Consider the following 57,671-nt stretch of genomic DNA (forward strand, 5'->3'; position numbering starts at 1 on the left):
TTGTGCTTCTTGCAAAGGACTAGGGCCATTTGCTGCGAACCACGCCTTGCATCCAGGCCTGTAAGCCGACGCAGAGCACACATGGGACTTGTTCGCACCTTCCATAAGCCCCACAACCCAATACAGGTATTTGATATGACAACCGAGACAAACAATACCGACTGGCTCAAACAGTTGGACTGGGACAAACAACAGGGATTACTGCCGGCCGTAGTACAGGACTTTCACAGCGGCAAGGTGTTGATGCTGGGTTATATGAACCGCGAAGCCCTGGATATCACCCTGAGCAAAGGCCTGGTGACCTTTTACAGCCGCAGCAAACAGCGGCTGTGGACCAAGGGTGAAAGCTCAGGCAATCTGCTGCAATTGGTCAGCATAGGAGTGGACTGTGACAACGACAGCCTGCTGCTGCAGGCCAACCCCATAGGCCCCACCTGCCACAAGGGGACTGACAGCTGCTGGGATAATCCGGCCTGCGGCGAAGTGCACCCCTTTATCAATCGCCTGCAAAGCCTTATCGCCTCCCGAAAGGAGGAAGACCCCAACGAGAGCTACACCGCTTCGCTGTTTCAGCGCGGTACCAAGCGCATTGCCCAGAAGGTGGGCGAAGAGGGATTGGAAACCGCACTGGCGGCGGCCACTCATGATCGCGAAGAGTTGGTGAATGAAGCCTCGGATCTCCTCTATCACCTCTTGGTACTGCTGGAAGATCAGCAACTGTCCCTCGATGATATCCATGCCAACCTGGCCAAACGCCACACCCAGGCCAAAGCGGCACAGGATTAAAGCAAAGCCTACATAAGGCAGTGGCACAGCACCAACGAACAAAGGCAAAAAGAGAAAGGGATGAATGCAACCAATAGGTATTCATCCCCTTCTGCTGTCAGCGCAAGCTTAGGATGCTCATTTTACTCAAGCCAAGAGTAAGATTGCAGCCTCTTTCAACGCCTTTAAGCCCTCTCTAATCCATGCGGAAAGCTTAATCGCAGCCGCCTCCCAGGATACAAGTCGCCGGAGCGCTTGGCGCGGCTTTCGGATTATCTCTCTTGGCGTCAATCCCAGAGAGCTGTTTGGCAAAACTTGAGTCAAACCAACCCAGCATTGCCTCTGTCTGGCCGTAGAAGCGGTTCAAAGGTACAGGGTGCCACTCACCGATTTCGCTTTCCAGAACCAGCGACGGAAAGCCTGCCAATCCGAGCTTTGCCATCATGGCCCGGCTTTGGGCGATATGGCTCGCCAGCGGCGAAATCTGCCCGGCTGAGTTTGCTTCCATAACCGCCGTCAGATCGCTAGCCAATTTCTCGCGCCCCAGTGCCTGGAGACTTCGCAGCGCCATCAGCAGTTGCAGTAACACTTCAGGCTCGGCAAGCCTTAAACCCTGAACATAATGACCACGCTGCAATATCTCCAGCAGCGCCAATCCCTGCCCCACCGCCTTTTCGGCGAGCAGGATGGCGGCAATGGCCGGTCCCGAGTCCAACACGGCGTCAGGACATTGAAGCAAACCCTGAGTGTAATCGTCGCCAAAGGGTTGCCCGGTCAGCTTGGCAATTTTGCTGTCGTGGCTGAGGATATGTTGCCTGAGCCCGGGCGTTATTCTTGTTGCCGCCATCAGGCCGCCGGCGTGCAAAACTATCGGGAGTCTGGCACTCAGGGCATGAATGAGGGGCGCCGCACCATGGCACCAGCCGCACAAGGGGTCAAAAAAGTAGTGCAGCCTCACCATTTCATCTCACCCTTACTGACCTTGGCAGCTATCTCCAATGCCATAGCAAGCCCGGCATTCGGGTACAGACGCTGCAGGGTGTCAATAAGCTCAGCGCTGGTTTGCGTGTCGGCTTCGGCTTGTTCGAAATCCTGCAGGTACTTAAGTGTCGCGGCAATATTGTCCTGCTCGAGAAAAGATTCAGACAACATGTGTCCGGGGATCACCTTGGCAGGTTTAAGCGCTGCCATTTCCGCCAGCTGTGCCTTCCAGGCCGCTCGCTCACTCTGGCTCTGACTATCAGCCATCCACAGGTGCAAGCCTCCGGAGACGGCCACATTGCCGAGAATGGTTTTGCTGGAAGGTACCCAGAGGTATGGCCTGTCAGCCAGCAGTCCCTGGTCACCTTTAATCTCAATCACCTTGCCTTCAAGCATTAATTGACTGCCTTTAAATATCTCTGGCAGCTGCGCCTTGAGGGGGGCATTGCTACCCATTCTGGGGATCCAAAAGCTCAGCTTGTCTTCCAGCTTGGCCGAAATTTGTGCGTGCACTGCCGGGGTCGTCAGGTATTTTGCTTTAGGGAAAAACTGCTTGAGTGTGGCAACCCCGAAGTAATAGTCAGGATCCGCCTGGCTGACGAATACAGTGGTCAAGTGCTTGCCACTGTCCAGAACCTCGGCGGCCAGTCGCAAGGCATCGGCGCGGGTGAAGCCTGTGTCGACCAAAATGGCTTCCTTGTCACCGCTTATCAGGGTGGCGTTGACATGAAAGCTGTTACCGTCGGCGTTATAGACTTTGAAGTCGAGGGCGTCCGATTCGGCGTGTAAAGAAAATGGCAACACTAAACTGGCAGCCAATACGAGTGATTTAAGCATGGTTTTACTCCGGTGAATTTCAACGTTGGCCAGTTTATGATTTCAATTAATGCAGATATACGGCTAAAATTGCGCAATATTGTTGCATAATCCGGACAAGTAATCGCAGATGGACAGATTAACCGCCGCCGAAGTTTTTGTGGATCTGGCCGCCAGTGGCAGCTTTACCGCTACCGCCGAGCGGCTTGAGATGTCGCGCGCCATGGTAACCCGCCATATCAAAACGCTTGAGGATTGGTTGGGCGCCAGATTACTCAATCGCACCACCCGCAGTGTAACCCTTACAGATGCCGGGAATCAGTGCCTGACATATTGTCGCCAGTTACTCTCGACCCGTGAGGCATTGGAAATCAGCCTAAGCGAGAGACGCAGACAATTGACCGGCAAACTGAGAATAAGCAGTAGCATGTCATTCGCACACGCACGACTGGCAGCGAGCCTCGCGCAATTCATCAGGCTTAATCCCGGGGTGGAAATCGAGTTGGATGTGAGCGATCGCGCTGTGGATCTGGTGGCGGAAAGGGTCGATTTGGTGATCCGTATTGCTTCAAGCCCGGATCCCTTGTTGATTGGCAAGCCGCTTATCAAGGTGAATTCGCAGCTGGTGGCTTCTCCTGAATACCTCAAACAGTATTCGGCGCCGCAGCACCCCAGGGATCTTCGCCAACACCTGTGCCTTGGCTACCGCCATTTCAATCGCAATCTTTGGCATCTTTCCAAGGGAGGGCAGAACGAATCTGTGGCGGTCAACTGCCAACTGGTGGCCAATGAAGCGACAGTGTTACTCAAGGCGGCTCAGGCAGGCAGCGGTATCGCCCAACTGCCCGATTATCTGCTGGCTGAGGCACTCAAAGATGGCAGCTTGCAACGCTTGCTACCGGATTGGACACCGAGAGTCATGACGGCCTACGCTCTCTATAGCTCAAGAGAGCATATGCCGGTGGCGCTAAGGGCCTTGATTGACCACTTGAGTCAGTCATTCAGCTGAAAAACCCAAAACGGGGCCATAAGCCCCGTTGATACTCGCTGACAAGCTTTGTCAGGCGGCAACTATCTGTTGCTGCGCCCTGAGCGGATGCAGACGATCGTGCATTACCTTGATGGTTTCAAAGCGGGTCAGGGTTTTGACATCGCTGAGTCGACATTCGTTGGCCAACATCATTACCAAAGAAGCCTGCAGCCCGGTCTCAACCACCATCACCAGCACACGCTCTCCGCGACATTTGAGGTCAAATACCTTCCCTGGCTCACTGTAAACACAGACAGCACTGGTGTCGAAGAACCATGACTTGGGCATCTGCGGTTTTTGCATAAAGTGAGCGGCTGTGGCATTCAATGCCAACTGAACCACTTGTGCATCCGTCAATGACAGTGACTTGGTTAGACGATCAAGCAGGTCAATATAGAACTTGGCGTGCTCGACGCTAAATTCAGCTTCTTTCATTGCATCCGGTATCAAAGTCTTGGCTTTATAAGGAGTCAGAAATTCCATTTCCGAACCTAACGATACGCTAAGGACACCGTACGAATCGTTATATCTCCATTGCCAATCTCTGTTTGGCATTAATAACATAACGCAATCCAATAAGACCTGTGATTTATTACAAACCGAATAATAGATGATATTTTACCCAATATCAAAAAAAGTTTTAAATATTAGACTGAGATAACAATATCTTAGACAGATCCTTTAGATCAAAAAACGATCGATTTAAATAAAAAAGGATCGCAATCGCGATCCCTTTGAGTATTTTTTAACTTATTTGGATCTATAGGCGTCAACAATATCTTTAATTAATTTCGGCCCTTGATAGATAAAGCCGGAATAGATCTGCACCATGCTTGCTCCTGCATCCAATTTATCCAGAGCATCCTCGGCGCTATTAATACCACCCACTCCCAGGATCGGGATCTCACCTTTCAAACACTGCGCCAAATACTTGATCACCTTGGTCGACAACTGGTTCAGCGGCTTGCCACTCAGGCCACCTGTCTCGTTGGAGTTGGCCAAGCCACTGACCCCATCACGGGTCAAAGTGGTATTAGTCGCTATAGCACCATCAAACTTATGTTTCAATAATGACTCGGCTATCTTTTCGATCTCTTCTTCGGTTAGATCCGGCGCTATTTTTAATGCTATGGGTACATACTTGCCATGCTTTTCTGCCAGTTCTGTTTGTTTATTTTTTAAGCTTGACAGCAAGTCGTCCAGTAATTCGCCATATTGCATGGTACGCAGGCCGGGGGTATTGGGAGAAGAAATATTAACCGCGATGTAATCGGCATAGGCATAAACCTTATCCATACAGATCAGATAATCATCTTTCCCTTGCTCTACCGGGGTATCTTTATTTTTACCTATATTGACACCGACCATGGCGTTGGATTTTTTAGCCTTGAGATTGGCGACTAGATTATCCACGCCGAGATTATTAAAGCCCATGCGATTAATAATCGCCTTGGCCGGCTTAATCCGGAAAAGCCGAGGTTTGTCATTACCAGGTTGCGGCCTTGGGGTTACAGTTCCCACTTCAATATGGCCAAATCCCATGGCATGAAAGGCGTCGATACATTCACCGTCCTTATCCATACCGGCAGCCAAACCGACAGGATTAAGGAATGTCAGCCCCATGAATTCGACCGGGGCCGGGGCAAGATGCTGCGCATAAAAACAGTTCAGCGGTGAATTACCTGTGGTTCTGAGACTACTGATGGCAAGATTATGGGCGCGCTCAGGATCCATCTGAAACATGACTTTTTGTGCGAGTTTGTAAAACATGGCTTCTCCTAGACCTAAAAAAAGCCCCGGCGTTTGCCAGGGCTCTTATTGTTATAATAGCTTACTTCTGCCCTTCGCAGTGCAGGATCAGCAGATTCAGTTCACGTAGCGCTACTGAGAACTTCGCAAATTCATGGGTTTGCGAGGTCTTGAAGTCAGCCAGCATGTGGAACCAACGCTCCAGCAAGCCCTGATTGAGTTCGACCCACTCTTCGATAATGGCATCGGACTCGCAGCTATCGGTACAGCTGCGCAGTACCGCCGATGTCAGCGCTCTTTGCTGCCAATCCAGCTCCTCGCGGAACGCCGCCCTGGCCAGGGCCTGCCAATGGTTGGCCACAGGCTGACCACCGATCTGCTCCAGGAACCAGTGCAGATCGATTCTGGCACCCAACTTGAAGTAAGTTTCTGCCACCAGTGAAACCGACTTGGACTCCAGCTGAGCTATCTGAGCGATATCCAGTGCCGAGAACAGCGTACTCATGTTGGCAACCAGACTGGCGACCTCATGAGGCACGGCTTCTTTTTCCAGTGCGGCGATATCCTCTTCAATACCCGCCAGCTCATCAGCTACCAGATAAGCACGGATATTGGCTTTCAGCTCGTCGAACACCGGCTTATAGAAGGCAACAACCTGCTCTATGCTCATGGCGCGGCTACGGTTACGCAGGAACCAGCGACAGGCACGGCGCATGTTACGGCGCAACTGGTGCAGCATCTCGCCCTGAACAACCGCGGGTACTATGCCGTTCAAATCAGTAATGGCTTTGGTTAAATCTGCCAAACCAAACACTTCGCGGGCCATAGTGTAACAAATGGCGGCATCGGCAACTGAGGCGCCTGTCTCATCCTGCATACGCTGGACGAAATTGAGCCCCATATCGTTAACCAGTTCATTGGCCAGCGAGGTAGCAATGATCTCACCGCGCAGCGGATGCTGAGTCATCTTGTCGGCATACTTCTGCTGCAGCTTGCCAGGGAAGTAATCCACCAGCAGTTGGCTCAACCAGGCATCATCTGTAATAACAGGTGTCAGCAGTTGCTCCTTGAGCACCATCTTGGCATAGGCCACCAATACCGACAGCTCAGGACGGGTCAAACCTCGGCCGTTGGCCAAGCGCTCGGACAGCTCCTCTTCTGTAGGCAAGAACTCCAGTGCTCGGTCCAACTTACCCTCTTTTTCCAGATAGTTGATAAAGCGGATCTGCTCTTTAAGCTGTTCGGCGCCGCGCACCTGAGTCACAGAGATGGTGCGGGTCTGATCTTTACAGTCCTGCAGTACTATCTGAGCAACTTCATCTGTCATCTCTTCCAGCAGGCGGTTACGCTGCTTGAGGGTCATCTCACCTTCGGCCACCAGGGCGTTGAGCAAAATTTTGATGTTAACTTCGTTGTCCGAACAGTCCACGCCACCCACGTTATCGACAAAGTCGGTGTTGATACGGCCGCCATTGGCGGCGTATTCGATACGACCAAGCTGAGTACAGCCCAGGTTACCGCCTTCACCTATGATCTTAGCCTTAAGCTCGCCACCGTTGACCCGCAAACCGTCGTTGGCGCGATCGCCGACTTCGGCATGGGTTTCACTGCTCGCTTTGACATAAGTACCGATACCGCCGTTCCAGATCAGGTCAACCGGCATTTTCAGCAGGCATTTGATCAGCTCAGTCGGCGTCATAGCATCCTTGTCGGTCGCCAGCATCTTCTTGATTTCCGGCGTCAAACTGATGGACTTGGCGCTACGGGCAAAGATACCACCGCCTTTGGAGATCAGCTCCTTGTTATAGTCTTCCCAGCTGGAGCGAGGCAGATTAAACAGACGCTTACGCTCAACAAAGCTGGTCGCTGAATCCGGCGTTGGGTCGATGAAGATATGCATGTGGTTGAAAGCCGCCACCAGCTGGGTGTGCTCAGACAAGAGCATGCCGTTGCCGAATACGTCACCGGCCATGTCACCTATACCCACACAGGTGAAATCTGTAGTCTGGCAATCGATACCCACTTCGCGGAAGTGACGTTTCACCGACTCCCAGGCGCCGCGGGCGGTGATGCCCATCTTCTTGTGGTCATAACCGTTGGAACCACCGGACGCGAAGGCATCACCCAGCCAGAAGCCATATTCGATGGCAATGGCGTTGGCTGTGTCAGAGAAGGTCGCCGTGCCCTTATCGGCGGCGACCACCAGGTAAGGGTCGTCTTCATCGTGACGAACCACATCCACAGGAGGAACCAGGTCACCGTTGACAATATTGTCTGTGATATCCAGCAGACCACGGATAAAGATCCGGTAGCATTCCTGACCTTCGGTGAAGAAGGCTTCACGGCCGCCCTCGGTCGGCAGTTGTTTACAAACAAAGCCACCCTTGGCACCTACGGGCACAATCACAGTGTTCTTAACCTGTTGCGCCTTCACCAGACCCAGCACTTCGGTACGGAAGTCCTCACGGCGATCAGACCAGCGCAGACCACCACGGGCAACTTTACCACCACGCAGATGCACACCTTCAACCCTTGGGCTGTAAACGAAGATTTCAAACTTCGGCAGCGGCTTGGGCATTTCAGGGATCTGGTTGGGGGCAAACTTGAAGGAGATATAATCCTTCGGCTGGCCGGCGGCATCTTGCTGATAGAAGTTGGTTCTCAACGTGGCGTTGATAAGATCCAGATAGCGACGAATGATACGGTCATCATCCAGACTGGATACATCATCAAGACGCAGATTGATCTGCTCGATAAACTTGTCCAGTGTGCGGGTCTTCAGCTTGGGATTGAACTTACGAATAAACATCTTCACCAGCGAATCGGCAATCTGCGGATAACGGCTGAAGGTTTCTTCGATGTAAGCCTGGCTGAAAGTCGCATCTATTTGACGCATATACTTGGCATAGGCGCGCAGCACTGACACTTCGCGGCCGGAAAGTCCGGTAGCCAGCACCATACGGTTGAAGCCGTCGTCTTCCAGTTTTTTCTGCCAAACCTGAGCCAGCGCGGTCTGGAATCTGTCCTGGCTGTCTGCCAGGTTCTCAGTGGCACCGCCCTGTACTGTCATCAGGAAGTCGAGGATCCAGAAGGTTGCGCCATCTGTGCTCTTCACTTCATAGGGACGTTCATTGATCACCCTGAGACCGAAGTTTTCCAGCATAGGCAGCACATCCGACAGATGGATAGGCTCATTCTTGTGGAACAGCTTCAAACGTACCTTGTTGCTGCCGGGCGCCGCTTCCTGTGGCTGATAGAACAACATGCCCAGCTTATGGTCATCATCCAGCGCTTCCAGTTGCTGCAGATCCACCACGGCGGAAGTCGGCAAAACATCATCTTTGTAACTCTGTGGGAAAGCGGTCAGATAACGCTTGAACAGGCGAGTGCCCTGTTCTTCACCCAGTGAATTATTGAGCGCGCTCTGAAGTTTATCTTCCCATGAGCGAGCGGCTTCAATCAGATTGTTTTCTATGGCAGCCACATCGAGTTCCAAATTATTGTTGTTGTCGACTTTAACTATGTAGTGGGTACGGGCCAAGCTCGACTCGGAGAAGTAAGTGGTAAACTCCACCTCTTCATTACTGTTAAAGGTTTGGGCGAAGATCCTTTGGGTATCTTCACGCAGACGGGTGTTATATCTGTCTTTGGAGACATACACCAAACAGGACAGGAAGCGGCCGAAACCGTCTTTACGGACAAACAGCTTAAGTTTATCTCTATCCTGCATCTCCAACACGCCATGCGCCATGTGCGACAACTCTTCGACGCTTGCCTGAATAATCTCGTCCCTTGGCAGATTTTCCAGAATATTCATCAACGCTTTATAGTCGTGGGAGCGCGGTGCCAGTCCTGACTTGTCCATCACCCGCTGGACTTTCTCGGCCAGCAGGGGGATCTCTTTCGGGCTGCGGTTGTACAGGTTGGAGGCATACAGGCCGATGAATCTGTCTTCGCCGACGACATTACCGGCCTCATCGAAACGTTTAACGCCGATATAGTCGACATAGGCGGGTCTGTGAACCCGGCTCTTGGCACTGCTCTTGGTCAGGATAAGCAGGCTGTTGTCCAGCGCTTCACGGCGAGCCGATTCAGAGAAAGAAGACAGCATCAAACCGTGCTCTGGCTGCGCCTTACCGGGTTTGTTCATCAAGCCCAGACTGCTTGCCATATCCGGCACCAGCTCAACATCACCCTCTACTTTACGCAGGTCGTAGCGACGATAACCCATCAGAGTAAAATGATGGTTGTTCAAATAACCAAGGAAGCGAATCGCTTCTTCAAGTTCAGCCTTATCGCCGGGGAACGGGCGCTTTGGCAACTCTTCAACCACTTCAGCCAGCTTATCGGACATGGCGCGCCAATCATTGACGGCGGCGGCCACATCACCGAGCACGGACTCTATCTCTTTTTCGAGTTGTTTTATGTCCTTGTCGCTGCTTTGGCGGTCGATTTCAATCAGGAATACCGCAACCTTGTCGCTGTCTTCCTTGCTGTCGTTAACAAAGCTGACCCGCTTGATGTCTGTGCCCTGGCGCTCAATGGCCAGCGGCGTATGCAACATCATATGAGCTGTGATCCCCAAACGGTTGAGAGCCATACCCACAGAATCCACCAGGAAGGGCATATCGGGCTGCACAACTTCTATGATGGAGTGGGTTGATTGCCAGCCGTGCTTGGCTTGGCTTGGGTTGAATACCCTTAAGTGAGTTTCCCCACAAGGCGTGCTGTTCAGAGCATTCCAAAGACTCAGGACGGCACCGTAGAGATCGCTATCGTTACGGGCCAGGAGATCGTCCTTAGACATGTGAGCGTAGAGGCAGGTGGCGAACTGTTCCACCTGATTTGCTTGTGTTTTAGGGACTTTGGAGTGGATTAAACTGACTACCTTTTCAAGTAGTACTGAAGGCATTGCATCTTTCAAGGCCATTTTGCTGTTTCCTTAAGCGTCTATGGCAGCGCTTTTTTCATTATATGGATGCTTCGTCGAATGACCCGGGCCTGAATTTTTTGTGACCGAGGTCATGCCGCGCAGTGTATTACTAAACAAACCATAATTCGAGCAAAATTTTAGTGGTACATCCTGTACAAATCCAGCAATGACGGGATATTGAAGGGAGCGATGAAGAAGTAATCGGAATAACAGACTAACTATTCAGCAGGGGCAGGAGAAACTTCTTCCCCTGCCCCTTTCACTAGCTATGTTTGCGCCAGAAAAGTGCCGTCAGTGCAGGCAGGATAATTATGGCCCCCAGCATGTTGACCACAAACATGAAGGTAAGCAAAATTCCCATATCCATCTGGAACTTAAGTGCGGAGAAGAACCAAGTGCTCACCCCGATAGCCAGGGTCAGGCCGGTGAAGATGACCGCACTGCCCCGCTCCACCAAGGCTTCGAAATAGGCCTGTTGTACTGCCATACCATCACGCAGTTTCACGGCCATGGTCGACAGGATATAGATGCCATAGTCCACCCCGATACCCACCCCGAGGGCAATAACCGGCAAGGTGCTCACCGTCAGGCCTATATCCAACCAGGTCATCAGTGCCTGTGCCAGTGTCGATACCACATACAGAGGCAGAATCACTGCAACCGTGGCTTTCAGTGAGCGGAAGCTTATCAGGCAGAGGATAAACACCGCGCCATAGACATACAGCATCATAGGCAATTGCGCTTCGGCCACCGCCTCGTTGGTTGCCGCCATCACCCCCACCGGACCGGAGGCGAGTTTAAAACTCAGCTTGTCGTCGTCCATTTCGGCGGCCAGCAGCTGCACCTTGCTCACCACCTGCTCTATGGTTTCCGCCTTGTGATCTTTCAGGAACAGATAAACAGGCATCACAGAGCAATCGCCGTTCAGCAGACCTGTGCTGGTAGGAATTTGTGACACCAACTGTGCCAGGCTGGCCGGGCTCCTGGGCAATACCTGCCACTTGGGGCTCCCCTCGTTGAAACCGGCATTCACCTGGCGTGCTACCGAGGCGATACTGGCGGTAAACTCAACCCCAGGGGTGTTGCGCGCCAACCATTCGAACCTGTCAATCTTCTCCAGCGCCGAGTGATAGGTACAGGCCTCGGGATAGGCTTCCACTATCACACTCATCACGTCTGTGGTGATAGAGAAATGATCGGTAATAAAGAAGGTGTCCTGGTTATAGCGGGAGTCCTGATGCAGCGCCGGTGCTCCGCCCTGAAGATCGCCGATTTGCATCTTGCCGGCTTGCTGCAACCCGCCCAGATAAAGCAGTGCAGTGGCAGCTACCACCACCACAGCATATTTTGGGGTGGCAAAACAGGTGAGCTTGTGCCAAAAGGCCGCTGTCTTGGCCTCGGTGCCAGCATCCGCTTTCGCGGCCTTTATCTGGAAGAAGGAGATCACCAGAGGCAAGAGCACCAGGTTGGTCAGGATGATCACCGCCACACCAAGCGATGCCGAAATCGCCAGCTCGCGAATGATGCCGATATCGATTGCCAGCAAGGTCATAAACCCTATGGTATCCGACAGCAAGGCGACCCCGCCCGGCACCAAGAGACTACGAAACGCCGAAGCCGCCGCCACCTTGGTACTCAGGCCATCGGCAACCCGTTTGCGGATGGCGTTGATCATCTGTACCCCGTGGCTGACACCTATAGCAAACACCAAGAATGGCACCAGAATCGACATGGGATCCAAGCCAAAGCCCACCACGGTCAAGAGACCAAGCTGCCAGACCACAGCAATCAAGCTGCACATCAAGGGCAGCAAGGTTAACACCATGGAGCGGGAGAAGAGATACACCATCAGGGCGGTGACCAAAATGGCTATCAGGAAAAACAGCAGTACCCCTTTGGCTCCGTCTGCCACATCGCCGGCCATCTTGGCAAAGCCTATGATATGAATCTTGATGCCATCTTTTTCAAACTGGCCTCTGAGCTGTTCTTCCAGTTGGGCGGCAAACGCCAAAGTGTCCAGAGGCTCGCCGGTTTGCGGATCAAAGTCCATCAGCTGCGCCGTCACCATGGCGGCGCTGTAGTCCTCTGCCACCAGACGGCCGACTATGCCGGCCTTTTCGATATTGCCTCTGACCCGCTCAAGCCCGGCTTCTGTCGTGCTGAAATCCGCCGGGATCACCGGCCCACCGGCAAACCCGTCTTCCACCACTTCGGTAAAACGTGTCGACGGCGAAAACAGGGATTTCACCTGAGAGCGCTCTACCCCGGGAATAAAGAACAGTTGATCATGCACATTCTTCAGGGTGTCGAAAAACGCCGGATTGAAAATATTACCGCTGCTGTCTTCTACCGCCACCATGATGGAGTTGGCGCCGCCAAACTGCTTCTGGTGTTTGAGGTAGGTCTGCATATAGGGGTGATGCAGTGGAATGTTTTTAACAAATGCCGCATCCATTTTCAGCTGACTGGCCTGAAAGCCCAGAAATACCGTGGTCAGCGCAAACAGCAGTATCACTCCGATACGATTGCGAAAGAGAAAACTCTCAATCCCATTGACCAGTCTGTCTAACATAATAATGGCCCTTTATTGTTGTTTTAGTTCGAAAAGCCCTTTGGTCCCGGCTATCCATAACCGGCCCTTGGGGTCAACGGCAACTGCCGATAAATTTTCCCCTCTGCGCTGGGTCACCAGCTCAGCGTGTAAATTGTTATCCAAACGAATTACGGCGCCGCCATTGCCGACCAGCAGCAGGCCCCCTTTGACCGGCGCTGCCGCATTGAGGGTCGACTCAAGCGGCATCTTTATCTCCTGCCACTGACTCATATCTTCCGGTGCGCTGAAGGCATGCCCTCGCAGACCAAACACATAGAGCTGTTTATCCCTTTCTATGGCATTGAACAAAGAGCCGTCATAAATAAACTCCAGACGCTGCCATAAACGGCCGCCATCTTCGGAAATGGCTACCATCCCCAGCTCCCCGACCATAAGCAAGCGCTTGTCTTCAAGGGCAATGACCCGATTGAAATGGGGCAAAATTGAGTCGGATTCAGCCTGATAGGCCTCTTCATCCTGCTGTTTGAGATCCGCCAGATAGTCGGCATCATCTTGGCTCAAGAGCTCGGGATGAAATTCTTTCTGCCAGCTTTGGCCACCATCTGTGGTGCGCAGAAATAGACCATAGGCGCCAACGGCTATGCCGTTTTGCGAGTCGGCAAACCAGACATCCAGTAAGGGCCGGGCAAGCTCTGGCGAACTGAACTGTTGCTGCCAGGAGAGTCCGCCATCTTGGGTAGCAAGAATGGTGGCATCATGGCCCACGGCCCAGCCATGGTTGGCATCGAGAAAAAATACCTTGGTCAACTGCGCCTGACTCGGTGTCGCCACCTGTTGCCATTGATTGGCATCGGCGCTGAGCCTTAAGATATGACCCCGCTCACCGACCGCGACCATAGTGCTGCCGGCCTGAGTAATATCCAACATCAAAGAGTGAACCGCCAAAGGCTGCAGTTGGCCGGTCAGAGCCCAGGTTGCAGATTGCGTTTCGGCGTGAAGGGGCGAAATTGCGCCCTGGAATGTGAGTATGCCAAGGCCCAGAGCCGCTGCTTGAAGCATGCGATACGACATTACAGACTTCCTTAGGATTGAAAGGGGCGCACGCGCCCCTGGAATTGCCTACTGGGTGACCTCAGCCACCCATTACTGATGACGAGCGCTTAACGTATTCCTTCGCGGCGCAGCGCGGCCGGGGTAAAGTTGGCCTCGGACAACTTGGCATCAAAGTCATACATGCGGCCTTCATTATCCAAACCTATGGCGATATAACGACGGGACTGCAGATCGTAATACACCTCGAGAGTACTCCAATGAGTCGGCACCTCGTAATAGTTCAAACCATGCGCCATGGCAACCCGATACAGTTCGTCACGATTGTCGTACAGATCGGCGATCGAGACCTGCCAGGAGTCCTCATCCAAATAGAAGACCCGGGTCTTGTAGATATGGCGCATGCCCTCTTTCAAGCTGGCCTTGACCACCCAGACTCTATGCTTTTCATAGCGGATATAATCAGGGTTCAAGTGACCCGCCTTGAGCAGATCACTGTACTTGACCTTATCCGAGTGCAAACGGTAGTCGTTGTAAGGAATGAATATCTCTTTCTTGCCCAGCAACTCCCAGTTGTAACGGGAAGGCGAGCCGTTGAACATATCGAAATCATCTGTGGTACGCAGACCATCAGAAACCGTACCTGGCGTATCGAAGGCCACGTTGGGTGCCTTTCTCACCCGGCGCTGCCCTGTGTTGTAGGTCCAGGCCTGGCGGGGTTCCTTCTCCTGATCCATGGTTTCTTTCACCAACAGCGCAGTACCGGCCAAACGCGCTGGCTGGGTAACTACCTGTTTGAACTCAAACAGAATGTTATTCTTTTTCAGTTCTTCCAAGTTCGCTTCAGGGCGAGAGTATTCGAAACGTATCTCTTCGGCCATTTCCACCAATGTGTAGTCACCACTGGCAGTAGGCGCCGCCTGATTACGTTCGGTTTCAATATCGACACCGCGGAATCTGAGAATATGGTTCCAGATGGCTTCCAATCCATTGGCAGGGATGGGGAAAGGAATACCTATAGACGCGCCATCGACACCATTGCCCTCAGAGACAAGAGTTGCTCTCGGTGCATTGGCCTTGGTGGCATCATAAATAAACTGCGGCACAGAAGCGGTACGCCGGGTCTGATAGATGTTCATTTTAAAACTATCTGGATAGGTTTCGAACATCTTTAGTTGCCCAGGCGTCAGAAACTCCTTGTATTGCTCCTTGTTGGCCGCGGTGACAGTCACCAGCGGCTTGTCATCCGGGAAAGGATCTGGGTGATGCATGCCTTTTTTATAACTGGCAGGAGGCGTGGTAATACCGCCGTCCCAAGCAGGAATACTGCCATCGGCATTAGGGCCCTTTTCAGCACCGAGTGGTGTCAGGCTGGTCCCCAGTTTGGCCACATCGGCCTCGGAAACCTTGGCTTCTACAGCTGTGGTGGCCCCCAAAGCCAAGATTACAGCGGCAGACAATATAGCTATCGTTCTCATTTTATTGTCCTTATCAGATCGAAAACTTAACGTTGAAAGACACATAATCGCGATCGGCCATCGCATTAGTTGTGCCTACCCCACCAAAGAAACTGTTATAGGAAAGATCCGCGCCCCAGCGGCTCTGGTAGTCAAAGCTGAGTCCCAGTGCCACAGACTTGCGACCTTCGGTAAACAGGAACATAGGATCTGGGGTGATACCGTCAACGTCATGGGAGAAAATCACTCGAGGTGACATATTGATGCCGGAGAACACATTGTTGAAGTCGGCCTTGGCGACAATCCGGTAACCCCAAGCGAAATCTGTCGGGAACGGATTGGTTTCAGGGCCATTGTGCAACGCCTCTATGATACCTGGCATATTCGGATTGCCGCCGCTGCGCCCTGTGCCTGGACCATTGAGTCTGAGTTCATCGAAACCCGGCATATCATGGATCCATACCCCGCCGACTTCGGCAAGCATCACCAGATTATCGGTACCCAGTGTCGGGCCAAACAAGTGAGTAAAAGTCATCTGCGCCTGAGTGGTATCGAGACGAATATAACCCTCGGCGTACTCGCCCGGACCAACATCCTTGACATGGGAAGTGTACTGAGACAAACCATCAAGATCCGGCCTTAGCCCTGCGTTGGCCAGCTGTTGTGGCATAGCGGCAAACAAGAGTTCCACATCATCAATCTGCAGTGGCTCATCCTGGCGGTGCGCTATTTCACCGGCCACTGAGGTATCACCTATCAAGGTATTGAAACTAAAACCGTAAAGCTTAATATCTTCCGGATAAACCACCTGAGCCTTGGAGAAGCTATCCAGACTCAACAGTACGTCGCGATTGATATTGCCGGCGTTTTGCCCAAGAACCGCCATATCAGACAGCAGTGCGCCAGTACTGAAATCCGCCGTGGTACCACTGATGAGCGGACGGCGGCTATGGTAATTCATGTAATAAAAACCAAACTCGGTTTCACCCAGCTCCGGGGCGTAGTACCCGATTTTAATACCGTACTGACCGGAATCGCTGGGAGCAGCTTCATCTTCCACCAATGTCACCTTGGTGGGGTAAGCCAGCGCCATCTGCACTAACTGCTCGGTCGGAATACTCTGCCCTGAAGCTATCATGTTGGACAAGCGGTTGTATTCCAGGGTCAAGAAATCGAGGTTAATATCCGGATTGGCGTTAAAACCAAGCTGAGCGTTTTGATTGTAGCCACCGTAACCGACAAAGTCGTTGGTACCGAAAATCGACCCGGGAGTCGGAACCCAGATAGGCTCCCAGTCGTACTGATAGAAAGCTTCCAACGACAGGTTTTCGGTCACACCAAAAGAAGCCCACACCATACCCTGCGGCCTAAAGGCTTCCTTCAGTTCGGCGCCCGGAGCGTTGAGTATGTTCAAATCCACCGGGTTAATCACCGCAATACCATGGGAAATCAGCGTACTTTCCCCCCATGACACCACCTGATTACCCACACGGATAGTCAGCGGATTGGCGCCATCGTTGAAATCAAAGTTGGCATAGGCAAAGGCATCCAGCAGACGGATATCCTTACACTGCACTTCTTTAGCGCGCTTGTCGGCGCAAGGGTCGTAGCGGTTGCCGGTAAGAGGGTCATTAAAATCGTAAATTCTGTCGTTCAATTTACGATCGTAAAAATACATGCCACGGGCGAAAATACCGAAATTTTCATACTTGAGCGACAGCTCGTGCAGTCCCTTGAAGATTTCCGAGGTGGTATCACCCTTAGAATACAGCAGGTTACTCAAGTCATTGTTACTGGAATAGGAACCAGGCTGCGCCCAGATCTCGGCTGCCGTGTACTTGGTATCGGTGAAAGCCGAATAGCCACTCCAATCGAATCTTGGATGGTTGACTTTACCTATCTGACCATCCCAGTCGCGTCCTTCCACGCGCCAACTGGCGCCCAAGGTCCAGGTCGAATCAAAGGAGCCATCCACTTCGCCCCACTTGAAAGACACCGCTTCGACACTGGGGATCATCCCTAAACTCAGTGCCGACGCCACCCCCAAAGCGAGCGCCGACTTGTTAAAACGGTTTATCACTGTTTTCATTTATCGCTTCTCCGTAACCTGCTGGATTATTTGTTATAGGAGTCTCAACCAACATCTTGTTAGCTCACAGGCAACACCATTGTTACAGCAATTAATGCTGATGAGCAAGGCAGAGACCGAGAAATTTATTGTGCAGATTTGGGGACTTAAGACGGATCCGTCGTTCAGGAAAGGCGTGGAAATTTAAATTTTTATCGAGTGTGGAGAGGATAGATGGAGTTAACAAATATAACCCAATTGATTTCAAGGGATTAACCTTTGTTACCTGGATACAAAACAGCCGACTGATTAAGTCGGCCGTTTTAAGTAATTACTCTAAATTTGTTTCAGAGAAATGAACTTTCCATCCCGGTCCAATCTAAGATGGAATTCACCGTAAATGCCATCGGCGGTCAGAAAAGGACGTAGACGGCGGCCGTTGATCCAGAGGAGCTTGCCACCCTTCTCCCTGACCTCAACATTTTCGGCAATACCTTGATAGTAAGGCAAAAAGTCCTGATAACTCAGGTTGAGGCGAAAGTAAAATTCCATCTTTAGGCTCAGTCTTCCAGTGCTCGGCTGACCTTCTCATAAAGATCCCGTGACAGCTCAGGCATAGCCAACAACTCCTGCAGACAAGCCTTCATTTTGGCCTGGCGTCCGGCATCAAACTTGGCAAACTGGATCAGCGGAGTGATGATCCGTGCTGCCACTTGCGGGTTGAGGCTATTGAGCTGTTTGAGCATGGCGGTAAGGAAAACATATCCCTTGCCGTCCTGGCGGTGGAATTGACGCACATTGGCCGCGGCAAAACTGCCCACCAGGGAACGAACCCGGTTGGGATTATTCAGACTGAAGGCCGGATGTTGCAACAGGGTCTCGAGTCTGGCGATCACCTCATCATCTGTCGCCATCGCCTGCAGGCTGAACCACTTATCCATCACCAGAGGGGTCTGGTTCCAGCGCTGCTCGAATGCTTGCATCAGGGCATCGCGGCAATCACAATTGGCATCGTTGGCTGCAAGCAGCGCGCCCAGCGCATCTGTCATACCAGAGGCCGAGACAAACTGCTGTTCAATCAAGGACTCATATTCATCAGAGACTTTGGCCAGCAGCCAAAGCAGGGTGTTTTTCAAGCTGCGAGCGGCGGCATCATCCAGCGACAGCAGTTGACGATAACGGGCCAACAGCTCATCTTCACAGCCACTGGCGATGGATTCAATCACAAAGTCGCGGGCCAGCAACAGGGCATCCAATTCCACCTTATCAACCTGCTCAATCAAGGAAGACACTGAAAGCAGCTTGAGGATTTCGGCCGCAAGCCCCTTATCCAAGGATTCGTCCAGTATCACGCCTCTGAAGCCGTCGACAACACGAGGATCCAGATGCATCCCCTGCCCTTGTTCAAGTAAAGTCACATTGGCCCAAACGGCGCGGCTGAAGAGACTCATAGCCGCCTCCCAGCGGGCCACTTCACTGCCGGCATGGCGCAGTAAGCAGAGCAGCTGCACTGTGCTGTAGTCATACTTGAGCTTCACCGGCGCCGAAAAGTCCTGCAACAGCGAAGGGATCGGACAGGCACTGATATCCTTGAACTCCAGAGTCTGCTCGGCCAGGGTAAAATCAATCACTTGGTTGACCAAGGCGTTGCCGCTATTGCCCAGCAGTTCCAGGCTGAAAGGAATATGCAATGGTGCCTTGGCCGCTTCACCGGCACGCACTGGGGTGAACTGTTTGAGGTGCAGGCGGTAAGTCGCTGTGCTTGCATCATACTCATCGGTCACTGTCACTTGAGGGGTGCCCGCCTGGCTATACCAAAGGCGGAATTGAGTCAGATCTTTACCTGAGGCATCTTCCATAGCGGCGACAAAGTCGTCACAGGTAACCGCCTGGCCGTCGTGGCGCTCGAAATACAGCTTCATCCCCGCCTGGAAGGCCTGCTCACCCAACAGGGTGTGCATCATGCGGATCACTTCGGCGCCCTTGTTGTAAACAGTGACTGTGTAGAAATTATTCATCTCTATCACGCTTTCGGGGCGAATAGGATGCGACATCGGGCCAGAGTCCTCGGCGAACTGCTGGTTCTTGATGACCTTGATGGCATGAATACGGTTGACAGCCCGGGAGCCGAGATCTGAGCTGAATTCCTGATCGCGAAATACGGTCAAGCCCTCTTTCAGGCTCAGTTGGAACCAATCGCGGCAAGTTACCCGGTTGCCGGTCCAGTTGTGGAAATATTCGTGACCAATCACAGATTCTATACCGTGAAAGTCATCATCAGTTGCAGTGTCATTATCCGCCAACACATACTTGGTGTTGAAAACATTCAGGCCCTTGTTTTCCATGGCTCCCATGTTGAAGAAGTCCACGGCCACCACCATGTAGATATCGAGATCGTACTCGAGATCAAAGCGTGACTCGTCCCAGGCCATCGCCTTTTTCAGTGAAGCCATGGCGTGTCCGGCCTTGTGCAGGTTGCCCTTGTCGACAAACACCTGCAGTTTGACTTCTCTGCCGGAGCGGGTGGTAAAACTGTCTTCCAACAGGTCAAAGTCACCGGCAACCAGGGCAAACAGGTAAGCGGGTTTAGGGAAAGGGTCTTGCCAGACAGCGAAATGACGACCATCGGCCATCTCCCCTTTCTCCAGCAAGTTGCCGTTGGAAAGCAGGAAAGGAAACGCCTTGTCGGCTTCGATACGTACCTGGTATTTGGCCAGCACATCGGGACGGTCGAGAAAATAGGTGATACGCCTGAAACCTTCCGCCTCGCACTGAGTGCAGTACGCCCCATCGGACATATACAGGCCTTCCAGTGCCGAGTTATCGACCGGGCTGATCCGAGTCACCAGAGTCAATTCAAATTCGTTGAGTTCGGTTTCAAGCAGCAGTTTACCCGGCTCAAGGCGATAGTCTGCCGGTTCACCGTTAACCAACAGCTGCTCCAGTTCCAGCTCGTCACCGTCGAGCAGCAGAGGTTCATTGTGATTGCCGTTGCGCTTAACCTGGCTGACCGCAGTCACCCGGGTTTGTTTGGGTTCTAGCTGAAATGAGAGGGACAGTTCGGGGATCAAAAACGCAGGTGGACGATAATCGGCCAGGCGCTTGGCCTGCAGTTGGTCCGGGGAAAGGGTTTGTGCTTCAGACATAGGTCATCCTTAATTCGTTGGGCACTGGCAGTCACCGAGTTCGTTGACTGATCTTGCCTCTGTTCTCGCTGGGAGCAAACAAAAAACGCGCAATCAGCGCGTTTTTATGTTTCCTGGAGCCAGCATCAATTTGCGCTGTTTTTTGCCAATCTCTGATAGTCCACCATATCCAGAGTGATATAGACGGCTTCATCGAGGAAGGCATCCGGAGTCTCGATTTTTTTCTCATCTTCGGAGACATTTTCATCGTCATCCAGAGACTTCAAGGGCTCGAGACCATGGTCAACCCGACGTTCGTTGAGGCGGGCCAACTGTTTTTGATCGTCCTTATCCCGTTCGGCCAGGCGCTCGCTTTCCACCAGAGAAACACTCTTCTCTTTGTGGTGTTTCTTGAACTCGCCTATGTCCTGCAGTATATAACCGAACTCGACGTCCTGCTTAATCCGGCTCTGGTGGCGTTTCGCAAGATTGCTGACCATCTCTGCGCCGATTTCACCCAAAGGCTGGTACTTGGCTACAGGCACCTTATCCCATGGCAGTGCATTGTCTTCTTCTGCCTCACCATATTCCCCCGGCTCCAACGCACTGGGGAACGGGATATCCGGAGTCACACCTTTCAACTGAGTGCTGCCACCATTGATACGGTAGAACTTGGCTATGGTGTACTGCACATGGCCAACCGGCTTTTCATACAAGTCGTAGATACGGCCAAGACTCTTGTGCTGCTGCACTGTGCCTTTACCGAAGGTAGACTCACCGATAATCAAGGCACGGCCATAATCCTGCAGTGCAGCAGCAAAAATTTCCGAGGCCGAGGCAGAGTAACGGTCAACCATCACTGTGAGTGGGCCGTCGTAATAGCTCTTGCCGTCGTTGTCACGATTTTCGCTGATGCGACCATTGGCGTCACGAATTTGCACCACAGGTCCCTGATCGATAAACAGCCCTGTGAGCAAGGTCGCTTCAGTCAAGGCGCCACCACCGTTACCACGCAGGTCGACAATCACACCTTCAACCTTGGCTTCGTTGAGAGTTTGCAACTCCTTGGCCACATCGCGGGATAAATCCATATAGAAGCCGGGGATCTGAATAACACCGATTTTACGCTGGGCGTAAGGACCGGTATCCGGCTCAACTATCTTGGAAGTCGCCGCTCTGTCTTCGAGACGGATTTTGTCCCGCACCACAGTCACATTGATGGGTTTGGCATTGGAGCCGCCTTTCTTGGGCAGCACCTGCAAGGTCACTTTACTGCCTTTAGGGCCCTTGATCAGCTCAACCACATCATCAAGACGCCAGCCGATAACATCGACCATCTCCTTGCCTTCCTGACCTACGCCAACAATTTTGTCTTCCGGCGCCAATTTCTCACTCAGCGCCGCCGGACCACCGGCCACCAGACTCTTGATAACCGTGTAGTCATCTTCCATCTGCAGCACGGCTCCTATCCCTTCCAGGCTCAGGTTCATCTCCATCTGGAAACGTTCGGCATTACGGGGAGACAGATAACTGGTGTGCGGCTCAACACTGCGAGCAAAGGCATTCATCAGCCCCTGGAACACATCTTCGCTGTTGGTTTGCTTCAGGCGTTTGATGGCGTTGTTGTAGCGTTTACCCAACACATCAACAATCTCCGGCCACTCTTTACCGGTAAGCTTAAGGTTAAGGGCATCGTACTTGACCCGTTGACGCCACAACTCATTGAGCTCGGCCTCGTCTTTGGGCCAGGCGGCATCTTTACGATCAAAGATATAAGCATCGCCAGCCTGATTAAAGTCCATCTCTTTATCGAGCAGACTCAAGGCATAAACAAAACGTTCGTAACGGCGCTGCTGCACCAGATCGTACATCTTGTAAGCAGGTTCCAGATCGCCGCTACGCACCATATCATCAAACTGATTGGCATAGACTTTAAAGCTGTCGATATCGCTCTGCAATAATACATTGCGGCGATAGTCGAGCTGTTCGAGATAACGCTTGAAGATCTGCTGCGAGAAGGCATCATCCAGATCGAATCTGTGATAATGGGAGCGACTGAACAGGCCGGTAATCCGTTTGCTGGCAACCTTGTGTTGTGGCTCCTGTTGTAGATGGGGTAACTCGCTGACCGGGACTGCCGGTGAGATAGCCAGCGCCTGGGAACCCATAAAGACACTGGCGATCGATGCAGCAAGAATAAATTTTCGCATCAGCAAGTTACTCCTTTCTATTTGATGATTTTACAGCAGAATATGTTCCACACGAACCTTGACTGACAGGCCGGAATCCAGTTGCACGTGAACATCTTCTTTATTGATGTCGAGGATCACACCGGCTACCGGTGTCATACCCAATTTGACATTCACTCGCTGTGAAGGTTTCAGCTCTTCCAATACAGCTGGTACCAACTCCACGGCTGGAGCGGCAGGCTTGCTAGGCTTACGGGCCGCTTTCTTATCGCTACGAGGACGATCGTTGCGGGGCTTGTCCCCTTGAGGACGTGGCTTACGCGCAGGCTTAGCTTTCTTGGCTTCACCTTCTTTGGCCGGTTCAGCCGCACGGCGGGCCTTGGCTTTTTCCTGACTCTCTTTCAGCGTCGCCTTGGCATGTTCAATATGTTCGGGATCCAGTTCGCCGCAAGGGTTACCATCGAGGTCTACCCGCTGAGCGCCTTCCTTGATGCACTTAAGATAGCGCCAACTGTTGGTATAGCGTCTCAGGGCGACCCTCAGTTGGGTCTTACTGACTTTGGAATCATCAGCCAACCTTTCAGCCAAATCCTGAAACAGTCCTATCTTCAGCGGTTTGGTTTCTCCTTCGGCGATAAAGCACAAAGGAAATGTTTCATACAAATACGCCAGAATAGCGTTGGTGTCGGTCAACTTTTCTGTTGATTCCATCATTACTTCCACAGTTAACAGGGGACGTCAGTGGTCAGTTAGGTCTGCTGTACTCACGGCGTCGTTCATCTTCGTTAACCCCTTGGGGGATAACGTACAAATTAGCATGCATTCAGCCATAGCCAAAGGCATGACACAAAACTTAACATTTCAGCCTGATAGGGCCAAGCACCACAAACAGTCATTTGGCCCTCAGAGCAGCCGCCTATTATAAGCTGCGTGCGCCTTATTGCGACCACCAATTGTGGCAGATTGTACGGGAATTAACCAAATAAGCACTTTTCCAGACTCTGCACCAGACTCTCCAGCCCGGTTTGATCCTCTTTATCGAAACGCGACAGACTGGGACTGTCGATATCCAGCACGGCAATCAGCTCACCATGACGATAGAGTGGGATCACAATTTCCGAGTTACTGGCGGCATCACAGGCGATATGTCCGACAAACTGATGTACATCCTCAACCAACTGAGTCTCGGCCTTGGCTGCCGCCGTGCCACAGACACCTTTACCCATTGGGATCCGGGTGCATGCCAGTTTGCCTTGAAACGGGCCAAGCACCAGTTGCTCGTCTTTGAGCAGATAAAAGCCCACCCAATTAATGTCCTCAAGGTGTTCATTCAACAAAGCAGAGAAGTTGGCCATGGCGCAAATCACATCGTCTTCGCCGGCAAACAGTGCCTGTACCTGACGGTTGAGCGTATCGTAAAACTGAGCTTTCATCTGGGGTTCCGGGTTATACCTTTTCTGGTTCTGTCTTCTTCTTACTGCTCTTGGCTGGGGTCGGTGCTTTTACCGGGGCGCCTTTGAGCAGATTCGCCAATGTATCTTTATGAGAAGCTAAATAAAAAGCAAGTTTTTCCGTTGTATTATCATCCAATTCCAATTCACCACCTTGGATAAAGGGGATTAAGTTATCCGCGATGTCGAGCATCTTATCGTAGGCATCAGCCTCCTTCTTAGATGTAAATGTCATCTTCTCAACCCCTTCTCTGACCACAACGTACTGAGTTATAACGGCCATGACCTTCCTCACACTGTTTAAATATACAGTAAATAGATTGACATAAAATGCGCTATAGATGCAAGAGACGCGCTCTTTCTGATAGTATTTGCGAGTTTGTTTTGTCGACTCACTCCAATGGACCCACAAGCAACGCAGTTAGCGGATTGATGACTAAGCTTGGGTCACCATGGCCAGAACAGGACATATCCAGCATTTGAAAGCTTATAATCCAAGCGACAACAAACCGGACTGTAGCATAGTGCTTTGCCGCGCCTGTGATTTGGTGGTGAGCAAACGCGCCCTGCCCTCCGGCGTCAGAGCGCTTTGTCCAAGATGCCATACGGCGCTTTATGATGCCCCCTACTGCTCGATCAATGGCATGCTGGCGTTATGTATCAGTGCCCTGCTGTTTTATCTGCCCGCCATGCTGCTACCCGTGCTGGAGATGCACTTTCTCGGCAGTGTCAGAACCACAACCGCATACCAAGGTGCCCTGGCAGTGATGGACCAAGGTTATTGGATAGTGGGGATTGCTGTGTTGGTGGCGGCTGTCATCGCCCCCGGGGTACTCAATCTGTCGATTTTTATTCAAGTGCTGATCATCAAGGCGGGTTTGGCCCAGCATCACTTCTGGCGCCGTGTTCTTACTTGGTTACTCAAGAAGCAAGGCCTGCTGTCACAAATGACCATGCTGGAAATTTATGTGATCAGTTTCCTGGTTTCCGCCTTTCAGTTGTCCGACTTCTCCGACGTTTACTTTGGCATGGGAACCTTTTGTTTTACCATGCTGTTTTTAGTGACTCTCTTTCTGCAGCGCGAATATAACCTGGAGCATATGTGGAGTTTTCTCGATGAAAGCTAGAAAGCTGCTCCAGGGCAAAGACATGGGCCTGTGCAGTTGCCCCGCCTGTAAAAAACTCAATCAGATAGAGAATGAGTATTGCAGTCGCTGCCAAAACCCACTCAGGCTAAGGGATGACACCAGTCTGCAAAAAAGCTGGGCCTTGTTGATCACCGCAGCCATCTTGTTGATCCCGGCCAACATCTACCCCATTACCATGCTCACCAAACAGGGCAAGGTCACCTACGACACCATTTTTTCCGGCATCACCCATCTGGTACAGTCGGATATGTTACCCATCGCCATCATAGTCTTTACCGCCAGTATTCTGGTGCCCTGGCTGAAAATTATCGGCCTGGCTTTCTATCTGACGGCGATCAGTTTCAACCTGCCCATCCCCAAACGGCCACTGATGGCCGGATTTCATATCATAGAATGGATTGGACGCTGGTCTATGCTGGATCTGTTTGTCATATCCATTACCGTTGCCCTGGTTAATATGGGGCAATTGCTGGACGCCAAACCGGCGCCGGCGGCAACCGCGTTTGCCTTGGTCATCCTCTTTACCCAACTTGCGGCCAAGGTGTTGGACACACGTTTACTTTGGGATCAACTGGACACAGAAGATGACGCAAATCGAAAAGCCTAAAATAGTCAAAAAGAAGCTTTTTTCCCCCATCTGGCTGTTACCTATAGTGGCGTTGGCCTTGGGCGCTTGGCTGGGGCTGAAGAGCATCAAGGAATCCGGCATTGAGGTGCGGATCCACTTCCCCAGCGCCAGCGGTATGGATGTGGGCAAGACACTGGTGCGCTATCAGGGATTGACCGTCGGCAAGGTGGTGGATATCTCCATCGATGAAGAGCTGCAGGGCGTGAACGTCGATGTCCTGATGGACTACCGCGCCGAGCCTTTCCTCAGGGATGAAACCAAGTTCTGGCTGGTGACCCCCAAGGCATCCATCACAGGTGTCGAAGGTTTAGATGCCTTGTTCTCGGGGAACTATATAGGTATTCAACCCGGGGATGGCGATTCACGTTACCGCTACGAAGCCGAGCGCTCTGCCCCGGCCGTTCTGCCCAGTAATGATGGCTTAGTGATTGAACTGAGCGCCGATCGCCTCGGCTCACTGGATGTGGGCTCTCCGGTATTCTACCGCCAGGTGCCGGTCGGCAGTGTGGTCAGCTATCGACTCGACAACAGTGACAAGCTGCTGCTAAGCGCTTTTATTCAGGAGCAATATGCCTATCTGGTCAAGAAAGACTCCCGCTTCTGGAATGTCTCCGGCATAGAGATCAACGCCTCGCTTTCCGGCGTCAAAGTCAGCGCCGAGAGTCTGGCGGCGATACTCGCCGGCGGCATCAACTTTGATTCCCCCGAAAGCTCAAAGCATGCAAAGAACGGCGATAGTTTCACCCTGTATGACAATGAAACAGAAGCCAGTGGCGGCGCCAGCTTTATTCTGTCGGCAAAAAACGCCGATGGCCTCGACAAGGGCAGCCCTATTCTCTATCGCGGTTTGCCCATAGGGGAAATCGAAGAGATAGCGCTGGCCAATGACGGCGTAGCGCTGCATGCCCGCCTGGACGCCCCCTACTCGAGTCTTTTGACCGGCACGGCGCAGTTTTGGCGTGAAGGCGCCGAGCTGTCACTGTCCGGCATAAAACACCCGGGCCGATTGCTGAGCGGCGATGCCATCGCCTTTCTCCCGGGTACGGGCGAGGCCCAAACCCGTTACGCCTTGGCCGAGCAGGCGCCGGATCTCAGCAAGGCCAAGGCGCTAAAGATAACGCTTAGGGCCGATGAAAACCCCGGCATCAGCCCAGATGCCGAGCTGAGGTACAAGAAGATCGCCATAGGCAAGGTCACTTCAGTTGCCCTGAGCCGGGACTTTAACTCGGTAGAGTACCAGGCCGAGGTGTTGCCCGAGTTTGCCCCGCTGCTGACTCAAGGCAGTGACTTCATCGCCGAAGCCGCGCTGGACTTCAACGCCTCACTGGACGGCGTCAGCCTCAAGAGTGGCGATTTTGCGACCCTCACCAAGGGCAGTGTCAGCTTAAGACGCGGCCAAAGCCGCAAGGGCGCCGATCTTTCCAAGCCGCTGCCGCTGTTTGCCTCGAGTGCCGAGGCTGGCCACTATTACCAAGGCATGGAGCAGCTCAAATGGCAGCTCTACAGCGATGATGGCGCCGACTTGAGCCCGGGCGCACCTGTCTACTACAAGAAGATGCAAATAGGACAAGTGAAACAGGTCAGCTGGCAGAGCCAGGATGACAGATTTGCCATTGCGCTCGCCATAGACCATACCTTTGCGCCCCTGCTCAAACCCAATGCCGTGTTTTGGCGCAACCAGGCGGTGTCAATCGATGCCGGGCTTTCGGGAGTCAAGCTGGATGTCGCGCCGCTGGCCGGTGCCATCAAGGGCAGTATCAGTTTGGGCTTTTTGGAGCAAGGCGAGCCCAACAATAAGCAGCTTTATGCTTCCGAGTCACTGGCGCGCAATCAGGCCGTTGCCATTGGGCTGAGTTTCCCGGCCAGTGCCACTATCAAACCAGGTGCCGCTATCCGCTATCAGGGGCATCAGATAGGTGAAGTCACCCGGGTAACCTTGAGTGACGATCTCAACAGCCAGCAACTCAGTGCCTTTCTCTATGGCCGCTATGCCGAGCCGTTTCTCAAAAGCGACAGTCGCTTCAGCCTGGTCAATGCCGAAATATCCCTTAAGGGCATAAAGGCACCGGAAACCCTGCTGACCGGCGCCTATATCAGTGCCCTGCCGGGCCAAGCCACCAAAGTAAGCCAACAGTTCAATGGCCAAATACACACGGCGGTTGCCCCAGAGGCCGATTCGCTGCAACTGGTGCTGAGCAAGGCCAGCCTGGGCTCGGTCAACGTAGGCACAGGGATCTTCTTTCGCGGCATTCAAATTGGCGATGTAACCAGTTACCGGCTGGCACCCAATGGCGATGAAGTCTGGATCCAGACCCAAATTGCCGCGCCTTATCGGCATCTTATCAACCAGAGCAGCAGGTTCTACGACTTGTCCGGTATTCGGGTCGATTTGGGGCTGTTTTCCGGAGCCCAAATCGAAACCGGCTCATTGGAAACCATACTCGCCGGCGGCATAGGAGTGGTCACTGAGCTCGACAATCAAAGCAGCAAACCGCTTGAAAACCAGAGCCTGATGCCACTTCATGACAAACCCGAGCGCGACTGGCTCAACTGGCGCCCAAGACTCAGCCAGCCATAAAACCCAAACGGGGCTCATCTGAGCCCCGTTTTTTAACTCTGTAATCCTACCTATGTATCGCCTCAGCCATAAAACCAATAACACACGACGATAGCAGTGCAGATACCCGCCAGATCAGCAAACAAGCCACAAGCCAGTGCGTGGCGGCCATTACGGATACCGACGGCACCAAAATACACCGCCAGCACGTAAAAAGTGGTTTCAGTACTGCCCTGGAAAATGGCCGCCAGCCTGCCGGCAAAAGAATCAACGCCGTAATGGGCCATGGTTTCCAGCATCATGGCTCTGGCGCCGGAGCCGCTCAAAGGCTTCATCAGGGCGGTTGGCAAGGCATCGATAAAGCGGCCATCCATCCCCATATGGCTCACCAAAGCGGCTATAACCCCGAGTAGATAATCCAGCGCGCCGGAGGCGCGCAGTAAGGCTATCGCCAACAACATGGCCAGCAGATAAGGAATCAGCCGCACCGACTGTTCAAACCCCGACTTGGCGCCTTCGATAAACTCATCGTAAACCGCCACCCGCCTAAGCAGCGCCACCAGCACAAAGGCAAAGATGATCCCCAGCAGCAAACCGTTCCCCAGCATGGCGGAGACTTCGCCGATCCGCTCGGCTCCCAGGGTCAACAGGTACATTACACCGGCGCTGAGACCGCCGAGCAGTATTGCGCCATAACCCAGTACCACCCAATCCAGCAAGCGTATCCTTTGTACCAGCGCCACCACACTCAAACCTGCCAGGGTCGAGCCCAGGGTAGAGAGTAAAATAGGCAGGAAAATGTCGGCAGGATCAGCCGCCCCTTGCTGCGCCCGATACAGAAAAACCGTCACGGGTACCAAAGTCACGGAAGAGGTGTTGAGCACCAAAAACAGGATCTGGGCATTGGTGGCGGTCTTCTTGTCGGGGTTCAGGCTTTGCAGATCCGCCATCGCCTTAAGTCCCAATGGTGTGGCGGCATTGTCCAACCCCAGCATATTGGCGGTCAGGTTCATGGTGACGCTGCCATAGGCGGGATGGCCTCTTGGCACTTCCGGCATCAACTTGCTGAGCAGCGGCTCAAATACCCAGGCGATGGCGGCAACCACTCCGGCTTTTTCGCCGAGACGCATCAGCCCCATCCACAGGGTCAACACCCCGATCAATCCCAGGGCTATTTCGGCGGCCAATTTGGCGCTGTCAAACATCGCCGTGACAGACTCATTGAGAACGGTCGCATCGCCGCTCATCAAACGCAGCAAAATCGCTCCCAGCGCGATAATAAAGAACAGACTCCAAACCCGGTTCAACACCTAAAACACCCCACAGTCGCCGCGCCCGAGTGTGCTATACTGCCGCCATCCCGGGGTCACCCTTTTTGTTTATGGTTCAATTAAATCAGAATTTTATCAACAGTATCGCCAAGGATCTGCCAGAACATCTCAAGCTCGAGGATTTTATTCACTTTTGCAGCTTACCACTGAGAGCCGCCTTGCGGGTCAACACCCTCAAAATCAGCGTCGATGAATTCCTCTCGAGAATGCGGGCCAAAGGCTGGCAGTTCGAAACCATTCCCTGGTGCCCTGAGGGATTTTGGTATCAGGCGGGCGATAGCCAACCCGGAAATTGTATCGAACATCAGCAAGGGCTGTTTTACATTCAGGAGGCCAGCTCCATGCTGCCGCCCATGGCGCTGCTGGAGCCGGGAATGGAGCGGGTGCTGGATATGGCATCGGCGCCGGGATCCAAGACCACACAAATGGCGGCCATGATGGCCAATGGAGGCGTGCTGATCGCCAACGAATACTCCTCCAGCCGCGTCAAAGTGCTGCATGCCAATCTGCAGAGAATGGGGGTCAGCAATACGGCCCTGACCCACTTCGATGCCAGGGTGTTCGGCCAATACCAGTATGAATCCATGGATGCGGTGTTGCTCGATGCCCCCTGTAGCGGTGAAGGCACGGTACGCAAGGATCCGGATGCCCTCAAACACTGGGATCCACAGGAGATAGCCGACATTGCCGCCACCCAGAGGGATCTGATAGATTCCGCCTTTCTGGCGCTTAAGCCTGGCGGGGTAATGGTGTACTCCACCTGTACCCTCAACAGCCAGGAAAACCAGGCCGTACTGCAACACCTCAAGCAGAAATATGGCGCTGCCGTGGCCTTTGAGTCACTTGAATCACTGTTTGCCGGAGCGGAAAAAGCCTGCACTGCCGAGGGTTTCCTGCATATTTGGCCGCAAATCTATGACAGCGAAGGTTTCTTTGTTGCCAAGGTGCGTAAGCTGAGTTCAGTGGCGCGCGAAAGTGATGAACCCAAACAGCAAAAGCAGTTTCCTTTCAGTCCCGCCAGTACCAAACAGCAACAGGCCATCGCCGCCGAACTGCAGCGGTTGCTCGGCAAAACGCTTCCCGAAGGCAGCCTCTGGATAAGGGATCAGGAGTACTGGCTGTTTCCCAGCGGCTTTGAGCCCTTTATCGGCAAGATGCGTTATCAGCGTATCGGCCTTAAGCTCGCCGATGACAGTAAGCATGGGTTGAAACTGCGCCATGAAGCCTTAATGGCCTTGGGAGTAACCGCCGACAAGGGTTATGAAGTTACAGAGCCTGAAGCTCAGGCTTATCTGATGGGCCGGGATATCGCGCTTGATGGCAGTGAAAAGGCCCGTGGTGAGCTGGTATTGACCTGGGGCGGGCAAGTGCTGGGGTTGGGTAAACATCTGGGCAACCGGCTGAAGAACAACCTGCCGCGGGAGCTGGTCAAAGATAAAATTTGTCTGTCCTGAACCCAAACACTAAGCTGCTTTAGTTAGTATTCCATTAAAAAGAGTGATTTACCCAGTCAATCATTTTGAACACCCTAATTTTGGTTATATATTATAACAATTAGTGCTAACTAATCCGCTGTCTAAATGCATCTTTCAGCGGTTATCGGCTAATATTTATTCAGAGATAGCCAATCCTGTCGGATCTCAACATTAGCGCACGGCTCAACCATGAGCCATTCCCCTAGGCCCAAAACAATTGGAATAGTTTTGGGCCTTTTTTTGCCCAGTTTCAAGCTCAATAACAGCTCATCACTCTTATTTACTGTCACTAAGGTTACAACAAACCAGGTCAACACCTTATCACCCAGGCAATTAATATTCTGCTCTGCGGTTAGAGCAGACACCTCAGCTTCTTGGAGTGACAACATTGAAAGAGATACAATGCGTCGTCGAGTGCCCGCCTACATCTAAGGAAGGTTGTTTCTTTTGATGTTAACCGTTTTAAGGAGTGCCTATGTGGCATCAGCAACAATTGACCTTGAGCGCCAAACAACGTGGTTTTCATTTAATAAGCGATGATATTGCCAAGGCTCTCGATGATATGCCTTACATCAGTTGCGGCCTATTGCACCTGCAACTGCTGCACACCTCGGCCTCGCTGACGCTCAACGAAAACGCCGATCCCACAGTGCGGCAGGATTTTGAGGCTTGGTTTAATCGCGCCGTAGCCGAAGATACCCCTTACTTTCGCCACACCTATGAGGGCGCCGATGATATGCCGGCCCATATTAAATCCAGCCTGCTGGGTACCAGTTTGCTGCTGCCTGTCAGCGCCGGACAACTGGCATTGGGCACCTGGCAAGGGATCTATCTTGGCGAGCACAGAGACAATGGCGGTCGGCGCCGCCTGCTGTTAACCCTGCAGGGGGAATAAAGTGGCAAGACTTGGCAAACCGGTAAGAGTGAGCGGCACCGTTTTTGTTGAGATGCTTTTTGAGGCGGGTGTGAAACCGCCTGTTTAAGTCAATATGACTCAAACAGGCTTGATTGTTACTCGGCTATCCGCTCAATTCTTGCCAGATAGAAGCCATCGAAACCGGTTTTGGCCGGGCTGATGGTTTCCTCATCGAGTAAGCGGAAATGGCCTTGCTGCTTCAGAAAACGCGCCACCTGCTGCTCGTTTTCCTGCGGCATAATCGAACAAGTGGCATAAACCAGGATCCCGCCCACCTTCACCATGCGGCTGTAACTGCCGAGAATATGCTCCTGTAGCTCCATCAGCACCGGCAAGCGCTCCGGGGTATCACGCCATTTGGTGTCCGGGTTGCGTTTCAGCACCCCAAGCCCTGAGCAAGGCACATCCAAAAGTACCCTGTCGGCGCTGAGTTTCAAACGCTTGATGGTCTTACTGGATGCAATCAGCCGAGTTTCCACATTGTGGGCGCCGGCGCGGCGGGCCCGCTGCTTGAGATTATCCAGCTTCCACTGCTCGACATCCATCGCCAGCAGTCGTCCCTTACCCTGCATTTTGGCAGCCAGGTGCAGCGTCTTGCCGCCGGCACCGGCGCAAGCATCAATGACCCGCATCCCGGGTTCAACCCCTAGAGCTTCGGCGACATGTTGCGAGCCGGCATCCTGCTGCTCGAACCAGCCCGACTTGAAGCATTCGGTGCGAAACAGCGCTGAATCAGAAATCACTTCAAGAGCGCTGCCAACCTCGGGGACTTCACAAGTCTCCACCCCTTCCTTGGCAAGACGAGCCTTGAGTTCTTCCCGGCTGCACTTAAGTAAATTGGTGCGCAGATAACGTTTGGGGGCCTGAGTCAAGGCGTGGCGCTCAGCCGGCCAGTTGTCTCCCAGCTGTTCACTCCCAAGCGCTTCGAGCCACTGCGGGCAACCATCGAGCAGCGCGGGCATAGCCTGGGCCTCAGCCATCCGCTGCTCAAGCAGTTCACTGTCCATCTGCAGCGCGTAACGCATTTTCGGCAGCTCAAGGCCATTGGCCATATGCCAGGCGTTGATGAGCCGGGTGCCTTCACGCTCAATTTGCTCCGCTGAAACATCGGCCAGAAAGCTGTAATAACTTAAACGGCGCAAAATATCACCGGTGACCAGAGCGATTCTGGCTTGCTCCCAAGGCTTGAGGCGCTCAGGTGCAAACTGCTTTGAGTAGGCGCGGTCCAACGGCGCACCTTGGGTCAGTACCTGATGGAGAATCGCAATGACCAGCTCACTGGCATGTTCGCTAAGCGGGGAGTTAAGCATATTTGGGCCTCGGGATGGAAAACCGCTGGATCATAGGAGTTCGCCCCCTGCTCTGCAAGGGGCTTGAGTGGCTTTGACGGGATTAATCCCTTTTTTAAGACACTATTTACCCGATTTGAGCCTGGGCATGCTTTGGCTCAGAGGCGATACGTCATCCCAAAAGAAACCCGACAATCGCCGGGTTTCTTGAAATAGCTTAATGGTTCAAAGACAGCTTATTAGCGGGCCACGTACTCGCGGGCAATCTCAGCCGCCAACTTGGCATTGTTGTATACCAGTTCAATGTTGGCAGTCAGGCTGTGACCTTCGGTAATTTCGGCCACTTTGGCCAACAGGAACGGCGTTGAAGCCTTGCCGCCTATGCCTTTTTCATCCATTTCAGCTACTGCGCGGGCGATTGCGCCATCGATCAGTGCTTTATCCAACGCATGCTCGTGAGGAATTGGGTTGGCAATCACCATCCCCCCCTTGAGCCCCATGTCCCACTTGGCTTTCATGGCGGCAGCCACTTCTACCGGTTGTTCCAAGCGATAGTCGACACTGAAGTCACTCTCGCGAGTGTAGAAAGCCGGCAGTTTATCGGTTTGGAAACCAACGACAGGCACGCCTTGCGTTTCCAGATATTCACGGGTCAGGCCCAGATCCAAAATAGACTTGGCACCGGCGCAAACCACGGCCACATCTGTGTTGGCCAGTTCCTGCAAATCGGCAGAGATATCGAAAGTTTGCTGAGCGCCGCGGTGTACACCGCCGATACCACCGGTAGCAAACACCTTAATACCGGCCATTGCCGCCAGGATCATGGTAGAAGCTACTGTGGTGGCACCGTCTGCACCTTTGGCGACAATAAAGGGAATGTCACGGCGACTGGTTTTGATAACGGCCTCACCGGCCTTGCCCAGATAATTAATCTCTTCCTGGCTCATGCCTACTTTGAGGCGGCCCTTGAGAATGGCGATGGTTGCGGGTACAGCGCCGTTATCACGGATGATCTGCTCCACTTTGAGCGCTGTCTCAACGTTCTGCGGATACGGCATACCATGGGAAATAATGGTCGATTCCAGCGCGACCACCGGCTTGCCTTGTTCCAGGGCGGCTTGAACTTCAGGATGAATATCCAGATACTGCTTCAGCATAACGACTCCTTGATAATACGGTTTACAGAGATTTCAGACATATTAGGGTTGATAGTTGCGATATGAGACAGCGCCAACCGGGCCGCTGCCATCGCAAATTCTGTGGTTTCCAGCAATGGCCACTGCTTAAGCCAACCGTGAGCCAATCCGGCCAGGAAGGCATCTCCGGCGCCATTGGCGTTGACCATTTCCACCTGCTTGGTGGGTACCATCTGCGACTCGCCACCATCACTGACAAATACCCCTTCACTGCCCATACTGAGGAAGATCCGCTTGACGCCCTGTTCATGGAACCAGTTAGCGATAGCGTTTAAGTCTTCTTTGCTGCGCATTTCGATGCCGGAGAGATGCTCGGCTTCTTTGAGGTTGGGTTTGAGGGTGTGGATGGCGTTGAGGTAAGGCTTGATTTTCATCGCCTTGACACAGGAAACCGTGTCAATAAATACCGGAACTTGAGGGAAGTTGCTCAAAAGATAAGATAAGGCGGCTTCGGAAAGGTTGGTGTCCAACACCAGAAGTTCGGCGCGGCGCAGCATATCTTCAAGCCCCTTGAGCACTTCAGGGCCCAATCTTTCCAAAATGGCCATGTCGTTAATGGCTACATGCATATCAGCGTCGCCATCCAGTACCGAAAGATAGGTGGAAGTCACCGCATCTTCGAACTGCAAGCTGTTACCCATATCGACTCCGGCCTGACGACACTGAGCGGTGATCATTTCACCATAAGCATCTTTTCCTATCGCCGTCACCAACCGGGTATCTGAACCCAGGCGCGCCAGGTTTTCGGCAATGTTGCGCCCAACACCACCGGGTGAGCAACTGACGCTGCCGGGATTGGAATCCCCTACCCTTAGCTTGGAAGCCGGTCGGCCAAGAATATCCATATTGGCGCCGCCTATCACCACCGCATAGGGGTTCTCTGCCAGGATATAACCCTTACCGCGGATCACGCCTTTATGGGTCAGATTCATAATATGACCGGCAACGGCAGAGCGGGTGATACCCAATTGATCAGCTAGTTTTTGCTGTGGGATCAATGGGTCAGCTTTAATCAGGGCCAGAATTTCGAGTTCACGTTCTGTCATTGGCGCGCTCCTGCACAAACATTTGTTTACGTGACAAACTTTTGTTAACACAATAAACACTATGCCTGAGGCTGGCAAGCGGAATTTAACCCATAATTACAACTTCGTGATCTGCACAGCAATTTTTAACAAGTCGAAGTTTTTATAAAAAAACTATAAATTCATAGAGATAGTCCACATTTACCAATATGCGTCTTGTGAGGAAAACAATTAAAATGGCTGAAGTTAACTGTGGTAAGTTTGAGCGCAACATCTGTTGTATTGTCGTAAATAGCAGGACTCAGTGTTGCTGAATAGCAACCCTGCTAGTGGCCACGTCTGTACCAATGATTGCAACGTCACCAACAAAGACACAGATACCTTGATAGCCATTTGGAGACAACCAAGCCTGCGACCCTTTTTCGCATCAAAGTAACAGAGCTCTGATGAGACATAGAAAAATGGCGGGTTTTCTCAATAGGTTATATTATACCTTTCCATATCAGGACTTATTCAGTCACGAAAATGAAGAATATATACACCTTTCGCAGTTCGTGTCGGCAACACGTCAGTCGTCTGATTACACGCCCATAGTCTTGTTATAACCCTCAGACACTAAGCGATATAATTTAACTGGGGACAAGTTTCCGGGAAGGCTAAACTTCCATCAGGAATAATATTAAGTAACTGCTTTAAAAGCTTATTACTGAGGATATATGCAAGGGAACCAGGCGAAGCAACAATCCAACCCATTACCTTGGCTTCCCGGCTGGTTGAAACGCCTGCCGGTTAAATTTGCCCTCAGCCAGTTAATTATCAGCGCTCTTATCGTTATCAGTACTGTACTTGTACTGCTCAGCATCCAACGTAACCAGTTGCTTAGCCAACAAAGAGCATTGAACCAAAGTTATGGGCAAGTCGTTACCGCAAGACTGCAGGAAGTTACCTCTCAAATAGAAAGCCTGGTCAGTACTATGGCGAACCTAGGGGCTCTGTATCGTGGCAACGAATTTGCACTTCAGGCCAGTATCAAATCCGTGTTGGAATTAGATACCCAAAAGGAAATGATTACCGGCGGCGGTATTTGGCCCGAACCAAGAGCTTTTGAACCGGGAAAAATTCTTGACAGCCTCTTCTGGTATCGAAACGGCTATGGCGAATTGCAGCAACTCAACAGTTATAATGAACAACCCCAACAAGGTTACCATAACGAAGATTGGTATAAACCGACACGCTTTTTCCCGGCAGACAGAACCTTCTGGTCGAGTGCCTATCGTGACCCTTACACTGCAGAAGCCATGGTCACGGCGTCTGTTCCTATTTGGCAAGATCACGAATTTATCGGTGCCGCCACTGTAGACATTAGCCTGGGTGGCCTTAACCGCTTCTTTAGAGGCGCCCTGAAAGATCTGAGTGGTTATGTGTTTGCCCTTGATTATCGCAACCATTTACTCGCGTCACCCTGGGAAGATGAGTTTCAAGACAACACTCAAGAAAAGCCACTGAGTTTAGATGGTTTTCACCGTTTGGAACGCCTTTTCCCAGAGTTCCAATTTGTTGGTGAAGCGCTTCGCAATGCAGATCAAGTACTTATCCAACAGGCAAACCAACACAAAGCCTTTAGCAATCAACAATTGAAATCCTTGTTGGGGAAACGTGATGAAACAGATGCTGCATTACTCAACACGATAATCAATAACTCAGCCAGAGAATGGCCCGCAAATGCCAAACTTTTATTAACTCAAGAACTTAATCAAGACCCTTTGCTCAAGGAACCCGCACTGGTTTCGGTATTTTTGATGCCAAAGACCTATTGGAAAATAGTGATAGTTACGCCACTGTCCTCGCTCAAGGAAGATGCAACCTTAATAGCCGGTAAAGTGGGTATCTATCTTGTTGCAATTCAACTGTTGGCACTATTACTGCTGTTTCTGGTTCAGCATAGGTTATTTATTAAACCTATTAGCCGTATGGCCGAAGCGCTAAGAGAAAACAACCCTGCCCGTTTGGAGTTGGATGCCAGAGATAGAGAAGATGAACTGGGGATATTAGCCGACAGCTTTATCTCCCGTACCCGGCAGTTGGAAACAACTATGGCTAGCCTGGACGCCAGTAACCTGGCATTGGAGCAACAGCTGGAAGTGCAATATAAAGCCCAACAAATCCTAAAAATACGTACTGAGCAGCTAAACGCCTTAATGAATCACTCACAAAATATAATATATATCAAAGATTTGACTGGGAAATACACACTAGTTAATGATAAGTACTGCGAAATAACCGCCCATGAACGCGATCAATTTATCGGCGCCAATGATAATCAGGTATTTCCGCTTGGCTTGGCGCAAATATACCAGGCCAATGATAAAAGAGTGATAAACAATCACAGTCCGTTCTGCTCTGAAGAACCCATAGCAACCCCTCTGGGAGATGTGACATTTCAAGTAACCCGCTTCCCAATTCGAGATGAATTTGCAGAGATTTGCGGCATAGGCGCCATAGCATTTGACCTTTCCAGCCACAAGCGACAAGAGCAACAACTGGAACAGGCCCTGGAATTGCAGGTTGATCTCAATAAACGTAACAAACGTACCATCCAACAACAGCAGCAACAGCTTGAGCAATTGGAAACCCTGTTGCAACAAGCTCAAAGCAAGTCCCAGTTACTCAGCCTCAGCACAACATTGATGCAGGAACAGGAGTTGCAACTCCCCAATTTATTTGGTCAGCTCATCTGTGAGCTGTCTAGCACTTTTGATCACTTGGGATCCCAACTGTTCGAGCCTGACATCGGCGAAATACAAAAAGAGTCCAAAGAGCTTATCTTGACTGAATCAGCCAGATTACGACATCTTTTGGCCTTGGTTAACCATCCTCAAACAGAAGTCAAAGCGCTCTACTTCGACGAGTTTTTCTTCCATATGCAAGCTCTGTTAGCACCTGCATTTACTGAAACCAATGTTGAAATTAGAGCAATTATTGAGCAAAAACTTCTGCCTGGTGCCAAGCCATGGCAATTATTATTGCTCTTCTACCCTTTGCTGAGACAAATATTACATGATACTCCTCAAGGTTCATGCATCACACTCAACGCCACCAAAATGGACGAACATCATTTCGAGACGACGCTAACCAACAGAAGGGAAACCGATCCTGAGTCTGCAGCGAAAGAGCACAGTGCAACAGATTCCCTTATCAGCTTACAAGATTACGTTAGATTAAAGTTACGTGGGGAGATGACCCTAAGTGTCGATAATGACAAACACTGCTATATCAGGCTAGTTTTACCTTTAGAGTCAATAAGTTAAAAAGAAACAGTATATTAAGGAGTTTATATTAACCCAGAGTATTTAACCAAGCACCCTGAGTTAATAAATAGTTCATCGCAGATTATCGTGTGGACTGGAAATAAAAACGGTTGGAAAGTTATTGTTTAGTCGCCTATGGTGGTCAAGTTAATTTGACCAGTGTCTTAAAAACTCTCTGCATGGCATAGTTGCTTCAGCAGTTCATCCGTTGCACACCTGCCGAATGGAAGGGATGAACAACAAAATCAAACTGCTGAAGCAATGGGCTAAAGCTAACGGGATACCGAATACTTCTTTGTGAAAGTCAGAGCGGCATTCCCCGGAGTTCCGCTATTAATCTTAAATTTTACGTCTACGCCACCAGATCAGCGGCAGCAATGCTAACCAACCAAAACTGGCGGCACCAGAACGCTCAAATGGCTTATTGATATCATCGTCGTCCACCTGAGTACAGGCTTCACCATTGCTATTAGGCTTAAGTACCACCATACGCGGTAGATAAGAAGTCACTGGCTGACCGTTACCATTAAGCTCAAACAGCGGCTTGCCATTGTCACCTACTACCAAATTACCTTTATCATCGAACTGGTAAGAAGGCTTACGGATAAAGGCGGTACCTACTATGGTACCGTCCTCATTGATACTGTTGGCTTCCACCACGACTATGTCAGTATTGTAGGTCAAAGTTTTGCCTGAACCGTCCTCAACACTCACTTCATGACGTTTCCAGTTACCTTCGGCATCTTTCTCATAGCCTTTGGATTCACAGGTCAACAGCTTATTGAGATTACTGAACTCACCGGACTCTTTATCAAACAGGAAGCCTACTTTCGGCCTTGGTTTATCTTTGTCATGGGTTGACTCAATATAACCTACTACCTGTCCCTTGTTGTTGATATCTCTAGGCTTGCTGGAGAGATCAGACATAGTGTTGTAGAAATCGTTGGGCGTAACCGGCTTGGTCTCAGGGTTATTGGTATCGTAGATGAAGAACTTATCGCGGATATAACCTTGGATATACTTGTTGTAGCTACCGACCAAGAGCCCAGCGTCATTGATATCATAGGCAATGGAATTGCGCACATCGTCATCAACAACCGGGATCCAGTGGTACTTGTATTCACCATTGGCATCTTGACTCCAATAGGCCGCATCCATTCTCAGGTTATCTGTATCACCATTACGGTAAACATGAGAGCGTCCGGCGACAACTCCAGCGTTGTTCAGCCCCAATCCCTGAGCAGTAAAGGTATACTCTGAATCACCGGGAGTCAGACCAAGTGGCAGCTCAGTCCCGGTAACCGCGCCATTTTCGTATTGCCAGACATAGGCACGCATCTGGTACTGGATATTGCGGGTGTTGTTGGCATTTGGATATTTTTCCCGCTGCAAACACACATCCAGCGGCAGCGTGTTATCACTACCCAGACAGGCAGCAACTCGCTCTGCCCCATATTTACTGATGGCAGTGCTGGCATAACCGGCAATCTGGTTTTTACTGTTGATCGCAGAAGCCATAGACCAACCACCGAGTTCCGCTGTCTTGTCGTCTTTGATATAAGTGGTATAAGGCGGCAGCAGCGGCACTTCAGTACTGCCATCTTTAACAAAACCGCGCTGTTCAAAGTCACGGTAATACCAGTAGTCCTGCCCTTCGGTTTCCCCGGTATAGTCAACCTTCTTCTCTTTACCCGTCATGGCGCCGACTCGAATACCGGCATCATTGATGTCATAGAGGAAACTATCAACCGAGTTGACGCTTGTAGGATCGGCAGGGTCGGTATCCGCAGGCGGTGTGCTACCGTTGATACTCTCAAAATTAGGCGTCCACGGACTCACAGGATCGTTTTCCTGGGAGTTGAAGGTGAAATTATTGGCAATGATGGGTTTATTAATGGAATAAGTGATCTTTTCCTCGGGAGCGATACCATCTTCAATGTCGATAATGCCGTCATCATTATCCACATCCGAGGTGCTGAGCTTTTTCTTGCCCTTGGCCACAGCTATGGCTTCATTATTGGCATTAACGCCCATACCATAACCGGTGCGAGTATCGGCCAGATTACCTTTGAGGTCATATTCATCTAGGTTAACGACTTCATAGACAGGAGCCGCCTGCGATACCTGTAATACACTGATAACCCCCATGGCCACCAATGACAGCGCACTATTCAACTTCATTAATTTGATTCCCATTATAATTTTGTGCTCACTTCATTGACTCGAGTTCTTCCCAACGCTCGAAGTAAGCCTCCAGTTGCTGTTCTTTCTCTGCCAACTGTTGCAATTCGCTGCTCACAATCGCTTGATCCTGCGAATAAAAGTCCGGCTGATTGACGCGCTCCTGCAGCTGTTCCAGCTCCTGCTCCAGTGTTTCCATCAAGGCAGGTAAAGCATCCAACTCACGCTGAAGCTTATAGGAAAGCTTTTTGGCTGTCTTGGGTTCTGCAGTTTTTTGCGGCGCAACCTCCTGTTTGACAGGCTTAACCGCCTCAGGTTCCTCAGCATCGCGATAGAAATGTGCCCCTTGGGCAACCGCATCCTGATAGCCGCCGACATATTCACTCCAACGACCATTGCCGCTGAACCACCAGGAACTGGTGACTGTATTATCAATAAAGGCCCGGTCATGACTGACAAGCAGCAAAGTGCCTTCATATTCAGTGAGCAGAGACTCTAGCAATTCCAGTGTCTCTATATCAAGATCATTTGTCGGTTCATCGAGAATGATAAGGTTGGCCGGCCTAAGCAACAACCTGGCCAGCAGCAAACGGTTCTTCTCTCCACCACTGAGCGCCTTGACCGGTGTGCGTGCACGCATAGGCGAAAACAAAAAGTCCTGCAGATAACTGAGGATATGCCTGTCTTTACCGTTGACAGTAACAGTGCTCTTACCCTCACCGACATTTTCTTCCACCGTCTTTTCCGGATCCAAGGCTTCACGGTATTGGTCAAAGTAGGCGACTTCCAGCTTGGTGCCTGTCTTGATTTCACCACTTTGCGGCGCCAACTGACCGATCAACAACTTGATAAGCGTGGATTTACCGCAACCGTTGGGGCCAATCAGCGCGATGCGATCGCCACGCATCACATTGGTGGAAAAGTCCCGCACCAAGTCCTTATCTGCTAGGTTGTAATTGAGATCCTGCACCTCAAACACCAACTTGCCGCTGCGATCGGCTTCAGACACCTGCATTCTGGCATTGCCCTGGCGCTCCAGGCGGGCCCGGCGCTCCATTCTCAAGGCCTTGAGAGCCCTGACCCGGCCTTCATTACGGGTACGGCGAGCCTTAATCCCCTGACGGATCCACACCTCTTCCTCGGCGAGTTTCTTGTCAAAGTGCGCATTTTGCTCGGCCTCAACCCTGAGCCACTCCTGCTTACCATCGAGATAACTCTGGTAATCACCTGGCCAGGAGGTAACCACTCCGCGGTCCAGATCGACTATGCGGGTAGCTATCTTCTGAATAAAGCCACGGTCGTGACTGATAAAGGCGATGGCGCCCTTATATCCCAACAGAAACTGTTCCAACCATTCTATGGTGTCGATATCCAGGTGGTTGGTTGGCTCATCGAGCAGTAACAAATCCGGCTCACTCACCAAGGCTCTGGCCAGGGCAACTTTACGTTGCCAGCCGCCGGAGAGTTCAGACAGAGGTTTATCCGGGTCCAACCCCAGCAGCCGACAGTTTTGCTGAATACGGTTGTCGAGCTGCCAACCATCGAAGTGATCCAACTTGGATTGCAACCGCTCGAGGTTTTTCAGCATTTTCTCGAGCGCTTCACCCTGGGCCTTGGCCATAGACTGCGACAGTTGATGGTATTCTTCGAGCAGTTGGCCCACATCGGCCAAACCGGCGGCAATATAAGAATAGACAGTGCCCTGTTCCGCTTTGGGAGGGTCCTGTTGCAGGCGACTGACTTTCACATCGGTGGCGATATTGAACTCACCATCATCGAGCAGGACTTCTCCTGCCAAGACCTTCAATAGGCTGGACTTGCCGGCGCCATTACGGCCGACAATACAGACCCGCTCGCCAGCTTCAATACTGAAATCTGCCTGCTGCAGCAGAGGGGTATAACCATAGGCAAGCGAGCCATTATTGATACGAACCAGACTCACATTATGCTCCTGTAAAGCGTTTTACTTGCTGTTCATCGAAGGGCCAACAGAGTTCCTCACCCAAGCTGTTGGCCAGCACAGGAATAAGCACGCCATAGCGCTCGGCAAGCGTTTCTTGCTCGCAAATATCCTGAGTGCGATAACGAATATTAAGGCCATCAAGCAAGGTCATGGCCAACTCACACAGATGGCAACCATCTGTGTGGTATAGGGTCAATGGCGTCTCAGGCATGGGTGATCAACCAAGTATTATGAATATGCGGATTGCGCTTGTAATCCATTGGCAGCATCTGGGCATCCATATTGGTGACTGACATGCCCTGAGCCGCCATGGCCTCGCTATCCATTTTGAACTTACGTTTGTTGTTGGAAAAGATTATCTCTCCGCCCGGATTGAGCAGTTTGAATAGATCAGACAACAACTTGACGTGATCGCGCTGCACATCGAACGAGTCTTCCATCCGTTTGGAGTTGGAGAAGGTTGGTGGATCAATAAAGATAAGATCGAACTTGCGGTCACAATCGCGGATCCATTGCAGGCAGTCGCCCTGCTCGAAACGATACTGTTTGCCAATCAAACCATTGAGCACAAAGTTATCCTTGGCCCAGTTAAGATAGGTATTGGACATATCCACAGTCGTGACCGACTTGGCACCGCCAAGCCCGGCGTGCACCGATGCGGTTCCCGTATAAGCGAATAGGTTGAGTACGTCACGGCCATTGGCTTTACTGCCTACCAGTTTGCGAATAAGCCTGTGATCGAGAAATAAGCCGGTATCCAGATAGTCGGTTAGGTTAAGTTTGAAACGGGCACCATACTCCTGAGTCACCAGCTCCAGCTTTTCTTTGTCGAGCCGTTGATACTGATTTGTGCCTTTCTGCCGCTCGCGGGTCTTGAGGATGATCTTGTCCGGCTCAACACCTATGGCGCCGGGCAAAGACAGGAGCACATCAGTCAAACGTCGCTTACTGACGGCTTCAGGTATGCTGGCAGGCGCTGCATACTCTTGGATCACCACATATTCCAGATACTTGTCGATAGCGACATTATATTCAGGAATATCTGCATCATAGAGGCGATAACTGTCGATCCCCTCTTTACGGGCCCACTTATCGAGCTGTTTCAGATTCTTTTTCACCCGGTTGGCAAAGGCACTGGCGATGTCACTGACCTCAGCCCCTGACTGCTCGGCTGCTACAGCTGCCCTGCGGGTGGAATTGGCATGCAGGGTATAGAGGTTAAAGGCGCACTCCAGTGCCCCGTTGAACATCTTCATCTGCTTGTCGGCCTTGAGCTTAAGCGATGAGATCAATTCGATATCACTGCATAGCAAGGCCACTTGCCAGCCACCGAACTCACGCTTGAGCTTGTCGCCAAACTGATAGTAAAGCTGCAACAAGGAGGAGACATTGCCCAAACGCTCGCCATAAGGCGGGTTGGAGATCAATAAGCCTTTGTCCAGCGGTGGCGTGATATTGAGAGCATTGGCAACACTGAACTCAATCAGTTCACTGACACCGGCGCTCTTGGCATTACGTTTGGCCAGCGCCACCATGCGCGAGTCTATGTCCGAGCCGAAGAACTTCACTTCACAACGGTTCTTGCCTATGGTGGCGCGCGCCTTGGCTTCCTCTACTATGTTTTGCCAAAGTTTGGCGTCATGGCGATGCCAGTGCTCAAAACCAAAGCGACTGCGTTGCAGCCCCGGGGCCATATCGGCAGCAATCATAGCCGCCTCAATCAACACTGTGCCGCTGCCACAAAATGGATCCAGCAAAGGTGTTTGTTTATCCCATTGGGCCCGGGCCAACATGTTGGCGGCAAGGTTCTCTTTTAATGGCGCCTCACCTGTACCGCTGCGATAGCCACGTTGATGCAGCGCCGGGCCGGAGAAGTTCAGCGCTATAGTTACCTGACCGTTACGATAATGGGCATCGATTTTGAAGTCGGCATCGACACGTTGCACATTGGGGCGGTTGAGATCATCTTCGCGGAAGCGATCCACTACAGCATCTTTAATCTTGAGGGCGCCGAACTGGGTGTTCTTGATAAACCCGCCCATACCGTGAAAGTCGATACTAAAGGTACAACGGTTATCAAAGTGGCTCGGCCAATCGATACAGAAGGCCGCATTATAGAGCTGTTCGGCGGAATCACAGGGACCGCGATGCAATATAAGTAGAATACGGCTTGCCAGTCTGGTCCAAAGGGTAATGCGGTATGCCTGCTCCAGTGGACAGGAGAAATAGACCCCGGCCAAACTTTCCTTAACCTCAAGCGCACCGAACTCGCGCAGTTCCTGCGCCAAAGCATATTCAAACCCCTTGGGGGCCGCCGCAAAAAAATTCAACATGAACTAACCAGATAGCAAAGCAAAAATGAATGGCGCATTATAACCACTGTTCCCGGTAAAAGATAAAAACTTCCGTTTTCAGTACCGCTTTTCTATCTACTATAGCGAAATTGTTTGAGTTGTAATCAATGGGGTTAATCTTCACGCACAGATGAATCAAATTTGAACACTCAATGGCATTTTGATGATTTGTCCTTGCATTGCCGCGTCTTGGTCGCTATAGTCCACCCCGCTTTGACGGACACCGGATGGAGCAGCATGATAGCTAGTCGGGTTCAGTTACTTAAGAGAGCCTCGAAGGTTGTCGGTTTGTATCCAGTGCCGCAAGCAATTCCTTAATTATGAATTCAAACTGATTAGTACAATTCGGACGCGGGATGGAGCAGCATGGTAGCTCGTCGGGCTCATAACCCGAAGGTCGTCGGTTCAAATCCGGCTCCCGCAACCAATTTCTAATTCCTTAATTATGAATTCAAACTGATTAGCACAATTCGGACGCGGGATGGAGCAGCATGGTAGCTCGTCGGGCTCATAACCCGAAGGTCGTCGGTTCAAATCCGGCTCCCGCAACCAATTTCTAATTCCTTCATGCAGCAAGGTAGCTCGTCGAGATCAGTTCCTTATAAGAGCCTCAAAGGTCGTCGGTTCAAATCCAGCTCCAGCAACCAATTTCTAATTCCTTCATGCAGCAAGGTAGCTCGTCGGGCTCAGTTCCTTATAAGAGCCTCGAAGGTCGTCGGTTCAAATCCGGCTCCAGCAACCAATTTCTAATTCCTTCATGCAGCAAGGTAGCTCGTCGGGCTCAGTTCCTTATAAGAGCCTCGAAGGTCGTCGGTTCAAATCCGGCTCCCGCAACCAATTTCTAATTCCTTCAGACTACAGTGCCCTTCACAATAGCAAACATGACATTGAAGATTACATTCCCTACCTGTCCTCCCGATTCAAGATAGAAAAATCCACCTAACATTCGATAGTAAAAAGCTCTTAATAGAGGCCAGGGAAGCTATTTGGAATTGATTCCCCGGCAACCTGAAATGAACAAAATAACGGTCATCTCAGGAGGTCAAATTCCCAACTCTTTGAACAGATCATCAGTGTCATCATCGATATTTGCCGCTTTCACCCAAGGTGATTCAGAAACTTTAGTCTGTGACTGTTGACTGCCATGACGAGCCAGAAGCAGATCAGGGTCAAATTCTTCATCGGTTTCAAACTCTGCCAGACGAATAAACTCTGTCTTGTCCATGGCAAATTCAAGATAAAATATATGATTGTTTTCTGTTTTGAAGGACACTCTACGAGCGATGGGCTCGTCCAAGTTGGCATCAATGGATATGGTCAGTTCCTTGTTTATAGTCAGCATCTTTGGCTGGCTTTGGCTAATAGATGTTTGCAGCTCCTTGGATACCTTGCCGATAAAATCCCCCAACATCTGATTCATCAGTTCACCCATTACATCACCCACCTCATCTGAGGTATGGGAGAAAGCTAGTTCTTCCTCAGGCATGCCCATATGCAGCATATAGCGACGATAAATTTCCAATGCAGCCGCAGCGGAAAAATTAATCACCACCAGACCGGAAAAGCCGCCATCAAAGATAGAGAAACAACCGAGATCCGGCTTAAGCCGAGTACGGGTAATACGCTGTACAACTCCAGCATGGGACAAAGTACTTGCTGTAGTGGCTGATAAGACATGGGTCACAGAGTGACAAAGCTTCAGTAAAATATCGTCTGAACTAATGACTTGAGGTGTATTCATGAAAAGAGGCCAATAATAAAAATAAGGTTAATATTGAGCCCTTCAGCCAAAAAAATCAAAATAAAAACAATTAATTAGACTTCGAACGTTAACCTAAGTGGCTGAGCACGGCTTAAGCTTTTGATATTTGAGCCGATATCCTCTGTGCAGCATTGAGAGCAGCTAAGCAAGGAGCTCTTTTTAGGCTTGATATAAGCTGAACAATGAGCCTGATCAACAAAGCAAGTCAAGCCAGGTAAAAAGGTTTCACTTGGTTTTTCCATCGCGTTATAGTCGCTGCCAACTAACTAAAAATAGATAACAAAGGAGTACGAAATGGCACTACTCAGGAAGCTCACCATTCTTCAGCGCCTTATCCTTATGTTGGTTCTGGCCGCAATAGGCACCCTGTGTTTCGCCAGTTTCTCCATTAAAGAACAGTACGATAACCTGATAACTCAAAAATGGCTGCAAAATGATGCCCAGCTGAACACTGCCCTGTCTGTAGTTGCAGCACACCGTGATCAAGTTCGTGCTGGAACACTAACTCTTGAGAAAGCCCAACAAGAGTCAGCAGCCTTGGTGGGCCAGATGCGATATGGCCGTGAAGGTTACTTTATTCTGCTCTCAGATCAGGGAAAAATCATCGCCCACGGCGCTGAGCCGTCGCTGGTGGGCCAAGCCATTGCCGATTATCATATCAAGGATGGCAGCAATCCGCTGGCCCAGCTACAACAACAAGCCAAGGCCAATGGCACAGGCAAACTCAGCTATGAGATCCGCAACCCAGCCAGTGGTAATAGCGAAGAAAAGCTCACCGAATCCAGATATGACAAAGATTGGGGCTGGACCCTGCTGACCGGTACATATATCAGCGATGTCAACGCCACAATGAAGTCAGTCTCAATCGATTATCTGATCATTATGATGTTGATTTCAGCGCCGATTTTCATCTTCTTTCTGGTGCTCAATCAATCCATTACCGCGCCGCTTAAGACCGCCATCGCCGCAATGGAGGATATTGCCCAAGGTGAAGGCGATCTCAGTAAAAGGCTCGAAGGTCAAGGCCGTGATGAAGTAGCAGCACTAGCCCGTGCCTTTAACAGTTTTGTAGAGAAGATAGGTAGAACCGTCAGCGAATTGCAGCCACTTGGTGCATCACTTGGCGAGGACGCCGAGCACCTGACAGTCGCAGTCAAAGAGTCCAACCACAGCGCCGATAACATCCACAGGGAAACCGCCAGCGTGGCCACCGCCGTGAATCAGATGCTGGCAACCACCCAGGAGATGGCCAACAATACCCAGCAGGCTGCCGATGCCGCTTCCAGCGTCAAACAACAAGCCCTCAGCGGTAAAGAGACCATGGATGCGACACTGGCAAACTGCCAGGAGCTGGTGCGCGAACTGCAAGCCGCAGAAAACCTTACCGAAACCCTGGGTCAGGCTTCAGGCAGAATTGGCGGCATTCTCGATGTGATCCGCACCATTGCCGAACAAACCAACCTTTTGGCACTCAACGCCGCCATCGAAGCCGCCCGCGCCGGTACTCACGGCCGCGGCTTTGCTGTAGTGGCCGATGAAGTGCGCGCCCTTGCCAACCGCACTCAGGACTCCACCAACGAAATTCACAAGCTGATCAGTGAAATTCAATCCGGTGTCAGCGCCGTTATGGAGAGTAACAGCCAAACACAGAGCCAATCCTCCGAGCTGCAAAAACAGGCCGAAGCGGCAGGCTCTGCCATGGATCAAATCCTCTCCCTGGTAGCACAGATAAGCGATATGAATACCCAACTCGCCAGCGCTACCGAAGAGCAATCTTTGGTGACCGAAGAGATCAATCGCAATGTCAGCACCATTTCCGAGCTGACTCAAGTTTCAGTGCAAGCCAATGCCAGCAACCAAAGCGCAGCAATGTCGCTTGAGCAGATCAGCCAGAACATGCGCCGCACTCTGGGGCAATTCAAGATCTAACATCTCGAGGGGCAGAACGTATTCTGCCCCTTTCTTATTGTGATAAGCTAAGGAAGGTGCGAATGAGTCCTCGTGGCACTCTCTTTTGTAGAGAGTGGTTTGCACAGCAATTGGCGTTCAAGGCATCTGACTGAAGGCATGTCGAAGTCGGATAACGCAGAGAGCCGGTTGCTGTGAAAGCCCCGAAGGGCGTGGCTTACAGACCTGCCTGCTGTGTTGTGCTTCTTGCAAAGGACTAGGGCCATTTGCGGCGAACCACGCCTTGCATCCAAGCCCGTAAGCCGACGCAGAGTACACATGGGACTTGTTCGCACCTTCCTTAGCCTCAGTCCGTGCCGCCCTGAGGCCTGCGCTCGTAAGGCACAAAGGGCACCCGCTTAAGCCACAAACGCAGCGCTTGCCAATAGATGAGCCAAAGAATTTTCAGGCTCATCAAGGGAAAGCCCCACAGATAACGTCTAAGTTCACGACCATTGAAAGGGCGGCGTTTGAGGCTTAATACCGCATCGAAGCTGACCTTTTGCGACTCGGGGGCAGCCTCTGCCTCATCTCCCTTGCCGGGCAGATTGCTGATCCGCAAGTCGAGCCGCTCTGCCGGCGCCGGAATATGCCAGCGATAGCGATAATCCAGCGACATAAAAGGCGATACATGGAAGCACTTGTCGCCAAGCGCCGGCGCCTCGGCCGACACCAGATAACAGTGACGCTCATTCCAGGGAGTATTGCTCACCTCTGCCAACAGGTATTTATATTCATCACCTTGAAAGCAGTAGAAAAAGTTGACCGGGCTGAAATAGAGCCCAAAGTGGCGCAGTTGCCCGGCGAACAGCACGCTGTCGCAGACGGCCTCGCCGCCGAGCGCAATCACCTTATCCAGTACCCGCTGTTTAAGCGATGAGGCAGTATTCGATATTGAAGCCGCCTTGAGGTAATCCTGCTGCCGAAAACGCAGCACTGACCAAGGGGATTCACCAAACAAGCCGCTGAGGGATGAGAGCCTTGGCAAGTCATCCAAGTCCAGCAGCATCAAGGCAAAGGGATAGCGAAAGCTGTGCCTTACCGGCGTTAGCCTCAAGTGACTGACGCTGCCGAGGTAGAGACCCGTTTCAGGTTTCATAGGCTCACCCCGAACCTTTCACAAACATCCAGGGCGCTGCGTACCCCGTCTTCATGAAAGCCGTTGTACCAGTAGGCGCCGACAAAATGGATACTGTCTTGGCCGCAGATCTCGCTGCGGCGTTGCTGCGCCGCCTGGCTCTGTTCATTGAATACCGGGTGAGCATAGACAAAACGTTTGAGCACCTTGTCCTCGGCTATCGCCTCATCCTGGTTCAGGGTCACCAAAAAATCCGGTGCAGACTTTGGCAGGCGCTGCAAAATATTCATGTTGTAAGTCACGCAGGCGGGACGGCTGGCATCACCATCGAGACGATAATTCCAACTGGCCCAGGCGGCGCGATGCTTCGGTAACAGCGAGGTATCAGTGTGCAAGGTCACCTGGTTATCCTGGTATTTAAGCCTGGAGAGTATCTCCCGCTCCAGCTCACTGGCGTCACTGAGCATGGCCAGCGCCTGATCGCTGTGACAGCCGAGGATCACCTGATCAAACTCATGCCAGCTATCCTTGACTCTGAGCTGCACGCTCCCCGCTTGGCGGCGGATTTGTGCTACCGGCGAGTTGAGATGAACACGCTCGGCAAAGGGCGCGCTGAGCGCCGGAATATAACTGCGGGAGCCGCCTTCGAGCACATACCACTGCGGCCGATTGCTGACGGCCAACAGTCCATGATGTTCAAAGAAACGGATAAAGAAAGGCAGCGAGAAGGCGCGCATATCCTGAATACTGGACGACCAGATAGCGGCGCCCATCGGCAGAATGTAGTGCTGGCAGAAGAAGTCGGAGAACCCCTGCTGTTCGAGAAATTCCCCCAGTGTCACCGCCGGGTAACGACCGCTTTGATACAAGGCTTTGCAGCGGCTGTTGAAGGCCAAAATCTCCCTCAGGAACCCCCAGAAAGTCGGACTCAGCAGATTGCGCTTTTGCGCAAACAGGGTCGCCAGGCTATGACCATTGTATTCAAGACCGCTGACAAGGTTTTGCACCGAGAAGCTCATCTCGGTCGCCAGCGCCTTGATACCGACCCGGGCCATCAAGGCCTGAAACCTGGGATAGGTGCGATCGTTGAACACAATAAACCCTGTGTCTATGGCGTAGGGTTTGCCGTCAAGCTCAACATCCACAGTGGCCGTATGCCCACCCAGATAATCGGCGGCTTCAAACAACGTCACCTCATACTGCTGTGACAACAGATAACCACAAGTGAGCGAGGAGATCCCCGAACCGACTATGGCGATGCGCGGCTTATTGCCGGTTGAAACTGTCATACTGGGCTCCCGTTTTTTGCAGAGGGTTTACCAAGGGCGGCGGCCAGCCAACTGCGGGGCAGCCAGCTCAGCAGAGTCAGCAGCCAGATAAAACGCCCGGGAAAGGCAATCAGGCGCCGTCTGGCGGCCAGGGCTTGGATGATGGTGTTGGCGGCTTTATCGGCGGAAATCCGCATCGGCATGGCGAAGTCATTTTTGTCGGTGAGCGGCGTTTTAACAAAGCCCGGGCGAATTTCGCTGACATCTATTCCCTTGTGGGCCAGATCGAGCCGCAAGCTCTGCGCCAGGTAACTGATCCCGGCCTTGGAGGCGCCATAGGCCTCCGCCCTCGGGAAAGGCAGCATCACAACACTTGAACTCATCAGCGCCAGTTGGCTGCCACGCTCAAGCAAAGGCATAAAGGCTTCCAGGCAATAGCCCACAGCCAACAGATTGGTGCGGATAACCCGCTCAAACAGGGCGCTGTCAAAGGCCATAGCCTCGTCTATGTACTCACAGGTACCGGCATTGAGCAGCAGCAGATCCACACAGTCGGCTTGGCCCAACTCCAATTTGAGCTTGCTGCCCAGCTTCAGCACCGAGTCTCTGTCCGTGACATCGAACCTCAAAGGCTCGCAGCCTTCGAGGGCGGCCAGAGCTTGTTCATTGCGGCCACAGGCCAAGACCCGCCAACCGGCGGCGGCATATTGTCTGGCAAGCTCGGCACCTATGCCTGAGCTGGCACCCGTGATCAATACCGTCTTCATCGGCTTGCCCTGCCCTTGACCATGCGCACCACTGAGCCCAGCAGCGGCAACTGTTCATAGAGCATCTGCCCCAGATCCAGATAATCCCTGTGATAATGGATTTTGTCGCCAAACTTGATGAGGCTGATACCATCGACGCTGATGCTCTGCCCCCGGTTCAACTTGGGGTGGCGGTACTTCATCTGCCAACTGATAGCGGCCTGGTCCCCGGCGGGCAAGACGTCAGTGATCTCAAAGGCGATTTCGGTCAGGTTGCGATACAAACCGGCAAAATACTGTTCCAGTTGTTCAAGCCCCTCCAGTCGGTGCATGGGATCGCAAAAAAAGATCTCAGGCGCGTAGACGGCCTGCAGCCTTTGGCGCAATGTGGGCAATTGCTCAGGGCCCAGGGATTGATACAAGGCAATAAATGCCTGAATAATCTCTTGAGACTGCGGCGATGCCGGCTGTGAAGCGGGCGCTATGTCCGCGGCGACTGAGTGGCTGGTCATGATAATCCCTCGGCTAATGAACTGAGTTCAGGCAGACTTTTTCAGCACGGCCAGGGCGGTCAACGCCCTTTGTCGCGCCGCGCTGTGCTCGACTATAGGTGGCGGATAAGCCGCAGTGGCGAACAGACTCGGCTCGGTGAAGCGAGACGATGCGGCTGTGCCCGGATGGTGTATCTGTTTAAGCGGCCAGTGCGCCAATTCAGGCAGATAACGGCGGATAAAACTGGCGTCAGGGTCGAACTTTTCACTCTGGCTCATGGGGTTGAAGATCCTGAAATAAGGCTGGGCATCACAGCCGGTGCCGGCAGACCACTGCCAGCCGCCGTTATTGGCTGCCAGGTCACCATCTATCAGGGCGCGGCGAAAATACTGCTCGCCCCAGCGCCAGTCCACCAACAGGTGTTTGGTGAGAAAGCTGGCGGTCACCATTCGCAGCCGATTGTGCATCCAGCCGGTCTGGTTTAGCTGACGCATGGCGGCATCCACCAGCGGATAACCGGTACGGCCCTCGCACCAGGCGGCAAACTCTTGCGGGTCGTTACGCCAGACTATGTCATCACCGAGCACGTTGAAGTTGCGCCCCATACACAGCTGGGGCCAGGCGTGCAGCAGATGGCGGTAAAACTCGCGCCAGGCCAGCTCAGCCAGCCAGCTGCGACCCGGACTATTGTCCTCAGCCATAGCCTCGGGGAAGCGATTGAGCAGCGCCGCCACACATTGCCGCGGGCTGAGAATTCCAAACGCCAGATAGGGCGACAGGCAACTGGTGCCATCGAGCGCCGGGAAATCCCGCTCCTGGCCGTAATCGGCAAGCTGGTTGGCAATAAAGCTATCGAGGCGCTGCCTGGCCGCCCCTTCACCCACTGGCCAGTGGTGGCTGTCTTGTTTACTGCCTTGATTGCTGACCTTAAAACTCAGCTCTGCGGGTTCGGGTAAAGCCGGGGCCAGAGGCGCAGGTACCGGCAGCGGCATTATCGCCTCACTTCCCAGCAGCTCACGCCAGCGGCGAAAGAAAGGGGTAAATACCCGATACATTTCGCCACCTTGGGTACGGACGCTGCCGGGCGGCAGCAGACAGTGCTCATCGGTAAACTGCAGGCCCACCCCTATAGTCCTGGTGAGCTGTGCCAGCGCCTGATCCCGGCGCTGCTCGTTAATCTCCACCTCGCGCCCGGCAAAAATCCGCTTAACGCCCTGGCGTTGGCAATACTCCTCGACAGTGACATTCACCAAAGAGAAATCGTCACAGTGCAGCAAATCAAAAGCTATCCCCAAAGATGCCAACGCCCGTTGCAGTTGATTGACGCTGCGCTCGATGAAATCCAGCTGCATGGGACCAACAGAGTGCTGCTGCCACTGGGCCGGAGTCGCCATATAAAAACCCCGCAGCGGCAGACCTTGGGCCCTTGCCGCTTCGCACGCCAGCCACAGGGCCTGGTTATCTGAAGTGCGCAGATCGCTGCGAAACCAGATGGCAACACAGGCCTTTTCACTGGAAGGCACATGATTGGGCAAGGACTGGGACATGTTACTTGTCCTCCGGTTGTTTTGAGGCGGACTCGGCCTGACCCAGCAGTGCCAATATGGCGGCATTGCTGCTGCAAAGCACAGGATTCTTGACGGGCTCCCGGTTCTTGTTGGCGCCTTTTTCAGTCACAGCCAGTTCCTTGGCATAGTGCTCAAAGGCATTGGCGTGAGCCGCCACATAATCCCCGCTCAAGATCAATGGATATTCCAAAGCGCTCGCCAACTGGAACAGGGCTTTGACACTGCTGCCCGGCAACTGGGAAGGTGGCAGCAACAAGAGCCCCTGCAGCGGCAGCCTGTGTGCCAAGAGTTGCAGCCCCTGGCCTTCCAAAGGCTCCTCTATATTGAGCGGCAAAAGGCTGACACCCCGGGTGATAAGCTCCAGTTGCAACAAGATCTCACTCCAGGCCGGCTGCTTGCCAAGCGGCAGATAAAGAAGTTGCCAGCGGGGTTTCTGGCGCAGCAACTGCTCGCTGCGGGCGCCGACATAGTGAGCCAGACGGCTTTCGAGCCAACTGCGGACAAATGCGCCGTCGAGGCGTTCATCGAGTTGGGTGTCCAATACTTGCAACCAATGGCGCAAGCGCCGACAACACAAGGCGATGGGATAGAGGGCACTGAATTCATCCAGCAAGCGGCCAAAGCGGGCACTGCTGAGAGAAAGTGCCGCCTCGGTGAGACTGCTGCTGAACTTCAGCCAGTCGTCGTCTTCATTTTCTTGCTGCAGCTGTTTTTCTGTCTGGCCACTGAGCAGTGGCTTGACCTTGCTGATGGCCACGCCCTGCTCAAGCCAGGAGAGGATTTCACGGATCTGTTGCACCTGCTCCTGAGTGTAGAGTCTATGGCCCTTGGGGGTGCGCTGCGGGATAACCAGTCCAAACCGTCGCTGCCAGGCGCGCAAGGTGACAGGATTCACCCCGGTCAGTCTGGCGACTTCGCCGATGGAAAGGTTGGCAATGTTATCAGTAGGCATAACGCAGTTTTAACTCCTGTGGATGAGGGTTGAGATAAACCTGGGCCGCAATATACGGCTGCGGATGCTCCCTCAAGTAGTGTTTAATCAATGTCAGCGGCACCAACAGAGGTTGCAACCCCTGACGATATTCATCTATCACCTGACTAAGCTCAGCCTTCTGTGCCTTAGTCAGTTTTTGTTTGAAATAGCCCTGAATGTGTTGCAGTGCACTGGTGTGATTGCGGCGACTTGCCTTATTTTTCAGCGCCTCCATAAAGCCTTCGAAGTAACGCCGGGCCGTTTCCTGCAAGTCTTCACCACCTTCAGCCAGCAAGGGGCCAAGTTGGCGATAATGAGCCGGACTGTGCGCCAACAAGAGGTATTTGTATCTGGCATGAAATTGGGTCAATTTATGCAGGCTCAAGCCGGAGTGCAGCAGACACTGCCAGTCGTGGAAGGCGTACACCCGGGTGAAAAAGTTTTCCCTGATCACCAAATCGTTCAAGCGCCCCTCTTCTTCAACCGGCAGTTGTGGCCAGCGTTGCATCAGGGCCTTGGCGAACACACCTATGCCACTGCGATTCCCCTGATCGCCGCCTTCCTTGTAGACAGTGACCCGTTCCATGCCGCAGGTAGGTGATTTGGCACAAAGCAGATAACCGCTTAAAAACCCCAACTCAGCGACTTTTTGCTCACTGAAACTTTGCAGGCTCTCGGTTACATCCAGGCTGGCATCACGGCTCTGGATCCTAATCTCATCACCGCGGCGCACCTGACGTATGCTCTTGCGCGGCGCGCCCATACCTATCGCCATCTCAGGACAGACGTGCACAAAGTCGAAATGTTGCCTAAGTTCCTGCTGGCAATAGACAGAATTCTTATGACCACCGTCAAAACGCACCTGCTGCCCCAACAGGCAGGCACTGATACCCAGTTGAATTCGCTGCGGCTCAAACTTGTACATATTGAGAATCCTTGTATAACCTTGTAGTAGATTAAGGCATACACCTGTACAAGGATCAAGTTTTTGTACAATATTTTTTTAGTAAAGAAGGATCGACTTGCCGGGCAAGTCATACAAGACCTTAAAAGGAGTCGAGCTCAGAAAACCTGAGCTGTCTGCTGGCGAAGTAGCACCCATCTTGGATGAAACCTGTAACGCAAAGGCATTTAAGAGAGATTCGAAGGGAGATAAAAAACGGGAGCCTTGAGCTCCCGTTTTCTGTCATTGATATCTTTCACTGCAGGGCACTAACGCCTGAAATTATTGCTTGCCGGCCCCCAGACGCTCAACCAGGAGTACCAGGCCAATTCCAGCGGCGGCACACAAGAGCGCCAACCCCAACTGATGCGGCTGCTGTGTCAGTTGCTCAAAGCCAAAGGGTGACAGGTTTTGCTGCACCAGGGGTACCTGCTCACCATGGGAATTGGTGCGCCAGCTCAGCGTCTGTTTCCAGGGCCAGATCTTGCCCAGCGTCCCCAGCATAAGCCCGGTAAGGAAGATAAGGGTGGCATCGTGAAAGCGCCGCAGCAACGCCGACAGCAGATGGCTGAAACTCAGGATACCTATCACGGCGCCGACAGCAAAACAGCCGAGAATGTCCAACTGGATATTCTTGGCCGCCGCCAGCACGGCGGGATAAAGCCCCAACAGCAAGAGGATAAAGCTGCCGGATATCCCTGGCAGTATCATGGCGCAAATGGCAATGGCACCGCCAACAAAAATATTAAAGTAGCTGGCCTCCAACTCGACCGGGCTCAGCACGGTAATGCCCCAGGCAAAGGCCACTCCCAACGCGAATATCAATAGTCGCGGCAGTGAAAAACCGCCCTTGACCTGGCGCAGCATATGCACCACAGAGATAAGGATCAGCCCGAAAAAGAATGACCATACAGGAATAGGATGATGTGCCAGCAGGTAAGAAATAAGCTTGGCCAGGCTCAGAATACTGCTGAGGATCCCCGCCAACAGACTCAACAAAAAGGCGCCATTGATATGCGCAAACGCCGCCTTGATGCCGTCACGGCGTATAATGCCCCAAAGACTGGGATTGATACGGCGAATACTTTCCAGCAGGGTGTCATAGATGCCGGTAATAAAGGCTATGGTTCCCCCGGAAACGCCGGGCACCACATCGGCGGCCCCCATGGCCAGCCCCTTGAGGTAGGTCAACAGAAATTTCACTAGGTTTCCTTACTACTGTTTTGATAATTCTCGCGGATTATACCAATCCTGATTGAAGTTGGATTGTCCAAGGAAGTGATTCTTGCACTTGCAAAAGGTTCACCCATTCGCACCTTCCAGAAGAAACCGCCATTTAAGCACAGGCACCAGTT

General features: G+C 52.1%; 41 protein-coding genes, 2 tRNA genes and 1 pseudogene. 12 read left to right on the top strand and 32 right to left on the bottom strand.

Going from position 1 to position 57,671, the window contains the following annotated elements:
- The first annotated feature begins 135 nt into the window (after positions 1-135).
- A complete protein-coding gene (gene hisIE / locus CX651_RS09115; RefSeq protein ID WP_101055740.1) occupies positions 136-786 on the top strand; it encodes a bifunctional phosphoribosyl-AMP cyclohydrolase/phosphoribosyl-ATP diphosphatase HisIE in 651 nt (216 codons plus the stop codon).
- A gap of 193 nt (positions 787-979) precedes the next feature.
- Here hisIE and CX651_RS09120 read toward each other — a convergent pair whose 3' ends face one another.
- Positions 980-1,726, bottom strand: coding sequence for a DsbA family protein (locus CX651_RS09120; RefSeq protein WP_101055742.1), 747 nt, complete (start codon positions 1,724-1,726; stop codon positions 980-982).
- A complete protein-coding gene (locus CX651_RS09125; RefSeq protein ID WP_101055748.1) occupies positions 1,720-2,583 on the bottom strand; it encodes an MBL fold metallo-hydrolase in 864 nt (287 codons plus the stop codon). Before CX651_RS09125 ends, CX651_RS09120 begins: the two co-directional genes overlap by 7 nt.
- 109 nt (positions 2,584-2,692) lie before the next feature.
- Here CX651_RS09125 and CX651_RS09130 point away from each other — a divergent pair, with 109 nt between their 5' ends.
- Positions 2,693-3,571: a LysR family transcriptional regulator gene (locus CX651_RS09130; RefSeq protein ID WP_101055751.1), complete on the top strand. Its 879-nt coding sequence runs from the start codon at positions 2,693-2,695 to the stop codon at positions 3,569-3,571.
- A 51-nt stretch (positions 3,572-3,622) separates the two neighbouring features.
- Here the strand turns inward: CX651_RS09130 and CX651_RS09135 are convergent, their stop codons facing one another.
- The 13 genes from CX651_RS09135 to CX651_RS09195 all read right to left on the bottom strand — a co-directional run bounded on the left by CX651_RS09135 (position 3,623) and on the right by CX651_RS09195 (position 24,451).
- Positions 3,623-4,156, bottom strand: a complete 534-nt coding sequence (locus CX651_RS09135; protein ID WP_039033231.1) for a cell division protein ZapC — start codon at positions 4,154-4,156, stop codon at positions 3,623-3,625.
- 186 nt (positions 4,157-4,342) lie between these two features.
- On the bottom strand, positions 4,343-5,362 hold the full coding sequence (gene pyrD, locus CX651_RS09140; RefSeq protein ID WP_101055753.1) for a quinone-dependent dihydroorotate dehydrogenase: 1,020 nt from the start codon (positions 5,360-5,362) through the stop codon (positions 4,343-4,345).
- 61 nt (positions 5,363-5,423) lie between these two features.
- Positions 5,424-10,271, bottom strand: a complete 4,848-nt coding sequence (locus CX651_RS09145; RefSeq protein ID WP_101055755.1) for an NAD-glutamate dehydrogenase — start codon at positions 10,269-10,271, stop codon at positions 5,424-5,426.
- A gap of 265 nt (positions 10,272-10,536) precedes the next feature.
- On the bottom strand, positions 10,537-12,846 hold the full coding sequence (locus CX651_RS09150; protein ID WP_101055757.1) for an efflux RND transporter permease subunit: 2,310 nt from the start codon (positions 12,844-12,846) through the stop codon (positions 10,537-10,539).
- A 12-nt stretch (positions 12,847-12,858) separates the two neighbouring features.
- Positions 12,859-13,899 carry a WD40/YVTN/BNR-like repeat-containing protein gene (locus CX651_RS09155; protein ID WP_101055759.1) on the bottom strand — a complete coding sequence of 347 codons (1,041 nt, stop codon included), beginning with the start codon at positions 13,897-13,899 and terminating at the stop codon, positions 12,859-12,861.
- 89 nt (positions 13,900-13,988) lie between these two features.
- Positions 13,989-15,356 carry a DUF1329 domain-containing protein gene (locus CX651_RS09160; protein ID WP_101055761.1) on the bottom strand — a complete coding sequence of 456 codons (1,368 nt, stop codon included), beginning with the start codon at positions 15,354-15,356 and terminating at the stop codon, positions 13,989-13,991.
- 13 nt (positions 15,357-15,369) lie between these two features.
- Positions 15,370-17,424: a DUF1302 domain-containing protein gene (locus CX651_RS09165; RefSeq protein WP_101055763.1), complete on the bottom strand. Its 2,055-nt coding sequence runs from the start codon at positions 17,422-17,424 to the stop codon at positions 15,370-15,372.
- Positions 17,425-17,739: 315 nt separating this feature from the next.
- Positions 17,740-17,955: a DUF2835 domain-containing protein gene (locus CX651_RS09170; RefSeq protein ID WP_101055765.1), complete on the bottom strand. Its 216-nt coding sequence runs from the start codon at positions 17,953-17,955 to the stop codon at positions 17,740-17,742.
- An 8-nt stretch (positions 17,956-17,963) separates the two neighbouring features.
- Entirely contained in the window at positions 17,964-20,549 is a 2,586-nt protein-coding gene (gene pepN / locus CX651_RS09175) for an aminopeptidase N (RefSeq protein ID WP_101055767.1), read from the bottom strand.
- 125 nt (positions 20,550-20,674) lie between these two features.
- Complete coding sequence (gene prc / locus CX651_RS09180) at positions 20,675-22,738, bottom strand: carboxy terminal-processing peptidase (protein ID WP_101055768.1); 2,064 nt, start codon at positions 22,736-22,738, stop codon at positions 20,675-20,677.
- A gap of 30 nt (positions 22,739-22,768) precedes the next feature.
- Positions 22,769-23,428: an RNA chaperone ProQ gene (gene proQ / locus CX651_RS09185; RefSeq protein WP_101055769.1), complete on the bottom strand. Its 660-nt coding sequence runs from the start codon at positions 23,426-23,428 to the stop codon at positions 22,769-22,771.
- Between the two features lie 263 nt (positions 23,429-23,691).
- Positions 23,692-24,150 (bottom strand): GAF domain-containing protein, encoded by a 459-nt coding sequence (locus tag CX651_RS09190; RefSeq protein WP_101055770.1) that lies wholly within the window; start codon positions 24,148-24,150, stop codon positions 23,692-23,694.
- A 13-nt stretch (positions 24,151-24,163) separates the two neighbouring features.
- Positions 24,164-24,451, bottom strand: a complete 288-nt coding sequence (locus tag CX651_RS09195) for a YebG family protein (RefSeq protein ID WP_101055771.1) — start codon at positions 24,449-24,451, stop codon at positions 24,164-24,166.
- A gap of 196 nt (positions 24,452-24,647) precedes the next feature.
- On the opposite strand from CX651_RS09195, the gene CX651_RS09200 reads away from it, so the two are divergent.
- The 3 genes from CX651_RS09200 to CX651_RS09210 are packed head-to-tail and all read left to right on the top strand — an operon-like array spanning position 24,648 to position 28,522.
- The gene (locus CX651_RS09200; protein ID WP_229839746.1) at positions 24,648-25,295 is read left to right on the top strand and encodes a paraquat-inducible protein A; all 648 of its coding nucleotides are present in this window, start codon (positions 24,648-24,650) and stop codon (positions 25,293-25,295) included.
- A complete protein-coding gene (locus CX651_RS09205; protein ID WP_101055773.1) occupies positions 25,285-25,923 on the top strand; it encodes a paraquat-inducible protein A in 639 nt (212 codons plus the stop codon). The genes CX651_RS09200 and CX651_RS09205 overlap by 11 nt, the downstream gene beginning before the upstream one ends.
- Positions 25,901-28,522 (top strand): PqiB family protein, encoded by a 2,622-nt coding sequence (locus tag CX651_RS09210; RefSeq protein ID WP_101055774.1) that lies wholly within the window; start codon positions 25,901-25,903, stop codon positions 28,520-28,522. The genes CX651_RS09205 and CX651_RS09210 overlap by 23 nt, the downstream gene beginning before the upstream one ends.
- Before the next feature lie 62 nt (positions 28,523-28,584).
- Here the strand turns inward: CX651_RS09210 and CX651_RS09215 are convergent, their stop codons facing one another.
- Positions 28,585-29,811: a nucleoside recognition domain-containing protein gene (locus CX651_RS09215; protein ID WP_101055775.1), complete on the bottom strand. Its 1,227-nt coding sequence runs from the start codon at positions 29,809-29,811 to the stop codon at positions 28,585-28,587.
- A 71-nt stretch (positions 29,812-29,882) separates the two neighbouring features.
- On the opposite strand from CX651_RS09215, the gene rsmF reads away from it, so the two are divergent.
- Positions 29,883-31,286 (top strand): 16S rRNA (cytosine(1407)-C(5))-methyltransferase RsmF, encoded by a 1,404-nt coding sequence (gene rsmF, locus CX651_RS09220; protein WP_101055776.1) that lies wholly within the window; start codon positions 29,883-29,885, stop codon positions 31,284-31,286.
- A gap of 496 nt (positions 31,287-31,782) precedes the next feature.
- A complete protein-coding gene (locus tag CX651_RS09230; protein WP_101055778.1) occupies positions 31,783-32,202 on the top strand; it encodes a secondary thiamine-phosphate synthase enzyme YjbQ in 420 nt (139 codons plus the stop codon).
- A 116-nt stretch (positions 32,203-32,318) separates the two neighbouring features.
- Here the strand turns inward: CX651_RS09230 and CX651_RS09235 are convergent, their stop codons facing one another.
- The 3 genes from CX651_RS09235 to CX651_RS09245 all read right to left on the bottom strand — a co-directional run bounded on the left by CX651_RS09235 (position 32,319) and on the right by CX651_RS09245 (position 35,754).
- Entirely contained in the window at positions 32,319-33,533 is a 1,215-nt protein-coding gene (locus CX651_RS09235) for an RsmB/NOP family class I SAM-dependent RNA methyltransferase (protein WP_101055779.1), read from the bottom strand.
- 218 nt (positions 33,534-33,751) lie between these two features.
- Complete coding sequence (locus CX651_RS09240) at positions 33,752-34,669, bottom strand: pseudouridine-5'-phosphate glycosidase (protein ID WP_101055780.1); 918 nt, start codon at positions 34,667-34,669, stop codon at positions 33,752-33,754.
- On the bottom strand, positions 34,663-35,754 hold the full coding sequence (locus tag CX651_RS09245) for a PfkB family carbohydrate kinase (RefSeq protein WP_101055781.1): 1,092 nt from the start codon (positions 35,752-35,754) through the stop codon (positions 34,663-34,665). Before CX651_RS09245 ends, CX651_RS09240 begins: the two co-directional genes overlap by 7 nt.
- A 695-nt stretch (positions 35,755-36,449) precedes the next feature.
- On the opposite strand from CX651_RS09245, the gene CX651_RS09250 reads away from it, so the two are divergent.
- Positions 36,450-39,041 carry a PDC sensor domain-containing protein gene (locus tag CX651_RS09250; protein ID WP_101055782.1) on the top strand — a complete coding sequence of 864 codons (2,592 nt, stop codon included), beginning with the start codon at positions 36,450-36,452 and terminating at the stop codon, positions 39,039-39,041.
- Between the two features lie 181 nt (positions 39,042-39,222).
- Positions 39,223-39,425 (top strand): annotated as a pseudogene (locus tag CX651_RS20100) (hypothetical protein); the annotation flags it as partial.
- Here CX651_RS20100 and CX651_RS09255 read toward each other — a convergent pair.
- From CX651_RS09255 to rlmKL, 4 genes are read right to left on the bottom strand one after another with little or no spacing between them, the layout of a single operon-like run.
- Positions 39,381-41,222, bottom strand: coding sequence for a DUF3466 family protein (locus CX651_RS09255; protein WP_101055783.1), 1,842 nt, complete (start codon positions 41,220-41,222; stop codon positions 39,381-39,383). The pseudogene CX651_RS20100 and the gene CX651_RS09255 sit on opposite strands and share 45 nt — an antisense overlap.
- A gap of 28 nt (positions 41,223-41,250) precedes the next feature.
- Positions 41,251-43,164: an ABC transporter ATP-binding protein gene (locus CX651_RS09260; RefSeq protein WP_101055784.1), complete on the bottom strand. Its 1,914-nt coding sequence runs from the start codon at positions 43,162-43,164 to the stop codon at positions 41,251-41,253.
- Between the two features lies 1 nt (position 43,165).
- Positions 43,166-43,396 carry a glutaredoxin family protein gene (locus tag CX651_RS09265; protein ID WP_045283761.1) on the bottom strand — a complete coding sequence of 77 codons (231 nt, stop codon included), beginning with the start codon at positions 43,394-43,396 and terminating at the stop codon, positions 43,166-43,168.
- Complete coding sequence (gene rlmKL / locus CX651_RS09270; protein ID WP_101055785.1) at positions 43,389-45,518, bottom strand: bifunctional 23S rRNA (guanine(2069)-N(7))-methyltransferase RlmK/23S rRNA (guanine(2445)-N(2))-methyltransferase RlmL; 2,130 nt, start codon at positions 45,516-45,518, stop codon at positions 43,389-43,391. The genes CX651_RS09265 and rlmKL overlap by 8 nt, the downstream gene beginning before the upstream one ends.
- A gap of 371 nt (positions 45,519-45,889) precedes the next feature.
- Between rlmKL and CX651_RS09275 the strand changes: the two genes are divergently transcribed.
- Both CX651_RS09275 and CX651_RS09280 read left to right on the top strand, forming a co-directional pair.
- Positions 45,890-45,966 (top strand) — tRNA-Met (locus CX651_RS09275).
- Positions 45,967-46,014: 48 nt separating this feature from the next.
- A tRNA-Met gene (locus CX651_RS09280) sits at positions 46,015-46,091 on the top strand.
- Between the two features lie 490 nt (positions 46,092-46,581).
- Here the strand turns inward: CX651_RS09280 and CX651_RS09285 are convergent.
- On the bottom strand, positions 46,582-47,280 hold the full coding sequence (locus tag CX651_RS09285) for a DUF3334 family protein (RefSeq protein WP_101055786.1): 699 nt from the start codon (positions 47,278-47,280) through the stop codon (positions 46,582-46,584).
- A 315-nt stretch (positions 47,281-47,595) separates the two neighbouring features.
- Between CX651_RS09285 and CX651_RS09290 the strand changes: the two genes are divergently transcribed.
- Positions 47,596-49,230, top strand: coding sequence for a methyl-accepting chemotaxis protein (locus tag CX651_RS09290; protein ID WP_101055787.1), 1,635 nt, complete (start codon positions 47,596-47,598; stop codon positions 49,228-49,230).
- Between the two features lie 325 nt (positions 49,231-49,555).
- On the opposite strand, the gene CX651_RS09295 is transcribed toward CX651_RS09290, so the two are convergent.
- The 8 genes from CX651_RS09295 to CX651_RS09330 all read right to left on the bottom strand — a co-directional run bounded on the left by CX651_RS09295 (position 49,556) and on the right by CX651_RS09330 (position 57,519).
- The gene (locus CX651_RS09295; protein WP_101055788.1) at positions 49,556-50,347 is read right to left on the bottom strand and encodes a DUF1365 domain-containing protein; all 792 of its coding nucleotides are present in this window, start codon (positions 50,345-50,347) and stop codon (positions 49,556-49,558) included.
- The gene (locus tag CX651_RS09300) at positions 50,344-51,615 is read right to left on the bottom strand and encodes an NAD(P)/FAD-dependent oxidoreductase (RefSeq protein ID WP_101055789.1); all 1,272 of its coding nucleotides are present in this window, start codon (positions 51,613-51,615) and stop codon (positions 50,344-50,346) included. Before CX651_RS09300 ends, CX651_RS09295 begins: the two co-directional genes overlap by 4 nt.
- Positions 51,612-52,361 carry an SDR family NAD(P)-dependent oxidoreductase gene (locus CX651_RS09305; protein WP_039034311.1) on the bottom strand — a complete coding sequence of 250 codons (750 nt, stop codon included), beginning with the start codon at positions 52,359-52,361 and terminating at the stop codon, positions 51,612-51,614. Before CX651_RS09305 ends, CX651_RS09300 begins: the two co-directional genes overlap by 4 nt.
- On the bottom strand, positions 52,358-52,852 hold the full coding sequence (locus CX651_RS09310; protein ID WP_101055790.1) for a nuclear transport factor 2 family protein: 495 nt from the start codon (positions 52,850-52,852) through the stop codon (positions 52,358-52,360). The genes CX651_RS09305 and CX651_RS09310 overlap by 4 nt, the downstream gene beginning before the upstream one ends.
- Positions 52,853-52,879: 27 nt before the next feature.
- Positions 52,880-54,379: a deoxyribodipyrimidine photo-lyase gene (gene phrB / locus CX651_RS09315; protein ID WP_101055791.1), complete on the bottom strand. Its 1,500-nt coding sequence runs from the start codon at positions 54,377-54,379 to the stop codon at positions 52,880-52,882.
- A 1-nt stretch (position 54,380) separates the two neighbouring features.
- Complete coding sequence (locus tag CX651_RS09320; RefSeq protein ID WP_071477036.1) at positions 54,381-55,352, bottom strand: MerR family transcriptional regulator; 972 nt, start codon at positions 55,350-55,352, stop codon at positions 54,381-54,383.
- On the bottom strand, positions 55,342-56,298 hold the full coding sequence (locus CX651_RS09325) for a YbgA family protein (protein ID WP_100144146.1): 957 nt from the start codon (positions 56,296-56,298) through the stop codon (positions 55,342-55,344). The genes CX651_RS09320 and CX651_RS09325 overlap by 11 nt, the downstream gene beginning before the upstream one ends.
- A gap of 300 nt (positions 56,299-56,598) precedes the next feature.
- On the bottom strand, positions 56,599-57,519 hold the full coding sequence (locus CX651_RS09330; RefSeq protein ID WP_039034313.1) for a DUF368 domain-containing protein: 921 nt from the start codon (positions 57,517-57,519) through the stop codon (positions 56,599-56,601).
- Between the last annotated feature and the right edge of the window lie 152 nt (positions 57,520-57,671).

The organism is Shewanella chilikensis (genome assembly GCF_002836945.1).
GTDB lineage: Bacteria > Pseudomonadota > Gammaproteobacteria > Enterobacterales > Shewanellaceae > Shewanella > Shewanella chilikensis.

Bases quoted from the DNA above. Each gene is read 5' to 3' on its own strand.
- hisIE (WP_101055740.1), top strand. From the start codon at position 136: ATGACAACCGAGACAAACAATACCGACTGGCTCAAACAGTTGGACTGG.
- CX651_RS09120 (WP_101055742.1), bottom strand. From the start codon at position 1,726: ATGGTGAGGCTGCACTACTTTTTTGACCCCTTGTGCGGCTGGTGCCAT.
- CX651_RS09125 (WP_101055748.1), bottom strand. From the start codon at position 2,583: ATGCTTAAATCACTCGTATTGGCTGCCAGTTTAGTGTTGCCATTTTCT.
- CX651_RS09130 (WP_101055751.1), top strand. From the start codon at position 2,693: ATGGACAGATTAACCGCCGCCGAAGTTTTTGTGGATCTGGCCGCCAGT.
- CX651_RS09135 (WP_039033231.1), bottom strand. From the start codon at position 4,156: ATGTTATTAATGCCAAACAGAGATTGGCAATGGAGATATAACGATTCG.
- pyrD (WP_101055753.1), bottom strand. From the start codon at position 5,362: ATGTTTTACAAACTCGCACAAAAAGTCATGTTTCAGATGGATCCTGAG.
- CX651_RS09145 (WP_101055755.1), bottom strand. From the start codon at position 10,271: ATGGCCTTGAAAGATGCAATGCCTTCAGTACTACTTGAAAAGGTAGTC.
- CX651_RS09150 (WP_101055757.1), bottom strand. From the start codon at position 12,846: ATGTTAGACAGACTGGTCAATGGGATTGAGAGTTTTCTCTTTCGCAAT.
- CX651_RS09155 (WP_101055759.1), bottom strand. From the start codon at position 13,899: ATGTCGTATCGCATGCTTCAAGCAGCGGCTCTGGGCCTTGGCATACTC.
- CX651_RS09160 (WP_101055761.1), bottom strand. From the start codon at position 15,356: ATGAGAACGATAGCTATATTGTCTGCCGCTGTAATCTTGGCTTTGGGG.
- CX651_RS09165 (WP_101055763.1), bottom strand. From the start codon at position 17,424: ATGAAAACAGTGATAAACCGTTTTAACAAGTCGGCGCTCGCTTTGGGG.
- CX651_RS09170 (WP_101055765.1), bottom strand. From the start codon at position 17,955: ATGGAATTTTACTTTCGCCTCAACCTGAGTTATCAGGACTTTTTGCCT.
- pepN (WP_101055767.1), bottom strand. From the start codon at position 20,549: ATGTCTGAAGCACAAACCCTTTCCCCGGACCAACTGCAGGCCAAGCGC.
- prc (WP_101055768.1), bottom strand. From the start codon at position 22,738: ATGCGAAAATTTATTCTTGCTGCATCGATCGCCAGTGTCTTTATGGGT.
- proQ (WP_101055769.1), bottom strand. From the start codon at position 23,428: ATGGAATCAACAGAAAAGTTGACCGACACCAACGCTATTCTGGCGTAT.
- CX651_RS09190 (WP_101055770.1), bottom strand. From the start codon at position 24,150: ATGAAAGCTCAGTTTTACGATACGCTCAACCGTCAGGTACAGGCACTG.
- CX651_RS09195 (WP_101055771.1), bottom strand. From the start codon at position 24,451: ATGGCCGTTATAACTCAGTACGTTGTGGTCAGAGAAGGGGTTGAGAAG.
- CX651_RS09205 (WP_101055773.1), top strand. From the start codon at position 25,285: ATGAAAGCTAGAAAGCTGCTCCAGGGCAAAGACATGGGCCTGTGCAGT.
- CX651_RS09210 (WP_101055774.1), top strand. From the start codon at position 25,901: ATGACGCAAATCGAAAAGCCTAAAATAGTCAAAAAGAAGCTTTTTTCC.
- rsmF (WP_101055776.1), top strand. From the start codon at position 29,883: ATGGTTCAATTAAATCAGAATTTTATCAACAGTATCGCCAAGGATCTG.
- CX651_RS09230 (WP_101055778.1), top strand. From the start codon at position 31,783: ATGTGGCATCAGCAACAATTGACCTTGAGCGCCAAACAACGTGGTTTT.
- CX651_RS09235 (WP_101055779.1), bottom strand. From the start codon at position 33,533: ATGCTTAACTCCCCGCTTAGCGAACATGCCAGTGAGCTGGTCATTGCG.
- CX651_RS09240 (WP_101055780.1), bottom strand. From the start codon at position 34,669: ATGCTGAAGCAGTATCTGGATATTCATCCTGAAGTTCAAGCCGCCCTG.
- CX651_RS09245 (WP_101055781.1), bottom strand. From the start codon at position 35,754: ATGACAGAACGTGAACTCGAAATTCTGGCCCTGATTAAAGCTGACCCA.
- CX651_RS09250 (WP_101055782.1), top strand. From the start codon at position 36,450: ATGCAAGGGAACCAGGCGAAGCAACAATCCAACCCATTACCTTGGCTT.
- CX651_RS09255 (WP_101055783.1), bottom strand. From the start codon at position 41,222: ATGAAGTTGAATAGTGCGCTGTCATTGGTGGCCATGGGGGTTATCAGT.
- CX651_RS09265 (WP_045283761.1), bottom strand. From the start codon at position 43,396: ATGCCTGAGACGCCATTGACCCTATACCACACAGATGGTTGCCATCTG.
- rlmKL (WP_101055785.1), bottom strand. From the start codon at position 45,518: ATGTTGAATTTTTTTGCGGCGGCCCCCAAGGGGTTTGAATATGCTTTG.
- CX651_RS09285 (WP_101055786.1), bottom strand. From the start codon at position 47,280: ATGAATACACCTCAAGTCATTAGTTCAGACGATATTTTACTGAAGCTT.
- CX651_RS09290 (WP_101055787.1), top strand. From the start codon at position 47,596: ATGGCACTACTCAGGAAGCTCACCATTCTTCAGCGCCTTATCCTTATG.
- CX651_RS09295 (WP_101055788.1), bottom strand. From the start codon at position 50,347: ATGAAACCTGAAACGGGTCTCTACCTCGGCAGCGTCAGTCACTTGAGG.
- CX651_RS09300 (WP_101055789.1), bottom strand. From the start codon at position 51,615: ATGACAGTTTCAACCGGCAATAAGCCGCGCATCGCCATAGTCGGTTCG.
- CX651_RS09305 (WP_039034311.1), bottom strand. From the start codon at position 52,361: ATGAAGACGGTATTGATCACGGGTGCCAGCTCAGGCATAGGTGCCGAG.
- CX651_RS09310 (WP_101055790.1), bottom strand. From the start codon at position 52,852: ATGACCAGCCACTCAGTCGCCGCGGACATAGCGCCCGCTTCACAGCCG.
- phrB (WP_101055791.1), bottom strand. From the start codon at position 54,379: ATGTCCCAGTCCTTGCCCAATCATGTGCCTTCCAGTGAAAAGGCCTGT.
- CX651_RS09320 (WP_071477036.1), bottom strand. From the start codon at position 55,352: ATGCCTACTGATAACATTGCCAACCTTTCCATCGGCGAAGTCGCCAGA.
- CX651_RS09325 (WP_100144146.1), bottom strand. From the start codon at position 56,298: ATGTACAAGTTTGAGCCGCAGCGAATTCAACTGGGTATCAGTGCCTGC.